The sequence below is a fragment of the Roseospira marina genome, from assembly GCF_014197855.1.
In the GTDB taxonomy this organism is placed as follows: Bacteria; Pseudomonadota; Alphaproteobacteria; order Rhodospirillales; family Rhodospirillaceae; genus Rhodospira; species Rhodospira marina.
Genome location: NZ_JACIGJ010000001.1, coordinates 55,991 through 112,512, shown reverse-complemented (window position 1 = coordinate 112,512; position 56,522 = coordinate 55,991). Strand labels below are relative to the sequence as shown.

Annotated in this window: 55 protein-coding genes and 1 tRNA gene (2 of these 56 running past the window's edge); 22 read left to right on the top strand and 34 right to left on the bottom strand. The window is 67.8% G+C overall.

The features are described 5' to 3' along the window. The 3 genes in view from GGD82_RS00545 to uca are tightly spaced (at most 17 nt apart) and all read left to right on the top strand, a layout consistent with a single transcriptional unit that may run on beyond the window. Nucleotides 1-577, top strand: partial view of an urea amidolyase associated protein UAAP1 gene (locus GGD82_RS00545; protein WP_150060701.1) — the 3' portion only. 182 nt of this gene lie to the left of the window's left edge; only the last 577 of its 759 coding nucleotides appear in the window; its start codon lies off the left edge, out of view; it ends in the stop codon at nt 575-577. Nucleotides 578-594: 17 nt separating this feature from the next. Beyond that, a complete protein-coding gene (locus GGD82_RS00540) occupies nt 595-1,233 on the top strand; it encodes an urea amidolyase associated protein UAAP2 (protein ID WP_150060702.1) in 639 nt (212 codons plus the stop codon). 3 nt (nt 1,234-1,236) lie between these two features. After that, entirely contained in the window at nt 1,237-4,848 is a 3,612-nt protein-coding gene (gene uca, locus GGD82_RS00535; protein ID WP_150060703.1) for an urea carboxylase, read from the top strand. Between the two features lie 137 nt (nt 4,849-4,985). Here uca and GGD82_RS00530 read toward each other — a convergent pair whose 3' ends face one another. The 10 genes from GGD82_RS00530 to GGD82_RS00485 form a co-directional block, all read right to left on the bottom strand. Further along, on the bottom strand, nt 4,986-6,203 hold the full coding sequence (locus GGD82_RS00530) for a M24 family metallopeptidase (protein WP_211364674.1): 1,218 nt from the start codon (nt 6,201-6,203) through the stop codon (nt 4,986-4,988). Between the two features lie 28 nt (nt 6,204-6,231). After that, complete coding sequence (locus GGD82_RS00525) at nt 6,232-6,873, bottom strand: GntR family transcriptional regulator (protein ID WP_150060704.1); 642 nt, start codon at nt 6,871-6,873, stop codon at nt 6,232-6,234. After that, on the bottom strand, nt 6,870-8,117 hold the full coding sequence (locus GGD82_RS00520; protein WP_150060705.1) for a hydantoinase/carbamoylase family amidase: 1,248 nt from the start codon (nt 8,115-8,117) through the stop codon (nt 6,870-6,872). Before GGD82_RS00520 ends, GGD82_RS00525 begins: the two co-directional genes overlap by 4 nt. Beyond that, nucleotides 8,114-9,100 carry an NAD(P)-dependent oxidoreductase gene (locus GGD82_RS00515; RefSeq protein WP_211364675.1) on the bottom strand — a complete coding sequence of 329 codons (987 nt, stop codon included), beginning with the start codon at nt 9,098-9,100 and terminating at the stop codon, nt 8,114-8,116. The genes GGD82_RS00520 and GGD82_RS00515 overlap by 4 nt, the downstream gene beginning before the upstream one ends. Beyond that, nucleotides 9,097-9,783, bottom strand: coding sequence for a GntR family transcriptional regulator (locus GGD82_RS00510; RefSeq protein WP_150060706.1), 687 nt, complete (start codon nt 9,781-9,783; stop codon nt 9,097-9,099). The genes GGD82_RS00515 and GGD82_RS00510 overlap by 4 nt, the downstream gene beginning before the upstream one ends. Then, a complete protein-coding gene (locus tag GGD82_RS00505; protein WP_150060707.1) occupies nt 9,780-10,808 on the bottom strand; it encodes a 5-oxoprolinase subunit C family protein in 1,029 nt (342 codons plus the stop codon). The genes GGD82_RS00510 and GGD82_RS00505 overlap by 4 nt, the downstream gene beginning before the upstream one ends. Next, nucleotides 10,805-11,527 carry a 5-oxoprolinase subunit PxpB gene (gene pxpB / locus GGD82_RS00500; RefSeq protein ID WP_150060708.1) on the bottom strand — a complete coding sequence of 241 codons (723 nt, stop codon included), beginning with the start codon at nt 11,525-11,527 and terminating at the stop codon, nt 10,805-10,807. The genes GGD82_RS00505 and pxpB overlap by 4 nt, the downstream gene beginning before the upstream one ends. Then, a complete protein-coding gene (locus GGD82_RS00495; protein WP_150060709.1) occupies nt 11,524-12,834 on the bottom strand; it encodes a TRAP transporter large permease in 1,311 nt (436 codons plus the stop codon). Before GGD82_RS00495 ends, pxpB begins: the two co-directional genes overlap by 4 nt. Next, complete coding sequence (locus tag GGD82_RS00490; RefSeq protein WP_150060710.1) at nt 12,834-13,376, bottom strand: TRAP transporter small permease subunit; 543 nt, start codon at nt 13,374-13,376, stop codon at nt 12,834-12,836. The genes GGD82_RS00495 and GGD82_RS00490 overlap by 1 nt, the downstream gene beginning before the upstream one ends. Before the next feature lie 110 nt (nt 13,377-13,486). After that, the gene (locus GGD82_RS00485; protein ID WP_150060711.1) at nt 13,487-14,479 is read right to left on the bottom strand and encodes a TRAP transporter substrate-binding protein; all 993 of its coding nucleotides are present in this window, start codon (nt 14,477-14,479) and stop codon (nt 13,487-13,489) included. A gap of 197 nt (nt 14,480-14,676) precedes the next feature. On the opposite strand from GGD82_RS00485, the gene GGD82_RS00480 reads away from it, so the two are divergent. From GGD82_RS00480 to GGD82_RS00460, 5 genes are all read left to right on the top strand, one after another. Then, nucleotides 14,677-15,459, top strand: a complete 783-nt coding sequence (locus GGD82_RS00480) for a LamB/YcsF family protein (RefSeq protein WP_150060712.1) — start codon at nt 14,677-14,679, stop codon at nt 15,457-15,459. A gap of 50 nt (nt 15,460-15,509) precedes the next feature. Beyond that, a complete protein-coding gene (locus tag GGD82_RS00475; RefSeq protein WP_150060713.1) occupies nt 15,510-16,439 on the top strand; it encodes a dihydrodipicolinate synthase family protein in 930 nt (309 codons plus the stop codon). Nucleotides 16,440-16,443: 4 nt separating this feature from the next. Beyond that, on the top strand, nt 16,444-17,232 hold the full coding sequence (locus tag GGD82_RS00470; protein ID WP_150060714.1) for an SDR family oxidoreductase: 789 nt from the start codon (nt 16,444-16,446) through the stop codon (nt 17,230-17,232). Between the two features lie 253 nt (nt 17,233-17,485). Continuing rightward, entirely contained in the window at nt 17,486-18,688 is a 1,203-nt protein-coding gene (locus GGD82_RS00465) for a pyridoxal phosphate-dependent aminotransferase (protein WP_150060715.1), read from the top strand. A 12-nt stretch (nt 18,689-18,700) separates the two neighbouring features. After that, nucleotides 18,701-19,408, top strand: a complete 708-nt coding sequence (locus GGD82_RS00460) for a ribonuclease activity regulator RraA (protein ID WP_150060716.1) — start codon at nt 18,701-18,703, stop codon at nt 19,406-19,408. 412 nt (nt 19,409-19,820) lie between these two features. Here the strand turns inward: GGD82_RS00460 and GGD82_RS00455 are convergent. Then, nucleotides 19,821-19,897: transfer RNA gene (locus GGD82_RS00455), tRNA-Arg, on the bottom strand. A 281-nt stretch (nt 19,898-20,178) separates the two neighbouring features. On the opposite strand from GGD82_RS00455, the gene GGD82_RS00450 reads away from it, so the two are divergent. The 3 genes from GGD82_RS00450 to guaB all read left to right on the top strand — a co-directional run bounded on the left by GGD82_RS00450 (nt 20,179) and on the right by guaB (nt 23,589). Next, a complete protein-coding gene (locus GGD82_RS00450; RefSeq protein WP_150060717.1) occupies nt 20,179-21,237 on the top strand; it encodes a Ppx/GppA phosphatase family protein in 1,059 nt (352 codons plus the stop codon). Then, on the top strand, nt 21,234-22,007 hold the full coding sequence (locus tag GGD82_RS00445; protein ID WP_150060718.1) for an RlmE family RNA methyltransferase: 774 nt from the start codon (nt 21,234-21,236) through the stop codon (nt 22,005-22,007). Before GGD82_RS00450 ends, GGD82_RS00445 begins: the two co-directional genes overlap by 4 nt. Before the next feature lie 118 nt (nt 22,008-22,125). Then, a complete protein-coding gene (guaB, locus tag GGD82_RS00440; RefSeq protein WP_150060719.1) occupies nt 22,126-23,589 on the top strand; it encodes an IMP dehydrogenase in 1,464 nt (487 codons plus the stop codon). Nucleotides 23,590-23,744: 155 nt separating this feature from the next. Here the strand turns inward: guaB and GGD82_RS00435 are convergent, their stop codons facing one another. Together GGD82_RS00435 and GGD82_RS00430 are read right to left on the bottom strand one after the other, a co-directional pair. After that, a complete protein-coding gene (locus GGD82_RS00435; RefSeq protein ID WP_150060720.1) occupies nt 23,745-23,963 on the bottom strand; it encodes a hypothetical protein in 219 nt (72 codons plus the stop codon). A gap of 405 nt (nt 23,964-24,368) precedes the next feature. After that, nucleotides 24,369-25,235 (bottom strand): squalene/phytoene synthase family protein, encoded by an 867-nt coding sequence (locus GGD82_RS00430; protein WP_150060721.1) that lies wholly within the window; start codon nt 25,233-25,235, stop codon nt 24,369-24,371. Nucleotides 25,236-25,389: 154 nt separating this feature from the next. On the opposite strand from GGD82_RS00430, the gene GGD82_RS00425 reads away from it, so the two are divergent. Further along, nucleotides 25,390-25,989, top strand: coding sequence for a superoxide dismutase (locus GGD82_RS00425; RefSeq protein ID WP_150060722.1), 600 nt, complete (start codon nt 25,390-25,392; stop codon nt 25,987-25,989). A gap of 122 nt (nt 25,990-26,111) precedes the next feature. Here GGD82_RS00425 and GGD82_RS00420 read toward each other — a convergent pair whose 3' ends face one another. The 5 genes from GGD82_RS00420 to GGD82_RS00400 all read right to left on the bottom strand — a co-directional run bounded on the left by GGD82_RS00420 (nt 26,112) and on the right by GGD82_RS00400 (nt 31,086). Next, nucleotides 26,112-26,837, bottom strand: coding sequence for a GGDEF domain-containing protein (locus GGD82_RS00420; RefSeq protein ID WP_170284124.1), 726 nt, complete (start codon nt 26,835-26,837; stop codon nt 26,112-26,114). A gap of 97 nt (nt 26,838-26,934) precedes the next feature. Continuing rightward, the gene (locus GGD82_RS00415) at nt 26,935-27,864 is read right to left on the bottom strand and encodes an ABC transporter permease (RefSeq protein ID WP_150060724.1); all 930 of its coding nucleotides are present in this window, start codon (nt 27,862-27,864) and stop codon (nt 26,935-26,937) included. Nucleotide 27,865: 1 nt separating this feature from the next. Then, nucleotides 27,866-28,966, bottom strand: a complete 1,101-nt coding sequence (locus GGD82_RS00410; RefSeq protein ID WP_211364676.1) for an ABC transporter permease — start codon at nt 28,964-28,966, stop codon at nt 27,866-27,868. Then, nucleotides 28,956-30,563 carry an ABC transporter ATP-binding protein gene (locus GGD82_RS00405; RefSeq protein ID WP_150060832.1) on the bottom strand — a complete coding sequence of 536 codons (1,608 nt, stop codon included), beginning with the start codon at nt 30,561-30,563 and terminating at the stop codon, nt 28,956-28,958. The genes GGD82_RS00410 and GGD82_RS00405 overlap by 11 nt, the downstream gene beginning before the upstream one ends. A gap of 64 nt (nt 30,564-30,627) precedes the next feature. After that, complete coding sequence (locus GGD82_RS00400) at nt 30,628-31,086, bottom strand: flavin reductase family protein (RefSeq protein ID WP_311731924.1); 459 nt, start codon at nt 31,084-31,086, stop codon at nt 30,628-30,630. 257 nt (nt 31,087-31,343) lie between these two features. Here GGD82_RS00400 and motA point away from each other — a divergent pair, with 257 nt between their 5' ends. The 3 genes from motA (at nt 31,344) to GGD82_RS00385 (ending at nt 34,230) form a co-directional block, all read left to right on the top strand. After that, nucleotides 31,344-32,201, top strand: a complete 858-nt coding sequence (gene motA / locus GGD82_RS00395; RefSeq protein ID WP_150060726.1) for a flagellar motor stator protein MotA — start codon at nt 31,344-31,346, stop codon at nt 32,199-32,201. Nucleotides 32,202-32,333: 132 nt separating this feature from the next. After that, nucleotides 32,334-33,365, top strand: a complete 1,032-nt coding sequence (locus GGD82_RS00390; RefSeq protein WP_150060727.1) for a flagellar motor protein MotB — start codon at nt 32,334-32,336, stop codon at nt 33,363-33,365. 130 nt (nt 33,366-33,495) lie between these two features. Beyond that, nucleotides 33,496-34,230, top strand: a complete 735-nt coding sequence (locus GGD82_RS00385) for an arginyltransferase (RefSeq protein ID WP_150060728.1) — start codon at nt 33,496-33,498, stop codon at nt 34,228-34,230. Nucleotides 34,231-34,237: 7 nt separating this feature from the next. Here GGD82_RS00385 and GGD82_RS00380 read toward each other — a convergent pair whose 3' ends face one another. The 4 genes from GGD82_RS00380 to GGD82_RS00365 form a co-directional block, all read right to left on the bottom strand. Further along, nucleotides 34,238-34,453: a DUF3126 family protein gene (locus tag GGD82_RS00380; protein ID WP_246163675.1), complete on the bottom strand. Its 216-nt coding sequence runs from the start codon at nt 34,451-34,453 to the stop codon at nt 34,238-34,240. Nucleotides 34,454-34,564: 111 nt separating this feature from the next. Next, entirely contained in the window at nt 34,565-36,157 is a 1,593-nt protein-coding gene (locus tag GGD82_RS00375) for a gamma-glutamyltransferase family protein (protein ID WP_150060729.1), read from the bottom strand. A 47-nt stretch (nt 36,158-36,204) separates the two neighbouring features. Further along, nucleotides 36,205-37,809 (bottom strand): ABC transporter substrate-binding protein, encoded by a 1,605-nt coding sequence (locus GGD82_RS00370; protein ID WP_150060730.1) that lies wholly within the window; start codon nt 37,807-37,809, stop codon nt 36,205-36,207. Nucleotides 37,810-37,996: 187 nt separating this feature from the next. Next, nucleotides 37,997-38,824 (bottom strand): DUF502 domain-containing protein, encoded by an 828-nt coding sequence (locus GGD82_RS00365; protein ID WP_150060731.1) that lies wholly within the window; start codon nt 38,822-38,824, stop codon nt 37,997-37,999. A 323-nt stretch (nt 38,825-39,147) separates the two neighbouring features. Between GGD82_RS00365 and GGD82_RS00360 the strand changes: the two genes are divergently transcribed. Next, nucleotides 39,148-39,750: a thermonuclease family protein gene (locus GGD82_RS00360; RefSeq protein ID WP_150060732.1), complete on the top strand. Its 603-nt coding sequence runs from the start codon at nt 39,148-39,150 to the stop codon at nt 39,748-39,750. A 15-nt stretch (nt 39,751-39,765) separates the two neighbouring features. On the opposite strand, the gene GGD82_RS00355 is transcribed toward GGD82_RS00360, so the two are convergent. Next, a complete protein-coding gene (locus GGD82_RS00355; RefSeq protein WP_150060733.1) occupies nt 39,766-40,110 on the bottom strand; it encodes a hypothetical protein in 345 nt (114 codons plus the stop codon). A gap of 324 nt (nt 40,111-40,434) precedes the next feature. On the opposite strand from GGD82_RS00355, the gene GGD82_RS00350 reads away from it, so the two are divergent. Together GGD82_RS00350 and GGD82_RS00345 are read left to right on the top strand one after the other, a co-directional pair. Beyond that, nucleotides 40,435-40,722, top strand: coding sequence for a hypothetical protein (locus tag GGD82_RS00350; RefSeq protein WP_150060734.1), 288 nt, complete (start codon nt 40,435-40,437; stop codon nt 40,720-40,722). A 100-nt stretch (nt 40,723-40,822) separates the two neighbouring features. Next, the gene (locus tag GGD82_RS00345) at nt 40,823-42,874 is read left to right on the top strand and encodes an O-linked N-acetylglucosamine transferase family protein (protein ID WP_150060735.1); all 2,052 of its coding nucleotides are present in this window, start codon (nt 40,823-40,825) and stop codon (nt 42,872-42,874) included. A 7-nt stretch (nt 42,875-42,881) separates the two neighbouring features. Here GGD82_RS00345 and GGD82_RS00340 read toward each other — a convergent pair whose 3' ends face one another. The 7 genes from GGD82_RS00340 to nifH all read right to left on the bottom strand — a co-directional run bounded on the left by GGD82_RS00340 (nt 42,882) and on the right by nifH (nt 50,862). Further along, nucleotides 42,882-43,358 carry a hypothetical protein gene (locus GGD82_RS00340; RefSeq protein WP_150060736.1) on the bottom strand — a complete coding sequence of 159 codons (477 nt, stop codon included), beginning with the start codon at nt 43,356-43,358 and terminating at the stop codon, nt 42,882-42,884. A gap of 136 nt (nt 43,359-43,494) precedes the next feature. Next, on the bottom strand, nt 43,495-44,598 hold the full coding sequence (locus tag GGD82_RS21310; RefSeq protein ID WP_150060737.1) for an SPOR domain-containing protein: 1,104 nt from the start codon (nt 44,596-44,598) through the stop codon (nt 43,495-43,497). 774 nt (nt 44,599-45,372) lie between these two features. Continuing rightward, nucleotides 45,373-46,134, bottom strand: coding sequence for a protein phosphatase CheZ (locus GGD82_RS00330; protein ID WP_246163676.1), 762 nt, complete (start codon nt 46,132-46,134; stop codon nt 45,373-45,375). A 343-nt stretch (nt 46,135-46,477) separates the two neighbouring features. Beyond that, a complete protein-coding gene (locus GGD82_RS00325) occupies nt 46,478-46,774 on the bottom strand; it encodes a ferredoxin family protein (protein ID WP_150060739.1) in 297 nt (98 codons plus the stop codon). A gap of 83 nt (nt 46,775-46,857) precedes the next feature. Further along, entirely contained in the window at nt 46,858-48,396 is a 1,539-nt protein-coding gene (nifK, locus tag GGD82_RS00320) for a nitrogenase molybdenum-iron protein subunit beta (protein ID WP_150060740.1), read from the bottom strand. Nucleotides 48,397-48,420: 24 nt separating this feature from the next. After that, nucleotides 48,421-49,884, bottom strand: coding sequence for a nitrogenase molybdenum-iron protein alpha chain (nifD, locus tag GGD82_RS00315; RefSeq protein ID WP_150060741.1), 1,464 nt, complete (start codon nt 49,882-49,884; stop codon nt 48,421-48,423). Nucleotides 49,885-49,977: 93 nt separating this feature from the next. Then, a complete protein-coding gene (nifH, locus tag GGD82_RS00310) occupies nt 49,978-50,862 on the bottom strand; it encodes a nitrogenase iron protein (protein ID WP_150060742.1) in 885 nt (294 codons plus the stop codon). A 415-nt stretch (nt 50,863-51,277) separates the two neighbouring features. Between nifH and GGD82_RS00305 the strand changes: the two genes are divergently transcribed. Further along, nucleotides 51,278-52,087, top strand: coding sequence for an NAD(+)--dinitrogen-reductase ADP-D-ribosyltransferase (locus GGD82_RS00305; RefSeq protein ID WP_260178148.1), 810 nt, complete (start codon nt 51,278-51,280; stop codon nt 52,085-52,087). Continuing rightward, complete coding sequence (draG, locus tag GGD82_RS00300) at nt 52,084-53,073, top strand: ADP-ribosyl-[dinitrogen reductase] hydrolase (RefSeq protein WP_150060744.1); 990 nt, start codon at nt 52,084-52,086, stop codon at nt 53,071-53,073. The genes GGD82_RS00305 and draG overlap by 4 nt, the downstream gene beginning before the upstream one ends. A gap of 199 nt (nt 53,074-53,272) precedes the next feature. Here the strand turns inward: draG and nifT are convergent, their stop codons facing one another. From nifT to nifB, 4 genes are read right to left on the bottom strand one after another with little or no spacing between them, the layout of a single operon-like run. Next, nucleotides 53,273-53,485, bottom strand: a complete 213-nt coding sequence (gene nifT / locus GGD82_RS00295) for a putative nitrogen fixation protein NifT (protein ID WP_150060745.1) — start codon at nt 53,483-53,485, stop codon at nt 53,273-53,275. Beyond that, complete coding sequence (locus GGD82_RS00290; protein WP_150060746.1) at nt 53,482-53,787, bottom strand: nitrogen fixation protein NifZ; 306 nt, start codon at nt 53,785-53,787, stop codon at nt 53,482-53,484. Before GGD82_RS00290 ends, nifT begins: the two co-directional genes overlap by 4 nt. Nucleotides 53,788-53,805: 18 nt before the next feature. Continuing rightward, the gene (locus tag GGD82_RS00285; protein WP_281292700.1) at nt 53,806-54,033 is read right to left on the bottom strand and encodes a 4Fe-4S dicluster domain-containing protein; all 228 of its coding nucleotides are present in this window, start codon (nt 54,031-54,033) and stop codon (nt 53,806-53,808) included. 24 nt (nt 54,034-54,057) lie between these two features. Beyond that, nucleotides 54,058-55,602, bottom strand: a complete 1,545-nt coding sequence (gene nifB / locus GGD82_RS00280; RefSeq protein ID WP_246163677.1) for a nitrogenase cofactor biosynthesis protein NifB — start codon at nt 55,600-55,602, stop codon at nt 54,058-54,060. Nucleotides 55,603-55,926: 324 nt separating this feature from the next. Between nifB and GGD82_RS00275 the strand changes: the two genes are divergently transcribed. Together GGD82_RS00275 and nifV are read left to right on the top strand one after the other, a co-directional pair. Next, nucleotides 55,927-56,247, top strand: a complete 321-nt coding sequence (locus tag GGD82_RS00275) for a HesB/IscA family protein (protein WP_150060748.1) — start codon at nt 55,927-55,929, stop codon at nt 56,245-56,247. Nucleotides 56,248-56,266: 19 nt separating this feature from the next. Continuing rightward, nucleotides 56,267-56,522, top strand: partial view of a homocitrate synthase gene (nifV, locus tag GGD82_RS00270; protein ID WP_375782110.1) — the beginning only. It continues 965 nt past the right edge of the window; only the first 256 of its 1,221 coding nucleotides appear in the window; its start codon is at nt 56,267-56,269; its stop codon lies off the right edge, out of view.

The following is a 56,522-nucleotide window of genomic DNA, read 5'->3' as shown; positions in this document are numbered from 1 at the left end:
CGCGCCCGACACGCTGAAGGGGCAGCATACGTTCAAGCTGACCCGGGGCCACTGCCTGTACTCCGACATGGGCCGGATCTTCTGCTCCATCGTCGAGGACTCCGTCGGCTGGCACGACACCGTCGGCGGCACCCTGACCGCCGCCATGGTGGCCGACCGGTGGGGCACGCGGACCTACCAGGAGGCCCGCAACGACTGGACCCAGAACGGCCACGACAGCTTCCTGGTCGAGGCCGCCAAGTACGGCCTGACACGCCGCGATCTTCCCGCGCCGCTGAACCTGTTCTCGCGGGTGCAGGCCGACGAGGCCGGCGCCCTGACCTTCGACCCCGGCAACAGCCCCGCAGGCAGTTCCGTGGCCCTGCGGTTCGAGATGGATACGCTGGTGCTGTTCCACACCTGCCCGCACCCCATGAGCACCGCGGCGGACTACCCGCGCCGCCCCGTCACGTACCAGTTCCATCGCGCCGAGCCGGTGGCGGAAGACGACTACTGCCGCACCTTCCGGCCGGAAAACCAGCGCGGCTTCGCCAACACAGAGCTGTACACGGCCTGCGCGCCGACGGCGGGACATTGAGGCGGGAGGATCGACCCATGCTGACCGAAAGCACACGCGACACCGCCGCCGCCGTTCTGCACGAAACGGTGCCGGCCGGGGACTACTGGATGAAGGTGGTCCGCCAGGGCCAGACCCTGCGCATCCTGGACACCCACGGCAACCAAGCCGCCGATACCCTGTTCTTCAACGCCGACGACCCGGCGGAGCATTACAGCGCGGTCGACACGATCCGCGAACAGGGCAACGTCTACCTCACCACGGGCAGCGTGCTGCGCTCGGACGCGGGGCGGCCCCTGCTGACCATCGTCGCCGACACCTGCGGCCGGCACGACACCCTGGGCGGGGCCTGCGCCACGGAATCCAACACCGTGCGCTATGCCCTGGAGAAAAAGCACATGCATGCCTGCCGGGACAGTTGGCTGAAGGCGGTGCAGGAGCATCCGGAGTTCGGGCTGACCAAGCGGGATATCGCCCACAACATCAACTTCTTCATGAACGTTCCGATCACACCGGACGGGGGCCTGACCTTCGAGGACGGCATCAGCGCGCCGGGGAAATACGTGGAGATGCGCGCGGAGAGGAACGTGATCGTTCTCATCTCCAACTGCCCGCAGCTCAACAACCCCTGCAACGCCTACGACCCCACCCCCATCGACGTGCTGATCTGGGATTAAGCCGTGTTCACAACCGTTCTCGTCGCCAACCGGGGGGAGATCGCCCGCCGGATCATCCGGACTCTGTCCGCGATGGGCATCACTTCGGTGGCCGTCTATTCGGACGCCGATCGCCATACGCCGCATGTGCGGGAGGCTGACCGCGCCGTGCGGCTCGGCCCCGCGCCGGTCGCCGACAGCTATCTGAACATCGAGGCCGTGCTGGCCGCCTGTCGCGAGACCGGCGCCCAGGCGGTGCACCCCGGCTATGGCTTCCTGAGCGAGAACGTGGCGTTCGCCGAGCGTTTGGCCGCCGAGGGCATCGCCTTCATCGGCCCGCGCCCGGAGCATCTGCGCCGCTTCGGCCTGAAGCACGAGGCGCGGGCGGCGGCGGAGGCCGCCGGGGTGCCGCTGGTGCCGGGGTCGGGCCTGCTCGACAGCCTGGAGGCCGCGACGGCCGCCGCCGAGACGATCGGCTATCCGGTGATGCTGAAAAGCACCGCCGGGGGCGGCGGCATCGGCCTGCGCCTGTGCCGCGACGCCGCCCAGTTGGCGACGGAGTACGAGGTGGTGCGGCGCCTCGGCGCCAGCAACTTCGGCGACGACGGCGTGTTCCTCGAAACCTACGTGGAGACTGCGCGCCATATCGAGGTGCAGATCTTCGGCGACGGCCAGGGCGGGGTCGTGGCGCTGGGCGAGCGGGATTGCTCCCTTCAGCGGCGCAATCAGAAGGTGGTCGAGGAAACCCCGGCCCCCACCCTGCCCGACACGGTGCGCCAGGCCCTGCACGCGGCGGCGGTCGCACTGGGACAAGCGGTGGCCTATGAATCGGCCGGCACGGTGGAGTTCATCTACGACGCCGACAGCGGCCGCTTCTTCTTCCTGGAGGTCAACACGCGCCTTCAGGTCGAGCACGGCGTGACCGAGGCCGTGTACGGCGTCGATCTGGTGGCCTGGATGGTGCGGCAGGCGGCGGGCGACATGCCGCCGCTGGATACGCTGCCCCTGACACCCCACGGGGCGGCCATCGAGGTCCGCATCAACGCCGAGGACCCGGTGCGCGACTACCGGCCCGGCAGCGGCACCCTGACGCGGGTCGCCTTTCCCGAGGGTGTCCGGCTGGACGGCTGGATCGAGACCGGAACCGAGGTCACGCCGTTCTACGACAACCTCCTGGCCAAGCTGATCGTCACCGGACCGGATCGCGCCGGGGCGGTGGCCGCGTTGCGCGCGGCGCTGGCCGAGACGCGGATCGACGGCGTCGACACCAATCTGGACTACCTGCGCCAGATCGCCGCCGCGCCCTGGTTCGCGGAAGGCGCGGTCGCCACGCGGGTGCTGGCGGCGGTTCCGCCGAACGCCCGCAGCATCGAGGTTCTGGCCCCCGGCGCCCTGACCACGGTGCAGGACTGGCCCGGGCGGGTCGGCTACTGGGATGTGGGCGTTCCGCCCGGTGGCCCGATGGATGCCCGCTCCTTCCGGTTGATCAACGGCCTGCTCGGCAATCCGGAGGGCGCGCCGGGGCTGGAATGCACCCTGACCGGCCCGACCCTGCGGTTCCTCGGCGACGCGGTAATCGCCCTCGGCGGCGCCGACATGACGGCCACCCTGGACGGCGCGCCGGTTCCCGTGTGGCAGGCCGTCCCCGTCCGTTCGGGGCAAACCCTGGCCTTGGGCACCGTGAGCGGACCGGGCCAACGGACCTATCTGGCCGTGCGCGGCGGTCTGGACGTGCCGCTCTACCTGGGCAGCGCGGCCACCTTTACCCTGGGCGGGTTCGGCGGCCACGCCACTGGGGCCTTGCGCGCGGGCGACGCCCTGCGCATCCGGCATGCCCCGTCGGGCCTTGGCCCCTGCGGCGACCGTGTGCCGGCGAAGCGGCGCCCGGAGTTGACCCATGACTGGGACGTCGCCGTCCTGTACGGCCCGCACGGCGCCCCCGATTTCTTCACCGACGACGACATCGCCACGTTCTTTGACACCGCCCACGAGGTGCACTTCAACAGCGCCCGCACCGGCGTCCGGCTGATCGCACCCAAGCCCAAGTGGGCGCGGGCGGACGGTGGCGAGGCGGGCCTGCACCCCTCCAACATCCACGACAACGCCTACGCCGTCGGCACCATCGACTTCACCGGCGACATGCCGATCATCCTGGGGCCCGACGGTCCCAGCCTGGGCGGCTTCGTCTGCCCGGCCACCATCATCCAGGCCGAGTTGTGGAAGATCGGCCAGCTCAAGCCCGGCGACCGGGTGCGCTTCCACGCCGTCTCACCGGAGGAGGCCGAGACCCGGCGCCGCGCCGCCGAGGCCAGCATCGCCGGACAGCCGGCGCCGGAGCCGCCGCCGGCACCAACGGTCCAGACGTCGCGGTGCGCTCCGGACGGCGCCATCCTGGCCGAGGGCGAGAGCAACGGCACACGGGTGGTCTACCGGCGCGCCGGGGATGCCTACACCCTGGTCGAGTTCGGCCCCGACCAGCTCGACCTGACTTTGCGCTTCCAGGCCCACACCCTGATGGAGTGGCTGCAGGCGGAGCAGGTGCCGGGGGTCCTGAACCTCACGCCCGGCATCCGGTCGCTGCAGATCCACCACGACAGCGCGGCGCTGCCCACGGCGCGGCTGCTCGACACCCTGCGGCGAGCCGAGGCCGAGCTTCCGCCGGTCGACGACATCGCCGTGCCGTCCCGGACCGTCTACCTGCCGCTGAGCTGGGACGACGAAAGCACGCGGGAGGCCATCCGCAAGTATCAGTCCAGCGTTCGCCCCGACGCGCCCTGGTGCCCGTCCAACATCGAATTCATTCGCCGCATCAACGGCCTGAAGGATGAGCAGGCGGTCAAGGACATCGTCTTCGGGGCCGAATACATGGTGCTCGGCCTGGGCGACGTGTACCTGGGCGCGCCGGTGGCGACGCCGGTGGATCCCCGCCACCGGCTGGTGACCACCAAGTACAACCCGGCCCGCACCTGGACCCCCGAGAACGCCGTCGGCATCGGCGGGGCGTATCTGTGCGTCTATGGCATGGAGGGCCCCGGCGGCTATCAGTTCGTGGGCCGCACCATTCAGATGTGGAACCGCTGGCGTAGCCCGCCGCCGTTCGAACCGGGAAAGCCCTGGCTGCTGCGCTTTTTCGACCGCCTGCGGTTCTTCCCCGTGTCGGCGGCGGAGTTGGCCGAGGCCCGGGCCGCGTTCCCGCACGGTGCCTACCCGCTCCGCATTGAGGAGGACGTGTTTCGACTGGCGGACTACCGCGCCTTCGTGGACCGCAACGCCGAGGACATCGCCGCGTTTCAGGCCCACCGCGATCGCGCCTTCCAGGCGGAGCGGCAACGCTGGGCGGAGCTGGGGCTGGCCGAGGTCGTGGAGGAGGACAGCGGGGCCACCGCGTCCGCCGCCGTGCTCGACCTGCCGGACGGCGCGGTCACCGTGGACGCGCCGATCCCCGGATCGGTGTGGAAGCTGCTGGTTGGGCCGGGCGACCGGGTCGAGTCCGGGCAGGACGTGGCGATCCTGGAATCCATGAAGATGGAGATCCGCGTGCCCAGCCCCCAGGCCGGCGTCGTCCAGGAGGCCCGCGTCCAACCCGGCCACACCGTGCAGGCGGGGGAAGCCTTGCTGATTGTGACGACGGCCTGAGCCCGGCCCGCGGTGGCCCACCGCACGGACCGTGCCCCGAACGCATGGACTCCAGTGCACGCGGCGCACGGCGCCGCTTGCACGGGTGCCGGTCGGACGCTGGGCCTCGGGCGGGACCGGCCCTGCTTCCGGCGCCGTCAGCGCTCCTGAATGGTGCGCGGCAGGCTGGACAGAACCTCGGCGCCGGTCTCGGTCATGATAACCGTTTCCGACGCGCCCACCGTCCACAGGCCGGGGACGCGCAGGGTGGCGGGCAGATGGAACACCATGCCGGGCGCCAACACCTCCGACCGGCCGGTGAACAGGTCCAGGATGGCGCCCTCGCCCCAATCGGGCGCGAAGGCCAGCCCCATGGAATAGCCGATGCGCTTGCGGAAGGCGGCGGTGTAGCCCGCCTCGTCGATCACGGCCTGCGCGGCCTCGTGCGGAGCAGCGCAGGGCTGTCCGGGCCTAAGCGCTGCCAGGGCCGCGTCCAGGGCACGCAGGGCCGCGTCCATCATGCGCTGGGCGTCCGGCGGCGGCGTCCCGATCCACACCGTGCGCATCAGCGCGGCGTGGTAACGGTCGTGGCATCCCGCCAGCTCCAGGAACAGCGGATCGCCGAGCGCCAGCGGGCGGCGACGCCACGTCATGTGCGGCAGGCCACTGCGCGGGCCGGAGGACACGAGGGGCTCCATAGCCATCGCCTCCGACCCGTCCAGGACGGCGGCGGACAGCATGGCGGCGGCGACGCTGTTCTCGGTCTGCCCGGCCGAGCAGGCGGCAAGACCCGCCGTCATCGCCACCTCGGCATGGCGAGCAGCCAGCCGGACGGCGGCCTGTTCCATCGGACTCTTGATCAAGCGGAGCCCAGGGATCAGGTCCGATCCGTCCAGAAACGGGGTGCCGCGCCGGCCTTCCAGATGATCCATGAAGCGCGGCGACAGAAAGAACCCGGCGCGTTCGATGGCTACCCGCGCCACGCCGTGCCGACGCAGCAACGCAAGCAGGACTTCGGCGGGATCTTCGCCGTCCTGATAGGCCACGATGTCGGTGAGCCAAGTGTTCGCCATCGCCCCCGGCACCTCAAGCTGGCGCACCAGCAGCGTCGGGGCGCCGTCGGCGGGCAGCACCAGGGCCTGGAAGGCGAAGTAGCCGGCCGTCTGGCGACCGGAGAGCCAGAAGATGTTTTCCGGCCCGGTCACGATGAGAGCGTCGAGGCCGGCCCGCCGCATGGCGGCGCGGGCGCGGTCCTGGCGGGCCTGGAACTCCTCGGGGGGGAACACGGCCTCCCGCCCGGTGAGGGACTCCGGGGGCGTGCCGGGGCACGAAACGGGGGACGACGGGGCCACGGGGGCGGGACGATCCAGGGTCAACGAAAACGGTCCTGTGTCGGAGAGGGGATCAGGCGCGGTCCAGCCATTCGAGGAACCGGGCCCGCGCGCTGTCGAAATGCTCTTCCATGGCCCGGCGCGCGCCGGCCGGGTCACGGCGTTCGATGTGATCGATGACGGCCAGATGCTCCCGGGCCTGCTGGGTGAACCGGTCGTGGGTGCGTGTGATGCTGCACCGACGGGCGACCGCGCGCAGCTCGTCGAGAATGCCGGGCAGCAGGGTCAGGCGGGCGGCCAGCGCGATGCCGGCGTGAAACCGGTTGTCGCTGTCCCAGAAGGTATCGAACGGCCAGTCGTCCTTGTCGAGGTAAGCGCTCATGTGCTCCCGCTCGACCTTTAGCTCTGGAGTCAGACCGTAGAGGGCGGCGGCGCGCTCGGCGGCGGCGCCTTCCAGGATGCGGCGGGTCTGCACGATCTCCAGCAACTGGATCACCGTCACCGGCCGCGCCACCAGGGCGCCGTTCGCGAGCCGGCACAGCACGTCCTCCTGCTCAAGACGGGCGATGGCGCTGCGCAGAGGCGAGCGGGAGACACCGCATTCCTCCGCCAAGCTCCGCTCGCTCAGCACGTCGTCGGCGCCGTAGCCCCCGTCGAGGATCTTGCGCTTGAGGATCTGATAGGCGCGTTGCGATTGGGAGTCCGGAGAGCTCATGGCGCACAGGCTTCCACGAGGCCGGCGGCCAGGGCGTCGATGGCCTCCGCCAGATCGGCGCGGTCCATCGCCTCGTCCGGATTGTGACTGCCGTTCTGGTTGCGGATGAACAGCATGCCCGCCGTCCATCCCGCCTGGGCGAAGGCGGCGGCATCGTGTCCGCCGCCGGACAGCATGCGGCGAACCGCCCGCCCCTGCCGCCCGAACGCCGCGTGTAGGCGATCGGTCAGGTCCGCAGACAACGGCGTGGGGACGCTGCGCGATGGCGCGCCCAGATCGAAGGTGACCCCGCGGGCCGCCTCGACGGCCGCGATCTCGTTTCGCAGCACGGCGTCGGCCCGGTCCAGCACCGCCGTATCGTTGGAGCGCAGATCAATACAGAAGGACAGCGCACCCGGGACCTTCGCGAAGGCGTGCTCCGGACCGGCGGCGTCCACGCGCCCGACCGTGACGGCCAGATCGTGGCCCTCGGCCAGGATCGCCGCCCAATGGCGGTCCATGGCGGTGATCACGTCGGCCAGCGCAAAGACCACGTCGGCGCGGCTGTGCCGGGGCGCGCCGCCCGAATGGGCCCAGGTTCCGGCGATGCGCGCGGTCCGGTAGCGCAGACCGCCCCGGATGGCGGTGACCAGGGCGAAGGGCTCGTCGGCCTCCACCAGAACCGGGCCCTGCTCGATATGGGGCTCCAGGAATGTGGCGGGCGTCCGGCCCGGCCCCCGCAGCACGGCGTCGGGGTCCCCGCCCTCGGCGCGCATATGGTCGGCCAGGGTGCGGCCGGTGTCGGCGCGGCACACCGCCAGATCCTCGGCGCGCAAGCGCCCGGTGGCCGCGCGCGAGCCGATGTAGGAGGCGGGAAACCACACGCTTTCTTCGGCGCGGGTCACGGTCACGACCAGATCCACCGGCGGCGGCGTATCGCGTTCGATCAGCGCCGCCGCGAGGGCCATGGCCCCGGCCACGCCGGCCGGTCCGTCGTAGCGGCCGCCCTGGGGCACGGAATCCAGATGAGAGCCAACATACAGCGCCGGCGCGCGCCGGTCCCGACCCGGCAGGCGGGCGAACAGGTTGAGGGCGGCGTCCCGCTCCACGGTCAGGCCCAGCCGGCCGGCCTCCTCGGCGATCACTGCGTGGGCGCGACTTTCCAGCGGATCGTAGGACGGGCGGGTGACGCCCGGGCCGGGCGCGGAGATCGCGTTCACGCCATCGAGGACGCGATCGATGGTCTCGGTCAGAGCGCGGGTCATGCCGGGATCTCCAGGGTTTCGGGATTGAGCAAGGTCGACGGCCGTCCGCCGTGCAACAGGGTCAGCACGTGCCCGGCGGCGGCCAGGGACACCCGGCGCCGGGCTTCCTCGGTCGTGCCGCCGACATGGGGCGAGAGAATCACCCGGTCGGTGAAGGCGGCCAGGGGCCCCCGGGCGACATCGGGCGAGGCCACATCCAGGCCGGCGGCGGCGATCCGCCCCGTGGCCAGGGCGTCGGCCAACGCAGCCTCGTCCACCAGACCGGCCCGGCTGGTGTTGACCAGGATCGCGCCCGCGCCCGGCGCGATGGCACCCAGCGCCGAGGCGCCGATCAGGCCCCGGGTCTCGGCGGTCAGGGGCGCGTGCAGACTGATCAGGGCGGCGCGAGCCAGACCGTCCTCCAGCGGAACGACCGCGTCGACCCCGTCCGGGGGCGGCGACCCCGGACGGTGGGGCGTCAGGATGGTCATGCCCAGGGCCGCGCGCAGGGCGGCGCCGACCCGTGCGCCGATGGCGCCCCACCCGATGATCAGGGCGGCCTTGCCGTGCAGTTCGGTGAAAGGCGCGCTCTCGCGGAACCCCGCGTCGCCACCCCAGACGGCGCGGTCGGCAGCGGTCAACCGCCGGGCGGCGGCGAAGGCCAGCCCGAGGGTCAGTTCCACCACCGACTGCGCGTTGACGCCGGGCGTGTTGCACACCGCGACCCCCCGGGCGGTGGCGGCCGCGACGTCGACCACATCATAGCCGCTGCCATGGACGATGATGCCGCGCAGCCGGGGCGCCGCGTCGAGGGCGGCGGCCGAAAAGCCGGCGTCCCGGGTGATCGCCGCATCGCAGTCGCCGACATGGGCCGCGACGGAGGCCATGTCCGGGGCCGGGCACAGCACGGGCGTCACACCGCCCTCCACCAGGGCGTTCAGGCCGGCGTCGTGAATCCGTTGGATGATGAGGCACTTCTTGGGGAACTTCAGGGCGTGCGTCACCGGGGCACCTCGCCCAAGGCGTAGCGTTCCAGGCACGACAGCACGGCATCGCGGGCGTTGCGCAGATGCGCGACGGTCAGGCGCTCGGCGGTGTCGGCGTCGCCGGCCCGCAGGGCGTCGAGGATCGCAAGATGCTCATGGGTGCCGGCCAGGAACCGTTCGGGTACCCGGGTGCGGTCGAACATGTACGTGCGCAGCCGCAGCCGGTCCAGGGTGCGCAGGAGGATCGGGTTGTTCATGGATCGCGCGAGCATGCGGTGAAAGGCGTCGTCGATGCGCCACTCATCCTCGGTGAAGCCGGCCGGGTCGCCGCTGCCACCCGTGCCGTCGGTGGACGCGCCGTCGGCGGCCAGGAAGGCGCGAAGCCGGTTGGTCATCTCGTCGAACAGCGTGTTCGGCAGGGTGACGGCCGCGCGCGCCGTCTGGGCCTCCATGGCCTCGCGCAGGAAAAAGATTTCCTCGATCTCCGCCGGCGTCGGTGGCCGAACGCGCAGGAACCGGCCCTCGCGGCGCAACAGGCCTTCGTACTCCATGCGCTTGATCGCCTCCCTCACAGGAGTCCGCGACATGTCGAGGCTGTCGCTCAGGCGGGCCTCGTGCAGGGCGGAGCCGGCGGGCAGAACGCCGGAAAAGACCATCTCGATGATCTTCGCATAGGCTTGCTGAGACAGGGGGCGGGTCATGCCGAACCTCCGTCGAGATCGCCGACGACGCCGTCGATCAAGTTCACGTCCAAAAGCAGCGGTGTGTCCGGCCGCCAGCCCTCCGCCGGCACCAGACCGTCGAGCAGGGCACGCAGGGCGCGCCGCTCGGCGATCAGAAGGTCCTCCGCCGTGTCCCGGTCCACGCGGGTGAAGCGAACCACCTGTCCGGTGGGCATCTGGGCCAGTCTGGGCAGGTCCACCGACGCGACGACGGCCATCTTTGGATAGCCGCCCGTGGTCTGGCGCTCAGCCATCAGGACCATGGGCTGGCCCGATCCCGGCACCTGCACCGAGCCCATGGGCGTGCCGTCCGACACGATGTCGTGGCCCCGGTGGGCGGTCAGGACCGGCCCCTCCAGCATCTGAGCCATGCGGTCGCGCGCCGGGCTGATCCGGTAGGGCTCGCTCAGCAGGCGGTCCCAGGCCGCCTCGTCGAAATGGTCCGCTTGCGGGCCGGCCAACACGCGGATGGCACTCTCCACCGGCCGCCAGGGCCGGCGCAGACGGAGATGGGGTGCGCCCTCCTCCACCGTGGCGGCGCCCAAAGGCACGGTGTCGCCGCTGCGCAGAACCCGGCCGTCCAGACCGCCGAGGCCGGTGCGCAAATGGGTGGCGCGGGCCCCCAGAACCGGCGGCGTATCAAGGCCGCCCGCGATGGCTAGATATCCCCAGACGCCATCCTGGGGCGCGCCCAGCTCCAGCCGCTGTCCCGGGGTCACGGGGTGGCTCTGCCACGCGGGGACGGCGCGGCCGCCGATGGTCACCGCAACGTCGCCCACCGCTGCGATGCGAACCGGGGCGGAGACGGTGTAGCGGCCGCCCGGCCCGGCGAATTCCAGCGCGGCGGCGTCGGGGGCGTTGCCGACCAGGGCGTTGGCAATCGCCAGCCGGGCGGGATCCATGGGGCCGGACGCGGACACGCCCGCGTGCAACAGGCCGGGGCGGCCCCGGTCCTGAACCGTAGTCAGGGGGCCGGCGCGCTGTACCGTCAACGACGGAGTCATCGGATGTCGGGCTCCACAATGGTCGTGCCGGCCGCCACGGCCGCGTCCAGGCGCTCCGCGGTGGCGATATCTATGGGCTCGAATCGGACCCGGTCGCCGGCCCGCATCAGGAACGGCTCGGCCCGTTCGGGGTCGAACAGCCGCAGCGGGGTTCGACCCAGGAAGCGCCAGCCGCTGGGACCGGGCACCGAGTTGATGTTGGCCTGCTGGCCCCCGATACCGATGGCGCCAGCCTCCACGCGCTGCCGCGGCTTAGGAAGGCGGGGAGTGTGCAACGCCTCGGGCAGCCCACCAAGATAGGCGAAGCCGGGCGCGAAGCCGATCATGTGCACTCGATACTCCGGCGCGGTGAACGCGGCGATGAGGTTGGCGACGGACAGGCCCTTGTCGGCGGCCAGGGTCTCCAGATCCAAGCCGGCCGCGCCGCCGAAGACCATCGGCACGCGCCACAGACGGTGGATGGTTGTCGCCCGGGTCTGGGCGCGGGCGCGCTCCAGCAGCGCCGCACTCAGGTCGCGGCCGCGTGTCACCTCGGGATCGTACAGCACCAGCAGCGACCGGTAGGTCGGCACGCACTCCAGCAGGCCGGGGATCGGGCTCTGCTCCAGGGAGTCCGCCAGAGCGATGACCCTCTGGTTGATCGCATCGTCGATCCGGTCGGCGAACTCGACCGTCAGGGCCTGATCGCCGGCGGGCAGGATTCGCGGGGCCGTCGTCATGACCGTGACGCCAGCAGGTCGGGCAGCCAGGACACGATGCCCGGGAAGACCGCCAGCAGCAGGGTAAAGGTGGCCGTGATCAGGAAGAAGGGCAGCGCCGCCCGCGCGATGGGGCCAATGCGGCCGCCGATCAGGCGCTGGATCACGATCAGATTGAATCCCACCGGAGGCGTGATCTGCGCCAATTCCACAACCAGAACCAGGAAGATGCCGAACCAGATCTTGTCGTACCCCGCCGCCAGCACCAACGGCAAGGTAATCGGCAGGGTCATGACGATGCAGGACATGCCTTCCATGAAACAGCCGAGGATGACGTAGAACGCCAAGAGCGCGAGGATCAAAGTGAAGGGCGAGAGGTGCAGCCCCTGAATTGTGGCGGCAACGAAGCGAGGCAGGCCCAGATAGCCCAGGCCGACGGACAGGAACATGGCGCCGATGATGATGAAGCCGATCATTGAGCAGGTCTGGGCGGCGTGAAACAGCGCCTGCCCCAGGGTCCGCCAGGACAGAGCCCGCTGATACACGCCCAGCAGAAGGGACCCGAGCACACCGACGGATGCGGCCTCGGTGGGCGAGGCAATGCCGCCATACATGGAGCCGACCACGCAGACGATCAGCAGCAAGAGCGGAGCCAAACCCTCCCCGCGCAGCGTGGCCAGCTTTTCGCGGAAGCTGCTCGGCGGCGGTGGGGCGCCGACCAGGCTGGGATTCAGCGTGGCGCGGATCGCCAGATACAGCATATAGGACAGCGCCAGCAGAGCCCCCGGGACGATACCCGCCATGAACAGCTTGAGGATCGATTCCTCGGCCAGCACACCGTAGATGATCATGATCGTCGAGGGCGGGATGAGAAAACCAAGGGTGCCCGCACCCGCCAGACTGCCCGTGACAAGACTCCGGTCGTAGCCCTTGGCGATCAGCTCCCGGGCCGTGATGCGGCCCACGGTGCTGGTGGTCGCCGCCGACGAGCCGGAGACGGCCGCAAACAGCGTCGAGGCCAGCACCGTCACATGGCTCATGCGGCCGGGCAGACGGCGGGTCCAGGGCGCGAGCCCGTTGAACAGCGATTCAGCCACCTTGGTGTGGAACAGGATCTCCGCCATCAGGATGAACAGCGGCAGGGCGAGCAGCTCCATGCTGGTCGAGGCGTTCCACGCCTGTTGGGCCAGCAGCTTCTCGATCGGCATCTGTGGACGGAACAGCGTCAGAAGGCCGACGCCGGTGCCCAGAAGCCCGAGGCAGATCCACACCCCGGTTCCGAGAAGAAAGGCGAGCAGGGCCACAAGGGCCAGGGAGACGGTTCCCATCAGAGCGCGTCCTCGATATCGGGTCTGTCCACGTGTCCCTCTCCCAGCAGCACCCGTAGGAACTGGGCGACCAGCGCCAGGACGAAGACAAGCGCGCCCAGGGTCATGAGCGATTGGGGGATCCACAGAGGGGTCTTGACCACCGAGGCGGCGGTGGACCCGCGTACGTACGACAGCCAGGCCATGTCCCCGAGGGCGTAGACCAGCGCCAGAGACACCAGCATCCCAAGCACGCAGGCCACCCCTTCCGCGATCCGCGCCGGTCCCGGCGGCAGGAGTTCGAACAGAACGGTGACCCGCACATGGCCGCTGTTTTTCATCGTGTTGGCCGCCGACAGGAAAAAGCAGCACCCCATGCCGTACGCGGCGAAATCCCAACTGAAGGCCAGGCTCTGCCCCAGGAGATTCCGGGCCAGCACCTCTGACAGGATCAGGAGGAACAGGCCCGCCAGACAGGCCGCGCCCAGAACGGCGGCGGCGGTGCAGAGGGCATCGATACGGGAAACAAGGGTTCGGGTCAGGGCCTCAGGACGGGCTGGCATGCGTGCCTCCAGTCAGCCGGACTGCGGGAGCACTCCCGAACTGGGGAGCGCCCGGCGATCCGGCATTGGGCGCCTCCGGCACAGGGCCGGAGGCGGTGGTCCGGCCGGGGTTAATTCCCGCGGGCTTCCAGGTAGGCGTCGATGTACGGCGCAGCCTCGGGCACGCGCTCCTTGAACGCATCCCACATCGGCGTGGCGCGCTCGATCAGGGCCGCCTTGAACGCGGGGGACGGGGCGGTGACGGTCATGCCGTGGGATTTCAGCGTGGCGATCTTGGCATCGTCCTCGCGGCGGCTGGTCAGCCAGAACTCGCCCTCCAAGCGGCGCGCCGTGTCCTCGATGGCGACCTGATCCTCCGGCGACAGGGCGTTCCAGGCGTCCAGGTTCACGGTGACGATGTTGCTGGAGGCCTGCCAGTTGAACGTGCTCATGTAATCCATGAACTCCCAGAACGACCCGTCCACGCCCGACGAGGACGAGGTGGTCACGCTGGAGATCGTGCCCGCCGCCAGCGACGGCACGACCTCGCCCCAGGGCATCTGCAACGGGGCGGCGCCCAGGCGGTTGAAGAAGTCGTACCCGTTGGCATCGACGACCCGCATCTTCAGGCCACTCAAGTCTTCGATGCTGTTGATCGGGGTCTTGGCGTACACCGCCTGCCCCGGCCACGGCACCATGTAGAGCAGCTTCTGATTCATCGAGGCCGCCACCTCCTCGAGCTTCGGGCGGAAGAACTTATGCAGCAGGGCCAAGTCCGGCATGGTCGGCGCCAGATAGGGCAGGGTCTCAATGCCCAGGATGGGCGCCTCGCCCACCTGCTGGTTCATCAGGATATCGGCGATCGGCACCAGGCCGTCGCGCACGGCCGCCATGCCCTCTGGGCCCTTGATGCCCAGGGCGCCGCCGGAGTGGACGGTGATCACCACGTCGCCATCGGTGGCGGTCTCGACCGCGTCGGCGAAAATCTTAGCGTTCTGGGTATGGAAGTTGGATTCCGGCCAGACCACGGACATGTCCCATGTGGTCTCCGCGAAGGCCGGAACGCTCGCCGCGGCGGCGGTCAGAAACGCCAGTGCGGCGGTGCGTATGGCAATGACTGTCATGGAGATCGCCTTCTTCGGAACAGGGGTTGTGAGGGAGAGACGAGAGGTGTCAAATGGCTTGCGTTTTCGGTATACCACCTGTATGTCCAGACACATCGGATCGTATGATGGTTTTTTGCGCAGCGCAATGGGGCTGAGCTGTTTTTGGGCAAGGGGCGTTTTTTAGCCCTAAATTCAATAGGGTATTGGAGGCTTTTGTGGCCGTCACACTCGACCTGAACTGCGATATGGGCGAAGCGTTCGGCGCCTACACCATTGGCGATGACGCGGCGATGATGGACCTGATCACCACCGCCAACGTGGCCTGCGGGTTCCACGCGGGGGACCCGGCGGTCATGCGCCGGACCATCCTGGCGGCCAAGGCCAAGGGCGTCGCGGTGGGGGCGCATCCCTCGTTCATGGACCTGTACGGCTTCGGCCGCCGGCGCATTACCGGCGACCGGCCGGAGGATCTGGAAGCGCAGATCGTCTATCAGATCGCCGCCCTACGCGGCATGTGCGCGGTCCTGGACTGGCCGATGACCCACGTGAAAACGCACGGCGCCCTGGGCAACATGGCGGCTGAGGATCCGGATCTGGCCGCCCTGTGCGTGCGCGCCATCCAGGCCGTGGACCCGACGCTGGTGTTCATCACCCTGCCCTATTCGGAAACCATGACGGCGGCGGAGAAGGCGGGGCTGCCGGTGGCGTGCGAGATCTACGCCGACCGGACCTACGACGACGCGGGCACGCTGACCTCCCGCCAGCGGCCCGACGCCGTCATCCACGATCCGGCCCAGAGCGTCGATCAGGTGCTGTCCATGGTCGTCGACGGGCTCATCCCCACGGTGGGTGGCCAGAAGCTGCCGGTTCAGGCGGCCACGCTGTGCGTGCACGGCGACACACCCGGCGCGCCGGAGACAGCCCGCGCCCTGCGGCAGGCCCTGGCCGACGCCGGCGTGGCGATCGCGCCCTTCCCCACCGCGTCCCGGCCGGGCTGAGCCCGACGCGCGGGGCGCCCCGTCCCCTGACCCGAAAGAGAAAGAAACCGATGTCCGTTCGGATTGGCCGCGACACCCGCGGCGTCTACATCATCAGCGCCACGCCGTTCACGGAGAGCGGAGCGCTGGACCTGGACAGCCTCGACCGACTGATCGACTTCTACCTGGAGAAGGGCGTCGACGGCATCACCGTGCTGGGCATGATGGGCGAGGCCGACAAGCTGACGCCGGAGGAACGCCGCACCGTGCTCGATCGGGTCCTGGCCCGCGCCGGCCGTGATGTTCCGGTGGTCGCCGGCGTGTCCGATCCGGGTCTGGCGAACCTCGCCGACCTTGGGAAGTACGCCATGGACAAGGGCGCGGCGGGCGTCATGGTGGCGCCGGCGCGCGGCCCCATCAAGGATGAGCGCATCGTCGGCTACATGCGTCAGGTCTGCGCCGCCCTGGGGCCGGACGTGCCGGTGGTCTACCAGGACTTCCCCCAGAGCACGGGCGTTCCGGTCTCGACCCGCGCCATTCTGGAAATGACGCGGGAGCTGCCTCAGATCGTCATGCTGAAGCATGAGGACTGCCCGGGCCTGCCCAAGATCACCGCCCTGCGCGCGTCCGAAACCGACGGGGCCCCGCGCCTATCCATCCTGTGCGGCAATGGGGGGCTCTACCTGCCTCAGGAACTGGGCCGAGGCGCCGACGGCGCTATGACCGGGTTCGCCTATCCGGAGGCCCTGGTGGAAACCGTGCGCCTGCACGCCGCCGGCGACGCCGACGCGGCGGAAGACCTGTTCGATTGCTACCTGCCTCTCCTGCGCCACGAGCAGCAGTTGGGCGCCGGGCTGGCGCTGCGCAAGCATGTCCTCATGCGCCGGGGCGTGATCGCCTCGGCCACCCTGCGCGCCCCGGCCGGGGGGTTGGGGGCGGTCGATATCGCCGAACTGGAGCGCCTGATGGGGCGCACCGAACGCAGATTGAAGGAGCGTTGAAACCATGGATCTGGGATTGACCGGCAAGAAGGCGCTGGTTCTGGCCTCGTCCCGCGGCTTGGGACTGGGCATTGCCGAGGCGCTGGCCGCCGAAGGGACCGAGGTCCTTCTGACCGGCCGCGACGCCGAAGCTCTCGCCGCCAACGCCGCCGCCATTAACGCCCGCGGCGCGGGCACGGCCCACTGGGTCGCCTCCGACCTGTCGGACGCGGGCTTTGTGGAGCAGATCGCCGCCGCCGCCGAGGCCACGCTGGGCCGGGTGGACATTCTGGTGAACAACACCGGCGGCCCGCCCCCGGGTCCGGCGACCGCCATGGACGAGGCCACCCTGGCCGCCCAGGCGCAGGCGATGGTGTTCCATGTCATTGCCCTGACCAACCGTCTGCTGCCCGCGATGCAGGAGGCCGGATGGGGCCGGGTGCTGACCTGCGCGTCCTCCGGCGTGCTGCAACCGATCCCGAATCTTGCCCTGTCCAACACCCTGCGCGGCGCGCTGGTGGGCTGGAACAAGACCCTCGCCAACGAGGTTGCCGCCTCCGGAGTGACTTGCAACATGCTGCTGCCGGGCCGCGTTCACACCGACCGGGTGGACCAGTTGGACGCCGCCGCCGCCAAGCGGACCGGCAAGGACATCGACGCGGTGCGCGAGGGTTCGCGGGCGACGATCCCGGCCGGCCGCTACGGCACGGTCGCCGAGTTCGGCGCGGTGGCGGCCTTCCTGTGCAGCGGACCGGCCAGCTACATGACCGGCTCGGTAATCCGGTGTGACGGGGGAGCGATCAAGTCCGTCTGATCCCCGCGTCCGTCTTGAACGACAGAGAGCCGAGTCCTGTTCAAAGGAGGCCCGGTCTGAGGGTCTACCTTTGAACGATCGGCTCTCAGGGGGCGCGGCCCGGTCTCCCCCCGCTGACCGACCCGGATCGTGCGTCCGATGCCATCCGAGTCCCGGTGCCGCGTCCCCGTTTTGATCCGCGTCTCCCCTGCCTTACGTCGTCCCTGCCCTTTCTCCCCATCCTCTCGATCTGTCAGGAAGCGCCCCCTCCGCCATGAGCCTGTTGTCCACTCGTTTGAGCGTCGTTGCGCCATCGCCCACGATCGCTATCACCCGTCTGGCCGGCGAGTTGCGCCGCCAGGGACGGGACGTCATCGGCCTGTCCCAGGGCGAGCCCGATTTCGATACGCCCCAGCCGGTCAAGGACGCGGCCAAAGCTGCGATCGACCGGGGCGAGACGAAATACACCGATGTGGACGGCACGTCGGACCTGAAGCAGGCCATCGTCGAGAAGTTCGCGCGCGACAACGGGCTGACCTACGGCCTGGATCAGATCAGCGTGGGGACCGGCGGCAAGCAGGTTCTGTTCAACGCGCTGTATGCCTCGGTCGACATCGGTCAGGAGGTCATCATCCCGGCGCCCTATTGGGTGTCCTATCCGGACATGGTTCGGCTGGTCGGCGGCGTGCCGGTCGTGGTGCCCTGCCCGGAGGAGCAGGGGTTCCTGCTGGACGCGGACAGCCTGCGCGCGGCCATCACGCCCCGCACCAAGTGGCTGATCCTGAACTCGCCCAGCAATCCGACCGGGGCCGGCTATGACGCCGACCGGCTGCGGGCGCTGGCCGACGTGCTGCTGGAGCACCCCCATGTGCATGTCCTGAGCGACGACATGTATGAGCACATCCGCTACGACGGCTGGGCGTTCACGACCATCGCGGCGGTCGAGCCGCGGTTGGCGCCGCGCGTGCTGACCGTGAACGGCGTGTCGAAAGCCTATGCCATGACCGGATGGCGCATCGGCTACGCCGGAGGCCCGGCCCCGCTGATCAAGGCCATGGCCACCGTCCAGTCCCAAAGCACAAGCAATCCCAGTTCGGTCTCCCAGGCGGCGGCCGCCGCCGCGCTCCGGATGCCGCTCGATTTCCTGGAGGAGCGCAACGCGGCCTTCCGCGAGCGCCGCGACCTCTGCTTGGCGGCGTTCAACGCCATCGACGGGCTGAGCTGCCAGACGCCGCAGGGCGCGTTCTATCTGTTTCCGTCCTGCGCCGGTCTGCTGGGGCGCAAAACGCCCGCGGGCCGCGTGCTCGACAGCGACGTGGCGGTGGCCGAGTACCTGATGGAAGCGGCCAACGTGGCCGTGGTTCCGGGCACGGCCTTTGGGCTCGCGCCGTACTTCCGCGTGTCCTTCGCGACGTCCCTCGAACGGCTGCGCGTGGCCTGCGCGCGCATCGCCGACGCGTGCGATACCCTGAGCTAGGAGCCCCCTCCCATGGCGATTCGTCCTGAAATCATTGAAGCCCTGTCGGGCATCTCCACCGCCACCCTGACCACGGTCCTGCTGAAAAAGGGCCTGCGGAACGTGTGGATGCGCGGCACCAAACCGATCAAGCCCGGCCAGGGGCGCGTGGTGGGGCCGGCCTTCACCCTGCGCTTCGTGCCCGCCCGCGAGGACCTGGCCACCCCCGCGTCCTGGGCCTCGCCCATCTCCACCCGCGCGGCCATCGAGGCGATGCCCGAGGGCTGTATCGCCGTGGTCGACGCCATGGGCGTGACCGACGCCGGCATCTTCGGCGACATTCTGTGCCGCCGCATGGCCAAGGTCGGCGTGGCCGGTCTGGTGACGGACGGCGTGGTCCGTGATCTGGACGGTGTGCTCGCCTCCGGCCTGTCGGTGTGGTGCGACGGCGCCGCCGCGCCGCCCTCCGTCGCCGGTCTGACCTTCGTCGATTGGGGCCAGCCGGTCGCGTGCGGCGGCGTGGCGGTGTTCCCAGAGGATGTCGTGGTGGTCGATAACGACGGCGCGGTCCTGATTCCGGCGGCCCTGGTCGACGAGGTGACCGCCGCGGCCGTGGAGCAGGAGCGCCTGGAAAGCTGGATCATGTCCGAGATTGAGCGGGGCGTGCCGCTGCCCGGTCTCTATCCGCCGAACGCAGAAACCCGGGCGCGTTACGACGCCTATGTGGCCCATCAAGGCTAAAGCAAAATCCGAGCGATCCGGACCAGATCACGCCCCAACACACTGGGGACGATTTGCTTTGGTCGCATAGACCGAAGGCCGATCGCGTCAAGACAGGGTCCGACCGTGATTCCGTTTTGGCGCGATCCGAAGGTCGCGCGCCATGCTCGCGGGCCGAAACTCGTGTCGATCCACCGCAGGACCGCTGCCGCAATGGCCACGACAGCGCCGACGGTACGCGCGAGGGTGTCGACGTGCGTGACGATGCGTCGCACATCCTGGAGCCCCCGCACGCGCGCTTGGCGGCATCACGCCTGAGCACGCCGCGCTGCGCGCCGCAGAACCCCATGTCCGCGCGTTCGGGACAAGGACACCGAATCGTTCGTCACGGTCCCGGATAACGTTTTGAAAACGGTGAATGAAACACCTGAGATGGCGACCCCGGCAGGGCTTGAACCTGCAACCTCCGGTTTAGGAAACCGGCGCTCTATCCAGTTGAGCTACGGGGCCATTCCCGATCACGGACCGGTGTGGCGTCTGGGCCTCTCAGTATCAGATTGGCCCCGGCCTGACCAGTCCGGCGGGGCGCCACGCTGCCGCCATATTCCTGATTCCAAGCCGAGACGATGTGTTTTACGATACCGTCATGTCGGAGTCGGAAGCGTACCGACCCACACCGTGCTGTGTCGAGAGTGTCCGTGCCGTTTGAACCCGTTCACACACCCGCGCCCTTCGGCGAGGCGTCGTCATCTGTGTCGCCGTTCGAAACCGCCCACAGCGGATCGGCGACGATGGCCGCCCCCCCGATCCGCCGGACTCGCGACGCCACACCGCCGCCCGCAGCCAGCGGGCATCCGGCCGCCGTGGCGCGACCGATCTTCATCGCGCTCGACCTGGGCACGAACAACTGCCGCATGCTCGCGGCCCGACCGGATCCGCGCGGGGGGTTCCGGGTCGTGGACAGCTTTTCCCGCATCACACGCCTCGGCGAGGGCCTACACGAGAGCGGGCGTCTGTCCGAGGCCGCCATGACGCGCACCATCGAAGCCTTGCGTGTCTGTGCGCGCAAAATGGCCCGCCATCGCGTCGCCGGAACGCGGATGGTTGCCACGGCCGCCTGCCGGCACGCCGCCAACACAGAGGCTTTCCTGCACCGCGTTTTCACCGAAACCGGGCTGCGGTTGGAAGTCATTCCCCCGAATGAGGAAGCGCGCCTTGCCCTGGCCGGCTGCTCGCCCCTTCTGCGAGCCGGCACCCAAGGCGCTGTCGTGTTCGACATCGGCGGGGGCAGCACCGAATTGATGTGGGTGGCGGCCGACGGCGCCCGCGACGGGCCGACGCATCGACCCCGTATCGTCGATATGGCGTCGCTGCCCCTGGGCGTCGTGACGGTCGCGGAGGCGCGCGGCGGCGACCTGTGCGACGCCAGCTACGCCGCCGTGAAAGGCGACGTGCTCGCCGCGCTTGCGGCGTTCGACGCCCGCCACGGCATCGCGGAGCGCCTAGCCAGCGGCGACAGCATCCAGATGCTGGGGACCTCCGGCACCGTCACGACGCTGGGTGGCGTCATGCTCGACCTGCCCCGCTACGACCGCGACAGCGTGGACGGCCTGGAGGTCGATTTCATTTCCATCCAGGCGGTGAGCCGCAGGCTGCGGCACATGAGCTGCGTCGAACGCGCTCATCACCCGTGCATCGGCGGGGAGCGGGCGGACCTCGTGGTCTCCGGCTGCGCCATCCTGGAAGCGATCTGTGACATGTGGCCCGTGGGTCGGCTTCGCATTGCCGACCGGGGTATTCGCGAGGGTGTTTTGATGGACCTTATGGGCGCCGCGGAGGCCTCAGCATGAGCCGCCGCAGTCGGAGTGGTGGTAGCGGCAACAGCGGCACCGGCAGCAAGGGATCCGGAGAGGGCGGCAAGGCGGTCGGGTCCGCCCGCAAGCTGCACACCCGCGTGCGCACGGCCCGAGGCCGCAAACCCTCCTCAACCCGCTGGCTGCAACGCCAGTTCAATGATCCCTACGTGCTGGAAGCCCGTCGGCAAGGATATCGCTCGCGGGCGGCCTTCAAGCTGATCGAGCTGGACGAGCGCTTCCACCTGCTGAAGCCGGGCCTGCGCGTGGTCGACCTCGGCGCCGCGCCGGGCGGCTGGACCCAGATTGCCGTTGATCGGGTGCACGCCGGAAAGGCCACGAACGCCGGTCTCGTGGTCGGTGTCGATATCCTCGAATGGGCGGAGGTCGCGGGCGCGCACTGCTTCACCCTCGACTTCATGGACCCGGCGGCGCCGGAGATCATCCAGGGGCACTGCGGCGGTCCGGTCGATCTCGTGCTGTCCGACATGGCGGCCCCCACCACGGGCCACACCCAGACCGACCACCTGCGCATCATGGGGCTGGCCGAAGCCGCCTGGGACTTCGCCGAGCACACGCTGGCACCGGGCGGCGCCTTCGTCTGTAAGGTGTTCCAGGGTGGGACGGAGGATTCCCTGCTCTCTCGGATCAAAATGCTCTGCGCCAACGTCCGCCATGCGAAGCCGCCGGCCAGCCGCAAGGATTCGGCGGAGATGTATCTGGTCGCACAAGGATTCCGTGGGCGCCCCGACGACAGGGACCCCTGAACCGGGTCCGAATGCCGCATCCTGTGCTCGCGAGGACGCCAGCCCCCTTGGCGGGGGCCGGCTGGCGTGGCATATCCCCGGGCACCCCCCGTCCGACGTTGCCCAGGAGATTCCCGTCATGCCCTTCCCCGAGGCCCTCACCTTCGACGACGTGCTTCTCGTGCCCGCCGCGTCCGAAGTCCTGCCCCATATGGCGAACGTCCGGACCCGGGTCACGCGGTCGATCGAACTCGCGATCCCGCTGATGTCCTCCGCCATGGACACCGTCACCGAAAGCGCGATGGCCATTGTGATGGCGCAGTCGGGCGGCCTGGGCGTCATCCACAAGAACATGGACATCGCGGCCCAGGCCGAAGAGGTCCGCAAGGTCAAGCGGTACGAGTCCGGCATGGTCGTCAACCCCGTGACCATGTTCCCGGACCAGCCGCTTGCCGACGCCCTGGCCATGATGGCGCACCACAAGATCTCCGGCATTCCGGTGGTCGAGCGTGGCGACGGCCGGCTGGTCGGCATTCTGACCCACCGCGATGTGCGCTTCGCCACCGACCCGGGCGAGCCGGTCAGCGCCTTGATGACCAAGGAAAACCTCATCACCGTGGCGGAGGGTGTCACCCAGGACGAAGCCAAGAAGCTGCTCCACCGCCACCGCATCGAGAAGCTGCTGGTGGTGGATGATGCCTATCGCTGCGTCGGGCTCGTCACCGTGAAGGATATCGAGAAGGCCACGACCTTTCCCTACGCCGCCAAGGACGAGCGCGGGCGTCTGCGCGTCGCCGCGGCGACCGGCGTGGGCACGGATGGCATCGCCCGCGCGGAGGCCCTGCTCGACGCCGGAGTCGACGTCGTCGTGGTCGACACCGCGCACGGGCATTCCCGCGGTGTCATGGACGCCGTGAGCCGGATCAAGGCCGTGTCCAACTACGCGCAGGTGATCGGCGGAAACGTCGCCACCCCGGACGGCGCCCGTGCCCTCATCGATGCCGGCGCCGACGCCGTCAAGGTAGGCATCGGCCCCGGTTCCATCTGCACCACACGCATCGTGGCCGGTGTGGGCGTGCCACAGTTCAGCGCCATCCTGGAAACCTCGGAGGTGTGCCGAGCGGCCGGCGTCCCCCTGATCGCCGACGGCGGAATCAAGTACTCGGGCGATCTGGCCAAGGCCATCGCGGGCGGCGCCGACGTGTGCATGGTGGGCTCGCTCCTGGCCGGCACGGACGAGGCGCCCGGCGAGGTCTTTCTGTACCAGGGCCGCACCTTCAAGGCCTACCGGGGCATGGGGTCGCTGGGCGCCATGGCGCGCGGCTCAGCGGATCGGTATTTCCAGGAAGAGGTCACGGACAACCTGAAGCTCGTCCCGGAAGGCATTGAAGGACGGGTCCCTTACAAGGGCGCCACCGGCACCATCCTGCACCAGCTCGTCGGCGGCCTGAAGGCGGCCATGGGCTACACCGGCAGCGCCACTATCGCCGACATGCACACCAAGGCGCAGTTCCGCCGCATCACGGCCTCAGGCTGGCGCGAAAGCCACGTGCACGACGTCGCCATTACCCGCGAGGCGCCGAACTACCGGGAATCCATGTAGGTTACCCCAAACACACGCCCCTAAAAAAACCGGGTCCCGCAAGGGGACCCGGTGTCGGGCGGCTGCTCGACGGCCATCAGGTCGGGATCAGGACCGCTGCGGGATGCCCCTCTAACGGACCGCCCGCCTGATGATCCTGTCCGGGAGCACTCGTGTCAGTGCATACCGCTCAGGCGTAGGACAGCATTGCCCCAGTCCGCCGAATTCGGTGCGGCGATGGTCGGGTCTGGGCCGTCAGCAAAGGCCATGGCATCCCACGAGGCGCTCATAAAGCCGTGACCCGTGGACAGACCCACATGAAGGAGCATGCTCAGGGCAATGACAACCACCACCCCGGCCGCATGCTCAAGGGGTGTAAAGGTCTCTTGCCGCATGATAGGCCTCCGTTTCAGCCGCGTCCTCTTGGCGACGACCTCCTAATCGCCAACACACGGACTTTCACGTCAACATTGTATATTCTGCCTGTACTTTAGCGTATTCAAGCTGATTTTTCAAGAAACGGTGAGCGCCCCGCTTTTCCATCAAATGCAATCTATCTCGACCCACCGAAACCCGAAAAAGGACCGGATGACGCGCCCCGTCCCACGCCATGGCCTGGACGGAACGAAGATCAACGCCTTGGGATCAAAGGTCAAAAAAGGCCTGCGGTGTCACGGGCGGGCGGTACAGGCCCACCGGTACTAAGGGAAACTATCAGCCGATTGCGGCAACTTCATGGTGTGCCATGCAAAACGGCTCGCGCAGACACATTATTTTGGCATGCGCAGCAGGGACACCCGTCAGCGCCCGACCAGAGACGCCAGCAGCAGACGCCCTGTTGGCGGCCGCAGCCTCATCACCCGCGCGTCGAACGGATCACCGTCCGCGCGCCGCAGGGTCCGCAGCCCCTGCTCCGCCAGCGTGCCATGGCGCAACATGGGCCGGGCACATCGCGCCGCTTCGGCTCGGAACGCCCGGGCCTGGGCCAGTTCGGCGTCCGCCAGCCTCAGCACGGCCCGGACACCGGCGCGGATCGCGGACCGCTCAGTGTCCCGCCCCGCCACGATTGCCGCCGGATCATAGCCGGCGGCGCGAGTCGCATCGGCCGGAAGCCGCAAGCGCCCCTGGCGGATCACTACGGGCGTGGCGCGCACCAACGCCACGAGGCCCCAGGCGGTCCCCACATGACGCGCCGCCGCACGGCTGGCCGCGTCCGTGGCGCCGAGCACCAGCCCCGCCGCTTCCACCGTCGCGCCGGCCGTTCCGAACGCCAGTCCGCGCAGGGCGGCCCCGTCCGCTGGCGGGTCGGGGGTCAGATCGTTCACATGGGCCTCCAGCAGCTCGTGCAGCAGAGTCGGTCCGCTGGCCCCCGGCCTCGCCCCCAAGGCCGGCACCGCCAAGGCGGGCAGCGTATGGACGGCCAGGGCCTCCGCCACCGGATTCCCCCGCGCCGCGGCGATCGGGTCCGCGGCCTCGATCACATCACGCCAGTATTGGAGCCGCATGACGCCCATCAACGGCTCGCGAACACGGCCGGCGACCTGCGCCAGCTCAGCGGCCAGGGCGAACAGGCCGAACAACGCCTCGCGCCGCGCCGGGGGCGCCATCAGTGTCAGAACGAACCGATCCCGATCCAGCCGCCGCACCACATCGGCGGCGGGGGACAAGGCGGGCGCTTTTGGGTCTCGGTCATCCGTCTGGCCCAACAGGCCGGCCTCCTTTGGAACGATTGTACACTTCACAGGAGCATCAACGGGACCTATGTACGCTGGTGACCCCGCACCCCCAACCCAGGTTTCACACGTTTAGACGAGGTTGAGAATGGCTTTCGAACTCCCCCCCCTGCCCTACGACACGTCGGCGCTTGAGCCCCACATGTCGGCTCAGACGCTGGAGTTCCACCACGGCAAGCACCACAACACCTACGTCACCAACCTCAACAACATGACCAAGGACACGCCCATGGCCGACATGGCCCTGGAGGACGTGATCATGAAGGCGTGGGCGGACAAAAACACCGGCGTGTTCAACAACGCCGCACAGGTTTGGAACCACACCTTCTTCTGGAACGGCATGAAGGCCGGCGGCGGCGGTGCGCCCACCGGTGCGATCAAGGACAAGATCGACGAGGCCTTTGGCTCGTTTGACAAGTTCAAGGACGAATTCAAGGCCGGCGGCGCGGGCCAGTTCGGGTCCGGGTGGGTCTGGCTGGTGCTTGAGAACGGCACCCTGAAGATCGCCAAGACCCCCAACGCCGAACTGCCGATGATCAACGGCCAGATCGCGATTCTGACCTGTGACGTGTGGGAACACGCCTACTACCTGGACTACCAGAACCGCCGGCCGGACTTCCTGTCCACGTTCCTGGAGAATCTGGTGAACTGGGACTTTGCGAACGAGAACCTCGCCAAGGCCACCTAATCCCGCTCGCTCCGTGGGGCCACCGAACAGCCGCCCGGGAGTCTCTCCCGGGCGGCTGTTTCTTTGTGCGGAACAGCAGGACCGCCTCGGCGGGCCACGACCCGGCATGCGGCGCCGGTGCTTCAGTGGGCCGGACGCGCCGCCTTTTGCCGATAGAGGGCGGCGTCGGCGCGGGCCAGGACATCCTGCATCGTCAGACCGGGCTCGAAAGCGCACAGCCCGCAGGAGACCGACAGCGGACGTGGCCCGTCCGGCATTAGAACGACGCGCTCGGCGACGGTGGCGGTGATGCGCGCGGCGATGTCCTCCGCTCCCGCCCGGTCCGTATCCATCAGGACGACCCCGAATTCGTCGCCCCCCAGGCGCCCAAGAAGATCCGAACCGCGGGTGCATTCGACCAGGGCCGCCGCGATCTGGCGGATGGCCTCGTCCCCCGCCGCATGCCCGCCCTGATCGTTGATCGGCTTGAGCCCGTCCACGTCCACCATGAGAAGCGCGACGGCGTTTCCGGGACGGGCCGCGTAGGCGATCATCCGCTCTAATTCCCGTACGAACGCGCGTCGGTTCCGCAACGGCACCAGAGGATCGGTATCGGCCAGGGACTCCGCGCGGTTCAAGCGCTCACGCAGCGACGCCACCTCATCGTGAAGCTGGCTCACCTCGGCGAGCAGCCGGTCCATGGCGGCCTGCACGGGGGGCGTCATATCGCTGTCGGGAATGCCGAGAACATGGGCGACGGGCCGGTCGAGCCCTTCGCCGCGCGCCGTACCGGCCGCTTCATCCGACGAGGACGTTCGCCCATAGACCCGGGTCCCACGTGACGGGCCCGCCCGCTCTGGAATCCTCATAAGCCCGCCCCACAACCATTCGACAGCGTGTCCTGTTGTAACAGGGGACACACCCGGCATCAATCAAAAGCGTACAATTTAATACAAAACGACGACGTCAGTGATCCGGTCGAAACACCTTGCCGATGCACGCCGGGGCGTTCAGCCGGATTTTCGTCTGATCGCGTGAGATCAGCACCAGCACCACGATCGTGGCCAGATACGGCAGCATGGACAGGATATGGGAGGACACCTCGACGCCCAGGCCCTGCGCATGAAGCTGGATGATGGTCACACCGCCGAACAGATAGGCGCCCAGCAGCACCCGACCCGGCTTCCACGTGGCGAACACCACCAGGGCCAGCGCGATCCATCCCCGCCCAGCGGTCATGTTCTCCACCCACATCGGCGTGTAGGCCAGGGACAGATACGCCCCCGCCAGCCCCGACATGGCGCCGCCGAACAGGACGCACAGATAGCGGATGCCGATCACGGGATAGCCGATGGCATGGGCGGCGGAATGATTCTCCCCCACCGCCCGGACCACGAGACCCGGCCGGGTGCGATACAGAAACCAGCTCACTGCGAAGGTCAGGGCGACCGACGCATACACCAGCGGATCCTGGGAAAACAGAACCGGGCCGACCAGCGGCAGGTCGGACAGCCACGGAACGTACACCGACTCCAGGCTCTCGATGGGAATACCGATGAAATCCTTGCCGACGAACGCCGACAGGCCAATGCCGAAAATCGTCAGGGCCAGACCGGTCGCGACCTGATTCGACATCAGGCTGAGGGTCATGACCGCGAACAGCAGCGCAACCAGCATGCCGGCGATTATGGCGGCAAGCAGCGCCAGAGCGAGGCTTCCGGTCGCCACGGCGGTTGCGAACGCCGCCACGGCCCCCACCAGCATCATGCCCTCGACCCCAAGGTTGAGGACACCGGACTTCTCCGTCACCAGTTCGCCGACGGCCGCCAGGGCGAGCGGTGTAGCCGCGCGGATGGTCGCCACCAGCAGGGCGACGATGGCGTCGAGACCGTCCATGTCAGGCGCCTCCCGTCCGCGTAGATGCCCGGGACCGGGCGGGGCCGGATCCGAACCGAATCCGATGATGGATCAGCACATCCGAGGCGAGCAGGAAGAACAGGATCATCCCTTGGAACACGCCGGTCATCGCGCGTGGCAACCCCATCTCGATCTGCAAGGTGTCGCCGCCCAGATAGGTCAGCGCCATGAACAGGCCGGCCACCAGGATGCCCAGCGGGTGTAGCCGCCCCAGGAACGCAACGATGATGGCCGTGAAGCCGTAGCCGGGCGAGATTTGCGGGTGCAGCTGCCCGATTGGGCCGGCGACCTCCACCATGCCCGCCAGCCCGGACAACGCACCGCCGCACAGAAGGCCGAGCCAGACCACCCGCGCCTGACTGAAGCCCGCATAGCCGCCCGCCCGGGGCGCCATGCCCATGACCTTGACCTGAAAGCCGATGAAGGAGTGCATCAGCAACACCCACACCACCCCGACGGCCACCAGAGCGAACAGCGCCCCGGCGTGCAGGCGCGTGCCCTCCACCAGCGCCGGCAGCAGGGCGGACTCGCCAAACAGCGCCGTTTCGGGGAAATTGAACCCGTCCGGGTCGCGCCACGGCCCGTGGACAAGGTAGCCCAGCAGCAGGCTTGCCACGTAGCTCAGCATCAAGCTGACCAGGATCTCGTTCGCGTTGAACCGGGTCCGCAGCAGCGCGGGAATGGCGGCCCAGAGCATACCGCCAACGATGCCCGCGCACACCATCACCGGTAGCAGCCAGGGTGCTTCCGCATCCCCGACCGCCAGCGCGACACCGCCGGCAAAGATGGCCCCCAGGATCAACTGGCCCTCGGCCCCGATGTTCCAGACATTGCCCCGGAACCCGACCGACAGGCCCAGCGCACAGAGCACAAGGGGGGTCGCCTTCACGATCAGCTCGGTCAGACCGAAGCTCGTGGTCAGGGGCGAGATGAAAAAGATGGTCAGCGCCCGCACCGGATCGTGACCGAGCGCCGCGAACAGGATCAACCCGGCCACTGCCGTCAGCCCCGCCGCCACCAAAGGTGTCAGGTACACCATGACGCGGGAGCGTTCCGGCCGCGCCTCCAGCCTAGGCCACATCGGCCGGTCCCCCCTTGCTCGGCCCCATGCGTGCCGGTGCGCTCTCGGCCCGCACGGCGGTGCCGGCGCCGCCCTCGCTATCGAACAGGCCCCCCATCAGCAAACCGACGTCCTCGGCCGTCACGGCATGCGTCGGCTGGCTCTCTGACAAACGCCCACCCGCGATGACGGCAATGCGGTCCGACAGCGTATACAACTCGTCCAGATCTTGGGAAATCACCAGCACCGCGGCGCCCCGATCCCGCAGATCGACCAGCGCCTGATGAATGGCCGCCGCCGACCCGGCATCGACACCCCAGGTCGGGTGCGCGGCGACCAGAACGCGGGGCGCCTGAAGGATCTCGCGGCCGATGATGAACTTTTGCAGATTGCCACCCGACAGACTGCCCGCCGCTGAGTCGCTGCTGCGCGCAATGACATTGAAGGCGTGAATGACCCGGCTGGCGAAGCCGTGCGTCTGACGGCGGTGCACCAGCCCCCGGCGCACCAGCCCCCCGTGCCGGTACGCCGACAGCAGTGCGTTCTCCGCCAGGCTCAAATCCGGCACCGCGCCCTGTCCCAACCGTTCCTCAGGCACCACGGCCAGCCCCAGATCCCGGCGTGCACGCGGCCGTAAATGGCCGGCGGGCGTGCCGGCGATGCGCACCGCGTCGGCCCGCGCCACCAACCGCTCGCCTGAAAGCACGCGCATGAGGGCGTTCTGGCCGTTGCCGGCCACGCCGGCGATGCCGAGGATCTCGCCCGGACGCACCGCCAGCGACACGTCCCGCAGGTCCGTTCCGTGCGGATCGTCGCGATCGACATCCAGGTTTTCGACCACCAGCAGCGGGGCCGTCTCGACGCCGGCCGCGGCCCGGCGTTGCGTCAAGTCCGGAACGTCGGTGCCGATCATCATGCGGGCCAGCGAGCGCGCGGTCTCCTGCCCCGGATCGACCGTCGCCACCAGCCGGCCGCCGCGCAGAACCGACGCGCGATCACACAGCACGCGAATCTCATCCAGCTTATGCGAGATGTAGAGGATCGAACGCCCCTCCCCCCGTAGCCGCCGCAGCACGTCGAACAACGCGAGCGCCTCGCGCGGGGTCAGGACAGAGGTCGGTTCATCCAGGATAATCAGGCGCGGATCGCCCAGCAGACAGCGCACGATCTCGACCCGCTGGCGCTCCCCCACCGACAGTTCATGCACATGCCGGTCCGGCGCCACGGCAAGCCCGTAGCCGTCCGATACCGCCCGGATCCGCTCGGACAGGTGATCGAGGGATTCCGCCGCGTCGAGCCCCAGCGCGACGTTTTCCGCCACGGTCAGGGACTCGAACAGCGCAAAATGCTGGAACACCATACCGATGCCCAGCCGACGCGCCTCCGCCGGGCTGGTGACACGAACCGGGCGCCCGTCCCATAGGACCTCGCCCGAATCGGCGGCAAGAACCCCGTTGACGATCTTCATCAGGGTGGATTTGCCGGCGCCGTTCTCGCCCAGCAAGGCGTGGCTTTCACCGGGCATGACCGCCAGATCGACGCGGTCGTTGACCAGGACGCCGGGAAAGCTCTTGCAGATGCCCCGCAACTCCAGGCGCGGCACGCCCGGCGCCGTCATCGGGCGGGTCTCCTGCATCTCAGTCCCTTTCGTTACCGCCCGTGCCCGCGGGTGCGCCTGCGGTCTAGGCCAGTCCGGCGTAGGCGCCACGGAAATAGAGCAGCGGGCGGTCCTCGGATGTGACATCCACCCGGGTCACCGCCCCCAAAATGATGGAATGATCACCGCCCTTGATCACCTCGTGCGTATCGCACTCGATCGCGGCCACGACACCCCCGATCAGGGGCGCCCCGTTGTGGCCCGGCGCGTGCTCGACCGCGGCGAACCTGTCGTCCCGCCGCGTCGCGAACCGGTTGGAGAGCTCGCGCTGGCCTTCCGCCAGAATGTTGACGGCAAACGGGCCGCGTTCAAAGGCATCCAGGGCCGAAACCCGCCGGTCGAGGCAGATCAGAACCAACGGCGGCACCAGGGACACGGAGGAGAACGCACTGACCGTCAGCCCAACCGGCGAGCCCGCCGCGTCCATAGCCGTCACCACCGTCACGCCGGACGCAAAACACCCGAGCGCTTTTCGAAAGGACACCGGATCAACCGTCATCTACCCTGCCTTGGCTGCGATGGGGCAAACCGGGTCTTATCGCATCGGGCCACGGGCGCCAATGTTTGATTTACGTTTTTGATTTACGTTGGCGGGCCTGGGATGTTCCTGTATGTCCGTTTACGTGGGGTGGAACCGGAAACGGGGTCATTCACCCCACCCGGACGGGCGGAACGCGATCCCCCCATGCGTTGCGACCGTCCCCTGTGTCGTAAACGCCCAAGACAAGGGTGCGAGGACCGATGCTCGTCATCGTTGGGACCATTGTCGTTATTGTCAGCGTCATCGGCGGATATGCCCTTGCGGGCGGCCACCTGGACGTGCTGTGGCAGCCCTATGAGTTTGTCATCATCTTCGGCGCTGCCATCGGGGCCTATATCATAGGCAATCCGAAAACCCTTCTCGCGAACACGCTGAAGTCGATCGGCCCCATGCTAAAGGGACCGAAATACAAGAAATCAGATTACCTAGAGCTTCTGTCGCTTCTTTACTCCCTCTTTCGACTGGCTAAGACCAAAGGCGATCTCGCACTGGAAAGCCATGTGGAGAAGCCCGAGGAAAGCCCGCTGTTCCAGAAGTTCTCCGGATTCTCATCGAATCACCATAATCTTGAATTTCTGTGCGACTATCTTCGCCTTTTGACCCTGGGCACCAGCAACGCTCACGAGGTCGAAACGATCATCGACGGGGAGATCGAGGCGCACCACAAGGAAAACCATGCCGTGTCCGAGGCCGTCAACAACATGGCCGACGCCATGCCCGCCCTGGGTATCGTCGCCGCCGTGCTGGGCGTGATTCACACCATGGGCTCGATCACCGAACCGCCGGAGGTGCTGGGCCACCTGATCGGCGCGGCCCTCGTCGGGACCTTCTCCGGCGTGCTGTTTTCCTACGGTTTCTTTGCGCCCTTCGCCCGCGCCATCGGCTCCGCCTACGACGCCGACACGGAATATCTGAACTGCATCAAGGCCGCCCTCCTCGCCCACATGCAGGGCTACGCCCCGCAGGTGTCGATCGAGTTCGCGCGTAAGGTCCTGTCGCCGTCCGTGCAGCCGTCGTTCACCGAGGTCGAAAACACGGTGCAAAATCTGTCGGACTGATCCCCTGCGGTGGAGAGGTCCGGGACCGTATCGCTCTTCACGGTTTCTTTAGCGGCGCTGGATACGCTGAGCCGCTGGAGCGACATACCCCTTGCGACGCCATCGTTTTGAGGGCACAGGGCGGATCCATCCATGGCCGAAGAAAAAAACGCCGTCATCATCAAGCGCGTCAAAAAGGGCGGGCACGGCCACCACGGTGGCGCGTGGAAGGTCGCCTACGCCGATTTCGTGACGGCCATGATGGCGTTTTTCCTGTTGTTGTGGCTGCTCAATTCGGTGACCGAGGAGCAACTGGAGGGCATATCGAACTACTTCGCCCCCACGGCCGTGTCATCCAGCACCAGCGGGGCCGGTGGCATGCTGGGCGGCCAGGTCGTCGGCCAGGGCGCCAATCAATCGATGAGCGCGTCGCCCACGGCCGAGCCGATGCTGCCCCCCCCCACCATCGGCCTCGGCGGCAATGACTTCACCGACCCGGCCGAGGGCCTGACGCTCGACGAAACCCAGCCCGACTTTCCCTCCGGCGAGGGCGAGAACATGGGCGACGGCGATGGGCCGAGCGACGAGACGGGCGAGCCCGCCGGCGCGGAGGAGGCCGCGCGTGAAGCGGCGCAGGAAGCCAGCTTCGACGAGACCGCCCAAGCCCTGCGGCAGGCCATCCAGGCGGTCCCTGATCTGGAGAAGTTTCAGGACAGCCTGATGATCGCGGAAACGGAGGACGGCCTGAAGATCCAACTTCTGGATCAGGACCGGCTCGCGATGTTCCCCGGCGGATCGTCGGCGATGTACGAGCACACCCGGCTGTTGCTGGGTCTGGTGGCGAATGCCATCAAGGATTTGCCCAACCAGCTTCTCATCAGCGGGCACACGGACGCCGCGCCCTTTACCGACCCGACCGGCTACAGCAACTGGGAGCTGTCCGCCGACCGCGCCCTGGCCAGCCGCCGGGTGCTTCTGTCCGGGGGCATCGACCCAGAGCGGATCGATGCTATTATAGGCAAGGCTGGGGTGGAACCGCTGCTGCCGGAGAGTCCGAACGACCCGCGCAACCGGCGCATTGATATCGTGCTGCTCCGTGACGCCGACCTGTATGACGCGGCCCAGGCGGAGCGCATTCCCGTTCTGCCGAGCGTCCTGGACGCGGCGCCCGCCGACGACTTCTAACGGGCATGCGCCGCACCACATACAGATCGCAAAGGATGGCCATCGGCCGAAAGCAGGGTTGGCGTTCAACCCTCAGGCGCCCATATGTCGAGTGCGCTGTCGAGAGAGCCCTAATGAGGTCGGTGCGTCCATGGATCAGACACCGCTGAAAAGGCCACAGTTTTTCTTCACGACCGCGCCCATGCCCTGCCCCTATCTGGACGGCCGGCTTGAGCGCAAGATCGTGACGGATCTGACCGGCCCCAGCGCGGACACCGTGCATGATGCCCTGTCCCGGGCGGGGTTCCGGCGCAGCCATACCATTGCCTATGCGCCCGCCTGCCCGGGCTGTCAGGCGTGCCTGCCCGTCCGCATTGTCGTGGATGGGTTCAAGCCGCGCGGCACGCTTCGGCGGATCACCAAGGCCAACACCGATCTCTCCGTGACCGTGCTGACGGCCAGCGCGACAGCGGAGCAATACCAGTTGTTCGCCCGGTATCAACAGGCCCGGCACGGCGAGAGCGACATGGCCCTGATGGGCTTCTTCGATTACCGCTCGATGGTCGAGGACAGTCCCATCGATACGGCGATGGCCGAGTTCCGGGATCCGGACGGCACGCTCGTGGCCGGATGCCTACTGGACCGAATGAACGACGGGCTGTCGGCGGTCTATTCGTTCTTCGAACCGGACAGCGCAACCCGCCGCAGCCTCGGCACCTACATGGTGCTGTGGCTGATCGAACGGGCGCGGTCCGAGGGCCTGGACTATGTCTACTTGGGCTACTGGATCGAGAACAGCCGGAAGATGTCCTACAAAAGCCGGTTCCGCCCGCTTGAGGCGTTCGGCCCGGAGGGATGGTCCCGCCTGGACGAGGCCACCACCTGACTCCGCGTTACGTGGCGGGCAGATCGACGTCCAGAATCGTCATGTTGAAATCGTAAGAGATTTCGCCGTCTTCCTCGTCGCGGTACAGCGTGCCGATGAACTCGCCGTTGATCCACACTTCGGCGGGATCGGTCGGCTTCTTTGGCGGTTTGACGCTGATTCCGTCGGTCCGAAACGTGCGCCGCAGATACATCTCGACCAGTATGGTTTCCTGGCGATTCAAGCGTGCCTCCCGTCAATCAGTCATGGAACGTGAACCCTGCCCCTGTGACGGGACCCAGTGGGTTGCACCACGGATCCGCCCGCCCGGTCAATGGGGGGCGCCTCAATTGTGTCAGATCGCCGCGCAGGCGCCGTCCGCGCGAGGGTCGCTGGCGCCGAGGATAACCCCATCGGATCCCACGGAAATGGCGCCGGCGTGGCCCATCATGTCCTCGAACGGACCGACGACCTCCACGGCATGTCCGGCCGCCTCCAGCGCTCCGACCACGTCCGGGGCCATGCGGCTTTCCACCTTGAGCGTCGTCGTCTCCGCGCCCCAGGTGCGTCCCAGCAGCCAGCGCGGCGCGGTGACCGTCGCCTGAAGGTCCTGGCCGAACCGGACATAGCGGGTGAACACGGCCGCCTGGGTCTGGGGCTGGCCCTCGCCGCCCATGGTCCCGAACGCCAGTACGCGACCGTCCGCCAGACGCGCCAACGAGGGGTTGAGGGTGTGCACCGGCAAGCGGCCGGGCTCCAGCCGATTGGGACCGTCCGCCAGTGTAAAGGCCGAACCCCGGTTCTGCCAAGTCACCCCGGTGCCCGGCACCACGAGCCCGGACCCGAACTCCCAGTAGACGCTCTGGATATAGCTGACTACGCGGCCCTCGCGATCGGCCGCGCCCATCCAGACGGTGTCGCCCCCGGCCCCGCCCTGGGGCCACGGCAAGGCGCGCTCCCGGTCAATCCGGGCGGCCTCGGCGGTCAGTGCGTCGGGTAAGAGCCAGTCCGCCGGGTCCTCCGTCATGCGCGCCGGATCGCTTAACGATGCGTCCCGGCGCAGGAACGCACGCTTGGTCGCTTCCACCAGCCCATGGACATGCGCGAACCCATCCGCCTCCCGCACGCCAAGCCGGTCGAACAGACCGAGAATCATCAGCGTGGCCACACCCTGGGTCGGGGGTGGGTGGCCGAACACGCACCCATCCTTCAGCCCCACCTTCAACGGGGCCACGCGCGCGGCCCGGTAGGCGTCGAGATCGGCCAGAGACACCGGAGCGCCCGTCTGCTCCAGACCGGTCGCCAACGCCCGCGCGACCTCCCCCCGATAGAAGTCGTCCAGACCCACGCGCCCGAGTCGCTCCACGGTCTCAGCCAACGCCGGATAGTGCTGAACCGTTCCCGACAGCGGCGGGAGGCCCTCCGGTGCGAAGGTGGCCGCGAAGCCCGGCACCGTCGCCAACTCCCCCCATTTCGCCGCCGTCAACGCCGCCTGCCCATCGCTCACCACGACCCCGGTGCGGGCGTGGTGCACCGCGTCGACCAGCAGCCGCGACACCGGCAGGGGACGGCCGCCCCAGGCGTGGGAGAGCGCCAGGGCCTCCGCCCACCCGGCCACCGCACCCGCGACCGTGAGGGCCGCCAGAGGGCCGCGCGTGGGCAGCGTCGCCGTATGGCCGTGCTCCCGGTAGAACGCCGGGGTGGCCCGCGCCGCCGCCGGCCCACAAGCGCGGATGGCGACGGGATCCTGGCCCGGCTCCGCGATCAGCCAGAAGCCGTCACCCCCGAGCGCGTTCATATGCGGATAGACCACGGCAATGGTGGCGGCGGCCGCCACCATTGCCTCGACGGCCGTTCCCCCCTCGCGCAGCACGTCGCGCCCGGCCTGAGCGGCCAGATGGTGAGGGGCCGACACAATGCCGGACAGACTGGCGCGAGCGCGCAACATCGCAGGGACTCCGTGGTTCGGGGGGCTCGCGTCGGGTCTGTGTGCCCTTACTCGGCGGTTTTCGTGATGTTGCGGTAGTACACGACGTCGAAGTTCGGCCCAACCTCGAAGCCGGACACACCCTCGCGCTCCGCCACCACCCGGATGTTCTGGAACATGATGACGAACGGCGACTCCGCCAGGAAATCGCGCTGCAAGTCCTGGTACATCTGGCGGCGCGCATCCTGGTCGCTCTCCGCCAGGGCGGCCTCGGTGCGGGCGGTGTACTCCGGAATATCCCAGGCGTTGCGCCACGCGAGCAGGCGGTACGGGCTGTCGTCGCCGTTGTCCGGGTTCCAGGCGAAGCCGGACGCGTTGCCGTGCGGATCCAGGTAATCCGGCGCCCAATAGCCGATGTAGATGTCGTGCTGGCGGGCGCGGTACTTGGTCAGCGTTTGCTTGTTGTCGCCCGGCAGGAGCTCCAAGGTGATGCCCGCCTGCGCCCAGGTCGCCTGAAGCGCCTGCGCGATGTCGGAGGTGGGGAAGGTGTTGCGCGTGTCCATGGTCACCGTGAACCCGTCCTCCAACCCGGCCTCGGCCAGCAGCGCGCGCGCTTTGTCCAGGTTGAGGGAATACGGCGCCTCGTCGAGGGCCCCCAGGAACCCAGCCGGCAGAAAGGTCTGGTGCTTGACCTTGGTGCCCTGGAGGATATGGCGCTCGATGCCGTCGTAGTCCACCAGCCACTTCAGCGCCTGACGCACCTCCGGCTTGGCGAGGTTCGGGTTTTTCTGATTCAAGCCGAGATAGGTGACCGCGCCCTGCGGGATGCTGCGCAGGCTGATCTCCGGGTTTTCCTTCAGCGCCGCAAGGTCTTCCGGACCCAGATTGCGGGCGATGTCGGCGTCGCCCTTCTCCAGCATCAGACGTTGCGGCCCGCTCTCCGGCACATGCCGCAGGGCGATGCGCTGCATGGCCGGCGCGCCCCGGACGTAGTCCTCGAAGCGGTCGAGCAGCACCACCTCGTTGGGTCGCCACGCGCTCAGCGTGAACGGGCCCGAGCCCGCTTCGTGCGTCTTGAGCCAAGCGTTGCCCATGTCGCCGTTCTCGTCGTGCGCCATGACGGTCTTGCGGTCGAGCACGGAACTGACCCACGACCCCAGACAGTTCAGGACGAACGACGGTGCATAACGCTGATCGGTTTCAAGCACGAGCGTGTGCGGATCGGTGGCGCGCACCTTTTCGACGACGTTCTCCGCCGTCAGGCCGAACTCGGCCAGGATAAAGGCCGGCCCCTTGTTCAGCGTGACGACCCGTTGCAGCGACCACGCCACATCGTCGGCCGTGACCGGATTGCCAGAGTGGAACGTCACCCCATCGCGAATCGTGAAGGTGAAGGTTTTGCCGTCCTCGCTGACCACCCAACTCTCGGCGATGCCGCCCTTGATGTCGTCGGTGTTGTCGATGTCGTAGTAGACGAGGCGGTCGTACAGGTTCGCGATGACTTCAGCGCCCGCGAATTCGTATGCCTCCGCCGGATCCATGGTGATCAGCTCGTCGAGATGCCAGGCGATCACGGCCATGTTCGGGGGCGTCTCCGCCTGGGTGGCGGCGACGGGTCCGAAGGCGGTCATGAGACCGGCCACGGCGGCGGCACAAACAGTGTTGCGTTTCATGCTGGGCGTCCCCCCACTGAGCGGGCCCCGGACGCGCGGCACGACGCCGCGCCGTCCCCCAAAGCCTTCATCAATGCGGCGGTCCCGCCGGACGCACGGCCCGGCCGACCAACGGTAGTGATGATGGAACGCCCGACGGAGCGGGTCAACGATCCGCGCCCCTTTGGCCGGCCCCCGGCACGCGCGGCTATGCCCGCTCCAGCGAGCGCGGGCGCGACGTGGCGGACCCGTTCGCGGACGCGGTCGCGTCGGACTCCGTTCCGTTGGGTGCCGGAACGACGCGCCGCGGACCATGCCCCCCGGCGTACTCTTCTTCCGTGGTGTCGACCAGGGGCACCCGCCGGACCTCTTCGGGTCGGCGGTCCGGCGGTGTGACGATGCCGCCGGAGATCACCATCTTGATGCCTTCCTCCACCGTCATGTCGAGCACGATCAGATCCTGGCGCGGCACGAACAGCAGGAACCCGGAGGTCGGGTTGGGCGTCGTCGGCAGGAACACGTTGACGCATTCCTGCGCGGTCAGGTTCTGCACCTCGCCTTCCGTGACGCCGGTGATGAAGGCAATCGCCCAGATGCCGCGACGCGGATACTCCACCAGCACCACTTGCCGGAAGGCGGTGGATTGCTGCGCCAGCACGGTCTCGAGGATCTGCTTCAGGGCGCCATAGATGTTCCGAATCAGCGGCATCCGGTTCAGAAGCTGCTCGCCCAGACGGAACAGAATCCGCCCCACCAGCCCGGTCGCGAACGCGCCGATGCCGATCAGCAGCGCCACCATCACCAGCAGACCGACACCGGGAATGCTGACAGGCAGGTGATACTGCTCCGGGATGAACGCCGCGACGCGCTCATCCACGAATTCGATAAACTTCCAAGCGACGAAGAACGTGATGGCCGCCGGGGCCGTCACCAGAATACCCGCGAAGAAATGATTGCGCAGACGGGTGGTCAGCGAGGCCCGCGAATGGCCCGGCTCGGCAACAGGAGTGGACGGGGGAAGGGGGGACCTGGTCATGATCGAGGTTTTCCATTCGGAATGGAACGCGGCACGGGACCCGTGGCCTGACGTCGCTGGAGGAGTCGCGACCCAAACCGTCGTCTCCTCCCGCCACGAGGTCCGGACACCGGATTGCGTCGGGGATCCAGGACATATGGCGTGGTTTTAGGGCAGAACCAGGGCACCCCACGCACACGCGCCCATAGCGGCAGGCCGGAGGTTATACAGACGCCCCATCGATAATTTGTTAAGATCATACTGTCGATAATATGAGAGTTCAAAGTCGTTCGCGAAAATTTTATTAAAAGAACGGCTGAGGGCTCCAAGTGCGGGAGGCCCCGATGTCCACTTTTACATCTCACACGCAACACGAACGGTCTCGCCCACGGCCCGGCCTTCCCCTGCGCGCACCGGCACAGCCCTTCCCCGCGAACCGGGCGACCCCACTCCGGATCGGTCTGCTGACCCTTCTGACCCTGACCGCCGCCCTGCTCCTCGCACCCGCAGCAGCACGGGCGGACGCGATGGGCCCCGCCTGCGTCGAATCCGGCAATGTTCTGGTGATCGACGGGCATCGCGCCTATCGAAAGTGCGAGGGCGGCCAGCCCGTCATGCTGTACGGGATTGCCGCGCCGTCCCTGGATCAGACCTGCACCTTTCGCGGCAAGGTCTGGCCCTGCGGCCGCGAGGCGGCCTCGACCCTGCTGCGCCTGACCCTGAATAAGACCGTCTCGTGCACCGGGGACTCGTTTGATCGCGAGGGTCGCCTCATCGCCGTGTGTCATGCCGGCGGCGTCGATTTGAATGCCGCCCTGGTCCGACTGGGTCTCGCCGTCTCCGAAGGGACGAAGTACGCCCGCCAGGAAGGGGCCGCACGCGCCGCACGAGCCGGCATGTGGATCGGGGAGTTCGAGCGACCGGACAAACGGAGCGCCCTGTACTGAGGGACCGGCCGGTCTTTACGACTTGCCCTCCATCGCCTCCAACGTCACATAGCCGCGCTCGAATGCATGCTGCAGAGCCTCGAAGCCCGTGCGGGCGGCCTCGTATACGGCGCGCCGGTTTTCGATGGTCTCCAGTTGCTCCGGCGTGCAGTGCTCCCAGTCCATCGCCATCACCGCCTCAAGATACTGCGCCCTGACGCGCGCGATGGAAACGGCCAGCTTGAAGAAGCTGTCCCGGTTCAGATGCGGAAGTTTGCGCCCGATGATTTCCTGATTGGCGGCCCGCATCGCCATTTCGATTTCTTCCATCAACCGCCTGTGGGCGATCAGGTGCGCGCGGTCATCCTTACTTCCCGTCATTGCTGACCTCTTCTGCCGTACCCGATCCGACGCGCGCGGATCCCGCCCGGGACACCGGCCGCCGACGCCGCGACTGAGCCTTACAAGACCATGCTGACGCACCCGCCCCTGGGAATCAACGCAGGGATCGCGCTCAGTGCGGGCGAACACACCGTCTTCAGTCCGCGAAGAACCCAGAATCGCGCCATTCTGCACTGCAAAATCTGCACGCATCCAAGCCGGAACCGCTGCTTATGTTAACCGCATACCGCAGTGCGAAACGAAACGACGGCGTGCTCCCGTGACGCGCGTGCGGCCCACTGTCAGCCACAAGGACAAGATCTGATGCACGAACCGATACTTAAGCTGGATGGTCCCTTTGCCGCGGAAGCGATCGCCCGCCACCAGCGCGACGTTTATATGGCCCACCTGATCCGCGCCGGCGTCCGCCGACTCATGGCACGCCTGTCGGGCACCCCGGCCCGCGCCGAGCAGACGACCGCCGGCCAGGCGACCGATGCAGTTCAGCCGTGCTATGTCCGTGAACACGGACTGACCACGATGCCCGACGCGGACACCATCGCGGCCCGCTCGTCGAACGATCCGACCACGCGCGACAGCCGCGCGGCCTAATCGCCGCCGCGGCCGGCCCGGACCTGGAGCCTACGGCTCGACATCGCTATAAGAGGGGCGCCGCCCTGTCGTGATGCCCGCCCCGTGGTGATGTAAGTCCGTGGTCGAACCCAACGCCCCCGCACCCACTCCCGTCGACTCCGCCGCGCGTGCCCTGTTCTCGCGTGCCGTGACCGCGCTTCAGGCCGGCCGGCATGACGAGGCAGAGGCCGTGTTCGCGCGGGTCGTCGAGCGGCTGCCCGCCCACGCCAACAGTTGGCGCAACCTGGGCCTCATCCGGCATGCCCGGGGAGAGACCCGGGACGGGTGGCGGTGCCTGCGCCGCGCGCTCCTCCTCGACCCTGCCATCGCCGAGACGCCCGGCCTGCCCTTGAGCCGCGTGTGTGCCGATGCGCATCGCACCGCCCAACATGCCGGCCTCACCGCCAACGTCGACGCCATTGCGCGCGACTGGCTGCGGTGGTGCCCGAACGATTCGGCCGCCCTGGGCGCCGCCGTCATGGCGGCCCTGGCCGCCGGAGCCCTGGACCAGACCGCCGCGTTGCTGGCCAACCGCCCGACCGAGGGCGACCGCGACCCGACCCTGAATCACGGTCGCGCGCTGCTTGCGCTGGCCCGAGGCCAGGCCACGACCGCGCGACGCGCCGCTCGGGCTGCCCTGTGCGCGGCGCCGGGTTACGCCGCCGCCTGGACCACCCTGGGCACCGTGGCGACCCGCCACCAGGACGGGGAGGATGCGGAGCCCGCGTTCCGGCGCGCCCTTCACCTGGATCCCGCCAACACCGGCGCCGTGATGGGGCTGGCCGCGCTCCGCCTTTCAGAGGGCGACGCCGACGCCGCCGCCGCCCTCGTGCTGCGCGTGCCGCCCACCCTGCGGCGATCGCCGGCCCTGATCGGGGACGTGCTCTCCATCCTCCATCATGCCCCAGGCATCACGACCGACAGGATCGCCGCCGAGCACGCGGGCGTGGAACCGCGCGCAGGAGCCTGGACCCCCGCCGCGACGCCGCAGGACCCAGCGCCCGCGCCGTTGCGCGTGGTGTATGTGGGCGACCTCGGCCGCCCTCAGGTCGCCGCGCTGGCTCTGCCGGCCATCGAAGCGCACGCCCGGCCGAACGCTTCGGCCCGTATCGCCGCCCACCTCGTCCACGCAACCCCGGCCGACCACGCCCCGACACCGCCCCCGTCGGGCATCGTCGGCGTGCCGGTCCACACCGTGCCGACCGCCAGCCCCCAGGCCCTCCTGGAAACGATTCGGACCCTGAGTCCGCATGTGCTGGTGCTGCTGACGCCCACCACCCTGCCCCAGGCCCTGGAGGCGCTGGCGGAGCGCCCGGCGCCAGTCCAGGTGCTCTGGGGCGATGTATTCGGCGGCCTCGGCTTGCCGGCTCTCGACGCCCTGCTGACTGACGCGGCGCATGTCGCTGACCCAACGCTTCTGCCGGAGCGTCCGGTCTGTCTGCCGCACGGCGCCTATTTTTTCCAGCCGCCACCCGACGCGCCAGATCCCGGCCCACCTCCCATGCGCACGCGCGGCCATCTGACCTTCGGTTCGTTCAACCGGATGGACAAGATCAACGACCCGCTGCTGGCGCGGTGGGGCCGCGTTCTGGCGGCCTGTCCCGGCGCCCGTCTCGTCGTTCAGGCGCGGGCGCTGGACCGCGCCGCCGTGCGGGCCGCCCTGCGCGCGCGCATGACCCGAGCGGGGCTCGACATCGACCGGGTGTCTCTCGAAGGGGGGCGTGACCGCGCCGGCATGATGGCGCTGTATGCCACGGTCGACGTCGCGCTGGACAGCGATCCCTGGTCCGGGGGCCTGACGGTTCTGGAACTGCTGTGGATGGGCGTACCAACGATCACCCTCGCCGGCCGCTATCCCAACGGCCGGCACGCCGTGTCCCACCTGACCCGCGCCGGGCTCGCCGACTGGATAGCGACCACCCCGGAGGACTACGTTACCCGCGCCATCATGATGGATCGCCAGCGCGACGCACTGACTGACATCCGGGCCCATCTGAGGGACCGGCTTCGGGGCTTGCCCCTGTGCGATCCGGCAGCCTACGCCGCGCAGCTTGAGGACGCCTTCCGCGCCCTCTGGGCCGATCATGCGGCCGGACGCCCACCAGGGTCGGGCGGCGCAGGGCAGACGTGACGCCGGCTCACTCCGGCTTGGGCACCCAAAGAGTCTGCCAGCCGTCCAGCTCGGTCGTATTGCCGAGCCACGGGTTGAGCGCCCGTACCACGGCATCCGTCGTCCCCTCGCGCGCCGCGAAGGCCGACACCGTATCGCCGGCCTCGGCCATGGCCCGCTGAATCGGGAAGTCCGCCGTGCCACGCACCTCCCGGACCTCCAGGCGGGTGCGGTTCGCCTCGGCAAGATCGGCCTCAAGCTGATCGACGCGCGCGCTCAGACCCTCGCCGATCCGCAGCGCGGCCTCCAGTTCCCGAACAACCGCATCGCGTTCCTCCGCCAACGCGCCGACCTGACTGCGCAGGGCCTGTCGCTCCGCGCGCAGGTCCGCCAGCGCCGCCTCCCGATCCTCAACAGTGGTCCACGCGTAGGCCGTCACGCCCACGAGGGCGGCGACCGCCACCACACTGATCCACCAGGGTGTGCGTGACTGCCGGGGTGCCATGCCTGCCCTCCCATGCCTTCGGTTCCGCAACGATGCCGGCGGTGGCTCTGTCCCCGCCACGCCGAACTCGGGTTTGGACGAGTGACGGGCGGCTCCGGTCCTGGGCCGCCCGCCGTTCCGCCCCGTGGGTGTCGGGTTAGAACGTCTTCACGTCGCAGACTGAGCCCATCTCTTCAATCTTGCCGCACAGACCGCGCGCGCGCTGCGGCGATTCGAAGGGCCCAGCATACAGTCTTTGATAGGTCCCCTGCGCCCCGAGATCCACGCGCTGCAGGCGCGGCGACAGGCCGGACAGAAGGTTGGGATAGGCCGTCTGGAACTTGGCCCAGCCCGACCGTGCCGCGGCCTCGCTCCGGAACGACGCCAATCGGACACCCGCGCCCGACCATCCGCCCGACGGGGGCGCCGAGGCGGACGCCGCCGCAGTCGCCGCAGGGGCCGCGCGTGTCGGTGCCGGAGCCGCGACAGGCGCGGGAGCCGGCGCGGGCGTTGAGGCCGATGGCGTGTCAGCCGGCGGCATGGCCGAGGGCACGGCCGGCATCGCGGCCGGAGCCGACGGCGTTGCACCCGACGATGCGCCGCCCTCCGATTGCGGCGCCAGCGGAGTCGCCCGAACCGGCGCGGCCGGTGCCGTATCGGGCCGCGGGGCGTTGGCCATATCCGGGCTGGCGGCGGCACTGGCCGCATTGTCGAAGGACACCAGGGACCGCGTTTCCTGTTGCTGGTCGGCCGTGGTGACCTCGCGGCGGACGAAATACCCCGCAGTCGGCGCGTAGTAGGTGTTCAGGCGCAACCCATCGGACCGCGCGCAAGCGACCTTGTGCGTGTTGAAGGTGCCGGCCTCGACATCGATCCGGGACACACCCACGACGCGGCAGTTCCAGGCCAGCGATTGGCTGTACGGCGGCTGTTCCATGCCGACCGCAACGACGAAACTGCTTTCGTTGCCGACCGCGAGCGGCCACAGCGCGCCGGTCTGGCTCTGGATGATCCGGGTCACCTGACCGAATCCAGGCGCCGCCGATTCGATGCTGGGCATCAAGGGATCGACCTGGGTGACGCGGGAGGCGCCCTGATCGCTTTCCCATGTCACGCGGTCATCGTCCACCGCCACGACCGTCCAGCGTTCCTGTGGATTGTCAAACACGTAGGTGTCGCCCACGGTCGCGCGCGGCAATGGTGAGGCCCCGATCGGTCCGGCCGGATCGACCATCGGCGCAGCGGCGGACGCCGCCGTCACGGGCGATCCGCTCCCGGTCCCATTCCCCTCTTCCGACGTCTCGCAACTCGCGAGGGCCAGTGCCACGCACACGATACCGCCACCGATCATGACCGGAGAACGGAGGGACCGGTCGGCCGCGCTCCGCCGCGCTGATTCGTTGGACCGTCTCATCTGACGTCTACCTCCTTCGCTCGCGGGGCCCACGCCCGCGCTCGCCCGGCCGGCGGCCCCGACGCACCAAAGCCCGCGTCAAACGGACCTCCACACCATGGCAGAGAACCACCAAAGGAGTTTTAAATCAAGGGATAAATGAGCAAGAACAGGTAGTTCCAGAGCGTTTTTCGCCTTGCATATTAGCTTTTCACGCCCTCCCCTCTCGCGGCGGCGCCGCGCAGCCCCATGAGGGGCGGGCTCCGCGCCGAACGGCCGGCCCGACTCCTCGGTGTCTTCCGTCGCATCGAGAGCCTGCTCGGTGGCACAGGACTCCTCGAACAGGCTCTAGGATCTTGATTTTGAAGCAAATCGTCGCCGTGACCTATCTGTTCCAAATTGCTCGGGATTTGCTCCAAGCCGGGGCCGCGGTGCCCGAAAACAGAAAGCCCCACCGCCGTCTCAGCGACGGGGGTGGGGACTCACAGCGGGATGGCGAGCCTAACGGCATCGACCCCGGAACGGGTCCCGTAGGAGCCGCGCAGATCCAGGCTTTCACACGCGGACAGAGCCGCAACAAGGACGACCGCGAGAAACACCCGCTGGCACCCCGCCGTCGGGGACCGGAACACGGGACGGCGGTCATCCAAACAGGGCGTCGATGTCATCCTGGCTCAGCCCCTTGTTGGCGAGTTGGGGGCCATTCAGAAGCTTGCTTTCATCCGCCGGATCGTCCGCCACGTCCTCGTCCGGCAACGGCAGATCCAAGAACGCCTCACGCCCCCAGTCCTCGACGATCGTACGGATGCGATCCTCGATGAACTCCAGGGTTTTGACGACCTTGTTGACGCGCTGCCCGGTGATGTCCTGGAAGTTGCAGGCTTCCATGATCCGGCCAACCTGCTCGTTGATGTCGCGGAGTTTTGGCGCGAACGCGTCGGCCTCGCCCATCTCGGACAGCATATCCACCGCGTGGTTACTGATGGTTTCGCTGGCGTCGAGGATATCGTTGGTAGCGGCCTCCGTGGCGTCGACGATTGCGTCGAGCTCGTTGGCCGCCTTGATCATCCGGTCTTCGTCCGCCGAACGCAGGGGATGCTTGATCTCGGCGATCTCGCGCTTGGTGGAGGCCAGACTGCGCACCATGCGGGCGACTTCGATCCGCAGGAGTTCCGCTTCCCGCTTCCAGTCGTTCCCGGCGTCGGCATAGGAGGCCGGGTCGTGCGGCGCCCGGGGCGGCGCCTCGGCCACCGGAACCGGCTCGGCCGGAGGAGGAGGAGGCGCCTTCACGGCGTCCACCAGCTCGGACCGAAGGTCACCGATATCGCCACGCAAACTCTTGATTTCATCGAGCAGCGCGGTAATCGCGCCCGTTTCGGCGCCCGCGCCGACGTCAAACACCATCGCGGCGTCTTCCCCGCGGCGCAAATGGCGCTCGATGGAGAACGTGCGTTTCGGGCCTGCCGCCCGCGCCTGCGTTCGTGTCGTGGGCGTAGCACCCGCCCTGACCGCTGCCTCGTCCATGTACGCTCCCTTTTGATCCGCTCCGGACCACCCGGGATCACCCGCGGTGTGTTATCATACGACTTGGGAAGGAGCGTTGTAAAACCGCGCGACCCCTTTTGGTCGGACGAAAGCCCCCCTGACGAAAAAAAGACGGCCACCCAAGGGCGACCGCCACACTCACACAGAGGATCGACATCCAAGCGTATCCGGGCGGGTCACAGAGTGACCCGCGTCCCATTCATCATCCAAACTTGAACTGGATCCCGTAGCCGCCACGCGGATAGTTCCACTGCAGTTCACCCGTCTCGGCCGTCAGCACGCGGCAGGTACCACACTCCATGCAGCCGTCCGGCAACACCTCGACGGTTCCGTCGTCGGCCTTCTGATAGCAGCCGGCGGGGCACAGCTTAACCAGCGCCTGGAGCACGTCCGACGGGACGGTGTGCGGCTCGATGCACACATGCGGGTTGCCCTCGTCAACCTTGTACCGATTCTGGAAGAGCTTGTCCTCGACCTTGATGGAGTTGCTCTCAAGCATTGCCCTGTCCTCCTGGTTGCCGGGAAACCGGGAGCGGCGCACGGTGGAGACACCGCCGCACGCCGCTGCGCCGAGTCACTGTCTTAGCGGGTGAGATCGTAACTGATACCGGGCTTTTCCGTGTCCCGGTCCAGTTTGTCAAGCACCGCGTCAAGCAGCGTCACGAGAACCCGCAGACCACCCTGATAGCCCAGAGTCGGGAAGCGGTGGTGATGGTGCCGGTCGAAGATCGGGAACGTCAACCGGATCAGAGGGATTCCAAGGTCCTGTTGCAGGAACTTGCCGTGCGAACTGCCGATCACGAACTCGGCCGGCTCGGTCGCAAGCAGGGACCGCAGATGCCACAGATCCTTGCGCGGCCACACCTGGGTGTCCTTGCCGAACGGCGAGTCTTCCAGCAGGGCCTTCATCTTCTTTTCCCAAGCCGGGTTGCCGTTGGTGGACAGGCAGTGCACCGGCTCGACACCCAGCTCCAGCAGGAACGCGGTCATGCCGTAGACGAAGTCCGGGTCCCCGAAGACGGCCATCTTGCGGCCATGCAACCAGGACTGGCTGTCCGTCATGGCGTCGACCAGACGGCCGCGCTCCAACTCCAGGCTTTCCGGAATGGCCTTGCCCGTGATCTCGGACACCGCCATCAGGAACGCGTCGGTCGCCGACACGCCCATCGGGTAGTTGAAGGCCTGGGTCGTCTGGCTGGTTTCGTCCGCCACCATCTCCAGAGTCTTCTCGGAGCACCACTGCTGCAGCGCCAGCGTGGCCTTGGCGTTCCGGGCCGCCTTGATCTCGTCGATCGTGGTGCCCCCCGCGTACATGCGGAAGGTGCCATCGGTCGGCGTGTCGAAGACGTCCGAGACGTCGGAGAGGAGGGTGTGCTCAACCCCCATCAGGTCCAGCATCCGGGTCAGTTCGCGATTGTTGGCGACCGCGAAGCCGTCGAAGCCCGGAATGATGTTGATCGCCTCGCCCGGGGTCGGCTCGCCCTCTTCCTTGGTCCAGAAGTTGGCGACGATGCTCTTGACCATGACGTCGTAGCCATTGACGTGGCTGCCGACGAAGGCCGGGGTGTGCGCGAAGGGAACCGGGAACTCCTTGCTGAAGCCGTTCTTTTCCTTCGCCTGGATGACGAACGAGTTCAGATCGTCCCCGATCACTTCAGCCATGCAGGTGGTCGAGATGGCGATCATCTTCGGGTCGTACAGCGCCGAGGCGTTGGTCAGACCGTCGACCAGGTTCTGCAGGCCACCGAACACGGCGGCGTCCTCGGTCATCGAGGTGGAGACCGCCGAGCACGGCTCCTTGAAGTGACGCGCCAGGTGCGAGCGGTAATACGCGACGCAGCCCTGCGAGCCGTGCACCATCGACAGGCAGCCGTCGAAGCCGGCGGCGGCGAACACGGCGCCCAGCGGCTGGCAGGCCTTGGCGGGGTTCACGGTCAGAACCTCACGGTTGAAGTTCTTCTCGCGGTAATCCCAGGACTTGGTCCAGTCGGCAATCTCCTGGACCTTCTCTTCCGGATGCGGACACTCAAAGGCGTTCCGCTTGCTCTCGAACATGGCCTCGTATTCCGGCTCCCGGAACAGCGTGGCATGGTCAAGCACGCGATCTGCGTTCTGTGGCATGGTCTTTCTCCACGCGAGAGGGGATCAGGAAGCGGCCTTCCAGGGCGCCTTGGTGAGGCTCCAGACCGGGCTGTTGACGGCCATGTCCATGTCGCGGGCGAACACCGCGAAGCCATCGTAGCCATGGTACGGGCCGGAGTAGTCCCACGAGTGCATCTGCCGGAACGGAATGCCCATCTTCTGCGTGGCATACTTTTCCTTGATGCCCGAGCCGACCAGGTCGGGACGCAGCTTCTCGATGAACTGCTCCAGCTCGAAGCCGGTCACATCATCGTAGATCAGCGTGCCTTCCTTCACGTAGGGGCTGGTCCGCTTGTAATCGTCGCCATGGGCGAATTCGTAGCCGGTGCCGATGATGTCCATGCCCAGGTCGTCGTAGGCCGTCGCGACGTGGCGGGGCCGCAGGCCACCGACGTACAGCATGACCTTCTTGTTCTCCAGGCGCGGCTTGTACTTGGCCAGAACCGCGTCGACCATCGGCTGGTACTTGGCGATCACCGCCTCGGCGTTCTTCTGGATCGTCTCGTCGAACTTCGACGCGATGTCACGCAGCGACTTGGCGATCTGGGTCGGGCCGAAGAAGTTGAACTCCATCCAGGGCACACCGAACGTCTCTTCCATGTGACGGCAGATGTAGTTCATCGACCGGTAGCAGTGGATGAGGTTCAGCTTCGCCTTCGGGGCGTGTTCCATTTCCGACAACGTGCAGTCACCGGACCAGACGGACACGACACGCAGACCAAGCTCTTCCAGCAGGCGCCGGGAGGCCCAGGCGTCACCACCGATGTTGTAGTCGCCGATGACGTTGACGTCGTAGTCGGTGCCGCCGTCCGCGTTGGCCTTGTCCTTCAGGACGTAGTCGCGAATGGTGTCGTTGGCGATGTGGTGGCCCAGCGACTGGGACACGCCACGGAAGCCCTCGCAGCGCACCGGCACGATCGTCTTGCCGATTTCCTTGGCCTTCTTCTTGGCGACACCCTCGATGTCGTCGCCGATCAGGCCGATCGGGCACTCGGACTGGACGGTCACACCCTTGTTCAGCGGGAACAGGGTCTCGATCTCGTCGATCATGGTGCCCAGCTTCTTATCGCCGCCGAACACAATGTCGCGTTCCTGGAAGTCCGAGGTCACCTGCATGGTGACGAAGGAGTTGATGCCCGTCGTGCCGTTGAAGTAGTTGCGGCGCTGGGACCAGGAGTAGTGGCCACAGCCCACCGGGCCGTGGGAAATGTGAACCATGTCCTTGATCGGGCCCCATACCACGCCCTTCGAGCCGGCGTAGGCGCAGCCACGAATGGTCATGACGCCGGGGATCGACTTCACGTTCGACTTCACGCCGCACCCAGGGGCGTCCTCGCCCTCCGCGGTGCGGGCCACGGTCAGATGCTTGCTCCGGCGCTTGCCGAACTTCGCGGGATATGCGGACAAGACCTCGGCGATCAGGTCCTCGCCGGAAACGGTGCCGCCGGCTTCATCCAAGGGGGTCATTGCGTCCTCCATGGGAACTGAAAGGAATGAGAGGCAAAGAAGGACGTGACCGCCAGGCCGCGCCGAAGCGCGGCCGGCGACACGGACAAGGCCTTAGGCCGACGCCTTTTCCTTGGCTTCCAGCTCGGCGAGCTGCTGCTCCTCGGTCTTCAGGATGCCGAACTCCATCAGCATCTCTTCCAGCTCTTCCATCGTAATCGGCGTGGGGATCACGCCCTTGCCCGAATTCTCGTGGATCTTGCGGGCCAGTTCGCGGTATTCGCCGGCCTGCTTGGAATCCGGGGCGTACTGGATCACCGTCTGACGACGCAGCTCGGCATGCTGCACGATGTTGTCACGCGGCACGAAGTGGATCAGCTTGGTCCCCAGGCGGCCAGCCAGAGCCTCGGACAGTTCCAGTTCCTTGTCGGTGCGGCGCTCGTTGCAGATCAGGCCGCCGAGGCGCACACCACCGGAGTGGGCATACTTCAGAATGCCCTTGGCGATGTTGTTGGCGGCGTACAGGGCCATCATCTCGCCGGACATGACGATGTAGATTTCCTGGGCCTTGTTCTCGCGGATCGGCATGGCGAAGCCGCCGCAGACCACGTCACCCAGCACGTCGTAGGAGATGTAGTCCATATCGTCGTAGGCGCCGTTCTCCTCGAGGAAGTTGATGGCGGTGATGACGCCACGGCCGGCGCAACCCACGCCCGGCTCCGGACCACCCGCCTCGACGCACTTGATGTCCTTGTAGCCGATCTTGACCACGTCCTCGAGTTCCAGGTCCTCAACCGAACCCGCCTCGGCGGCCAGGTGAAGCACGGTATCCTGGAGCTTGGTGTTCAGGATCAGACGGGTCGAGTCCGCCTTCGGGTCGCAGCCGACGATCATGATCTTCTGGTCCAGCTCGACCAGAGCGGCGAGAGTGTTCTGGGAGGTCGTCGACTTGCCAATGCCACCCTTGCCGTAGAAGGCGATCTGACGCAGTGCGCTCATGGTAGTGTCTCCTTGTCCGTGTGGCGGTGACCGTCCGGTCTGTCGCCGGACCGTGGTCTGGGGACACAATTGGCAAGAGCCGTGCCAACGTCGGAACCGACCCTTATTTTTTGTGAAGTACGTTTTTTTTCAATGTGATGTCGAGCCACACACCGGGAGTGCGGGACGTGTGTAGGGCTGTTCGGAACTCGACAAACCACCGTTCACCCGTGTCGGGATTGGCACAGGATCCCCGGCTCTGTCGGACCCCGCCCCTTTGCACGCCGGTTTGTGTCGGGGAGCGGCAACTGGAATAAAAATTGCTGAGGGAACAACCATGACCACCGTGATCCCGCCCGTTCCGCCCGGAGCCGTCCCACCGCCCCTTGCGTCTGAACCCGAACCCGTCCGCCGCCCGCTTGGACACTCCAGCAACATGGTGGGCGTCACGTCCGCCTATCTGGCCAGCCCGGATTTCAACGACGGCAACGAGCCGCTCGACCTGCCGCACGTGCGCGCGACCACGCGGTCGTTCTTTGACATGCTGGCGGAGGCGGAGGACATCGACGACGCCGTGCAGGCCTTCCACGCCTACATGGCGGCCACGTTCTGTCTGGAGCCCGACCAGTACGACCCGATCGAGCGCAAACGGAAGGGGAACACCGGCCGCGCGGCTTCGGACGGAACGCGGCGATTCCGCTCCAGCTACCTGCGGCTTCTGAAGGGCTGGATGTTCGAGACCGGCGGCGCCGAGGGCGCCGTGCTGAAAGGGTGGGTGGAAAGCCGGTTCGGTCTGCTGCCGACGTGGCATGGCGAGCCGATCACGCACATTCCCTGCACGGCATGGCTGAAGTACGTGGAGCAGAAAATGAACAGTCGGTTTCACGACAACGCCATCCACTGCCAACTCGATCTCGTGTTTACCTTTTGCCAGTGGGTGTTGCGCCGGTTCGTCGCCGGAGAAACCCAGCACCTCGTCCTCTATCGGGGGGTAAACCCCTCGGGCGAGGACATGATCCTGGAGCGGACCGACCGACGCCATGCGCTGGTCCGCTTCAACAATTTAACGTCATTCACCGCCGATAAGACGGTGGCGGAGTGTTTTGGGGACTGGATCATCACCGCTCGCGTCCCCGTCGCAAAGGTCGTGTTCTATGCCGACCTGTTGCCCCGCCATCCCCTGAAGGGGGAAGCCGAATATCTTGTGATCGGCGGCGACTACCGCGTGGAGATGGCTCCGCTATGACCAGACCCGTAAGCCAGTCCGTCCTGCCCCCCGAGACCCTACCGCCCAACCTGTTGACCGACGATGGCGATCCGCCGGTGGTCGACCCGTTCGCCGATCCCGAAGCCTTGGAGGACCGGGCGCTCGGGGCGTATCTCGGCCTCGCCATCGGCGACGCGCTCGGCGCGACCGTTGAGTTCATGACCCATCGCGAGATCGAGCACCGCTATGGCGTGCACAGTCGCATGGTCGGCGGCGGCTGGCTCAACTTGGCCCCCGGTCAGGTGACCGATGACACCGGCATGGCCCTGGCCCTCGGCCGCGCGCTGATCTCGACCGGAGGCTTCAGCCCCCAGGCCGTGGCGGACGCGTTCATCGCATGGCTTAAGAGCAAGCCGGTGGACTGCGGCAACACCGTCCGGCGCGGGCTGCGACGCGCCATGACGCACGGCACCCTGCACGCGCCCTACAACGACGGTGACGGCGGCAACGGTGCCGCCATGCGGCTGGCGCCGGTCGCCATCGCCACGCTGGGAGCGCCGGACGACGAAATGATCGCATGGGTCCTGGGACAGGCCCGCATCACCCACCACCAGCGCTATTCCGACGCCGCCTGTGTGGCGTTGGTGCGAATGGTGCACCGCGCCTTGCGCGGCGAAGGCATGGCGGGCGTGCGGGCGGAGGCCAACCGTCTCGTTGAAACGGAAAAGAAATTCCGCTTCACGCCCTACCGGGGCTACAGCTCGGCCTACATCATCGACACCATGCAAACCGTGCTGCATTACTACTTTTCGACCGACAGCCTGCGCGGCTGCATCATCGAAACCGTGAATCAGGGCGGGGACGCCGACACGACCGGCGCCATTGCCGGCATGGTGGCGGGCGCGACCCACGGGGCCTCGGACCTGCCCAGCGCCTGGACCCGCAAGCTGGACAAGAGCGTGTCGGCCGAGATCCGGGCGCAGACCCGGGCGCTGCTGATGCTGGCCCAGCGCTGGCGCGATTGACACCGACCGTTGGGTCGCCGGCTCCAGATACGACGCGGCGCCAAACATGAAACGGCGCCCCATATGAAACGGCGGATGCCCCGGGACCAAGGCACCCGCCGTGTTCACTTTCCGACACAGACATCCGACATTTTGGTCCGAGCGGGGAGGATGCCGGCCTAGATCGGCACTCCCACGCGGACCCTGTCGGCCCCCGGGCTTATTCGCCCGTGCTGGTCCGTCGTGCGTCGAGGGTCAACGGAAGCGGCGTATCCGACGCCATCTCGGGAAGATCGAAGGTCCACCCGTTACCGAGTTCGATCCAGCCACCCCACAGGTCCGGCTTTTCGCTGGCCACGATGGCCTCTTCCAGGTCTTTTTTCGGCACGTAGGCCTCGTAGCCGCCGTCCCCGCGACGGATGGTGATCTTCATTCGCTCCTCTCCCGAGTTTCGGCGCGCTCGGCGCTTTCCAGTTCCCCGGCCCGCAAGCCGACGATCCTATTCAGCCCAATGAAGTCGACGGCGTAAATCCGGTAGCGTTGCAAAAAGCTGCCGATATCCCGCACGTAGCCTTCATTGCCGGGCTGCACCAGAACGTCGCCCACAGCGAGGCCCGGAAACGTGCCGTCATTCCGGACGAGGGCCGTGGCCCGGACCTTTTCCCCCAGTTGAAAGGCCGGAGGCAGGTCGATCTCCAGGGGACCGGTGGTCTCGCCATCGTCAGCCGTGGACATACGCCGCTCTCCGTCTGGTTAGGCCGCCTTCACGCAGGTGCCGGGCACAGGGCACACGGCGTCGCACTGCGGCTCGTCGAACTGGCCCGCGCACTCGGTGCACGCGGCCGGATCGATCTTGTAGGTGTCGCCCTTCATGCTGATGGCGCCGTTGGGGCACTCGAACTCGCACGCGCCGCACTGGGTGCACTGGGACGCAAGAATCTTATAGGCCATGGTCTGTCTTTTCCTTCTGTTTTGGGACACATACCGGGTCCGGATCACACACCGTCAGGCGGGCTGCGACACGGCACCCATAGGTGCGCCGACCGCGTCGGCATACCAGTCGGCGATGACCGTCTCAATGGTCTCGTGGCGGGTATCCTGGTGGCAGGCGATACCCGCCGCCTCCAAGCGACGGCGCGGGCCGTCGCCGACTTTGACGCACACCATCGCGGACACGCCCTCCAGCACCGTCAGGATGGTGTCGAGGCGCTCGGATTCGCCGTACCCGCCCAGGCAATAGTTGTCCGCGCGGCGGATCCCCGCGAACCGGATGCCCTCGGCGCCGACCTTGTAGATGTGGAACTCGGTCGCCTTGCCGAAGTGCAGGTTGACCCGGGCGCCGCCGCGCGTGCACACGGCCACCAGACGGTCCTCAGCGGCCGGCGCCGCCGCCGCGACCACGGCCTCAGCCTCGTCGGCGGCCACCTTGTGGGCGGCGCGGCTGTCGGCGACGACTTCGCGCCAAGCCGCACGGATCTCCGGATCCGGCCGCGGCGTGTCGTCGGCCGTCGCCGCGGGCGCCATGGTGTCGATGCTCTGGCACTGGTCCTCGCCCAGCATGCCGACGGCGTCGGCGCGGCACTGGCGGCAGTGCTTCATCAGGCGGGCGTCGTTGCCGAGGGATTCCCGCAAAGTGTGGATTTCCGCCGGGGACGGACCCCGCCGCCCCTCCAGGCCGAACTTAGTGCCGTGCGCCGGGTCGGAGATCAGCGGCATGACGTTGTGGAGGAAGGCTCCGCGCGCGCGAACGGCCGTGTTCACCTCGGTCAGGTGCTCGTCGTTGATGCCCGGGATCATCACCGAGTTCACCTTGACCAGCACGCCAGCCTCAACCGCGCGCTCCAGGCCTTCCATCTGGCGCTCATGGAGAATGCGAGCGGCCTCGACGCCCTTCCATCGCTTGTGATTGTGGAAGATCCAGGGGTAGATCTCAGCGCCGATCTCCGGATCGAGGTAATTGATCGTGATCGTGACATGGCCGATGTCCAGCGCCTTCAGCGCGTCGACATGGTCGGGCAGCGCCAGCCCGTTGGTGGACAGGCAGAGCGTCAGGTCCGGCAAGGCGGCGCGGATCAACTCGAACGTCTTCAGGGTCCGTTCGGCCTGGAACAGGGCGTCGCCCGGTCCGGCGATGCCGACCACCGAGAGCTGAGGCAGGCGCGCCGCAACGTTGCGCACCTTGGCCAGCGCGCCCTCGGGCGTCAGGCGCCCGCTGACGACCCCCGGCCGGCTCTCGTTGGAGCAATCGTACTTCCGATTGCAGTAGTTGCACTGGATGTTGCAGCCGGGCGCCACCGCCACATGCATACGGGCGAAGTAGTGGTGCGCATCCTCCGAGTAGCACGGATGGTCCTTGATGCGCTCCCACGTCGCCGCGTCCATGGCCTCGCGCCGCTTGTTGTGGGGCACGCGAGCGGACGCGGCGCCACCGGCACGGGCCAGCCGCGCAACCGAGGCGGTCGAACGGGACGCGGCCATGGTGGCGCGAAGGTCGGCGGTCGAGGCGACAGTGGCAAGTCCGTCGAGCGATACGCGCGGCAACGTGGTCATGGGGCGGTCTCCCGGTGAAAAGGGACGATGACCGGTCATCAGCAAACAGGATGCCACCCGACCCGCCCGCCCCATCAGGCCGCCCAAAAACGGCCGAAACCCGCGCCTCTCAGGGGCTTACATCCCGCCCCCGGAACCACTGTGTCGCTGTCCGGCCCCCGACACGATAAGGGACGGTTTGTCGCATGCCCGACACGACATCGCGGATCGCCGTTCCGACAAACCGGCGGATTTCCGGGACTTTTTGCTCTGCGGCAAGACTGGCACGACGCTTGCGGACGGCATGAGTCCATCGGCTTGATATATGCCCAAGGAGGCCCAACCATGCTGGACATCACCGACGCGGCCCGCAGCGCCATTCGCGTGGCCCTGAACCAGTCCGACGCCGCAAACGGCCTTCGGATCGTGGTGGCCGCCGGGGGGTGCGCCGGCCTTCAATACCGCCTGGGGCTCGCGGCCGGCGCCGAGGACGGCGATGCGGTGAAGACCTTCGACGATGGCCTGACGGTGTACGTCGATCCCGAAAGCGCGACCCTGCTGAACGGCACCACGGTGGACTTCGTGGAGGACGAGCGCGGCGCCGGGTTCGTGTTCGACAACCCCAACGCCGCCGGGCGCTGCGCCTGCAGCGGCGGCGGCTGCTGAGAGGGAGGGCCGGGTTATGATGATGCTTCCCACTCCCGTGGTCCTGACCGACACGACCCTCCGCGACGGCGAGCAGACCGCCGGGGTCGCCTTTACCCGCGCCGAGAAGCTGGCGATCGCCCGCGCGCTCGACGACGCCGGCGTGCCGGAGCTTGAGGTCGGCATCCCCGCCATGGGCGCCGAGGAACAGGACGACATCCGCGCCATCGTGGCCTTGCGGCTCCGCGCCATGCCGTTCGTCTGGTGCCGCCTGACGGACGCCGACATCGACGCCG

Coding starts and splice junctions, on each gene's coding strand:
- GGD82_RS00540 (WP_150060702.1), top strand. CDS start 595: ATGCTGACCGAAAGCACACGCGACACCGCCGCCGCCGTTCTGCACGAA.
- GGD82_RS00525 (WP_150060704.1), bottom strand. CDS start 6,873: ATGAGCTCTCCGGACTCCCAATCGCAACGCGCCTATCAGATCCTCAAG.
- GGD82_RS00520 (WP_150060705.1), bottom strand. CDS start 8,117: ATGACCCGCGCTCTGACCGAGACCATCGATCGCGTCCTCGATGGCGTG.
- GGD82_RS00510 (WP_150060706.1), bottom strand. CDS start 9,783: ATGACCCGCCCCCTGTCTCAGCAAGCCTATGCGAAGATCATCGAGATG.
- GGD82_RS00505 (WP_150060707.1), bottom strand. CDS start 10,808: ATGACTCCGTCGTTGACGGTACAGCGCGCCGGCCCCCTGACTACGGTT.
- pxpB (WP_150060708.1), bottom strand. CDS start 11,527: ATGACGACGGCCCCGCGAATCCTGCCCGCCGGCGATCAGGCCCTGACG.
- GGD82_RS00495 (WP_150060709.1), bottom strand. CDS start 12,834: ATGGGAACCGTCTCCCTGGCCCTTGTGGCCCTGCTCGCCTTTCTTCTC.
- GGD82_RS00490 (WP_150060710.1), bottom strand. CDS start 13,376: ATGCCAGCCCGTCCTGAGGCCCTGACCCGAACCCTTGTTTCCCGTATC.
- GGD82_RS00485 (WP_150060711.1), bottom strand. CDS start 14,479: ATGACAGTCATTGCCATACGCACCGCCGCACTGGCGTTTCTGACCGCC.
- GGD82_RS00475 (WP_150060713.1), top strand. CDS start 15,510: ATGTCCGTTCGGATTGGCCGCGACACCCGCGGCGTCTACATCATCAGC.
- GGD82_RS00470 (WP_150060714.1), top strand. CDS start 16,444: ATGGATCTGGGATTGACCGGCAAGAAGGCGCTGGTTCTGGCCTCGTCC.
- GGD82_RS00465 (WP_150060715.1), top strand. CDS start 17,486: ATGAGCCTGTTGTCCACTCGTTTGAGCGTCGTTGCGCCATCGCCCACG.
- GGD82_RS00460 (WP_150060716.1), top strand. CDS start 18,701: ATGGCGATTCGTCCTGAAATCATTGAAGCCCTGTCGGGCATCTCCACC.
- GGD82_RS00450 (WP_150060717.1), top strand. CDS start 20,179: ATGGCCGCCCCCCCGATCCGCCGGACTCGCGACGCCACACCGCCGCCC.
- GGD82_RS00445 (WP_150060718.1), top strand. CDS start 21,234: ATGAGCCGCCGCAGTCGGAGTGGTGGTAGCGGCAACAGCGGCACCGGC.
- guaB (WP_150060719.1), top strand. CDS start 22,126: ATGCCCTTCCCCGAGGCCCTCACCTTCGACGACGTGCTTCTCGTGCCC.
- GGD82_RS00435 (WP_150060720.1), bottom strand. CDS start 23,963: ATGCGGCAAGAGACCTTTACACCCCTTGAGCATGCGGCCGGGGTGGTG.
- GGD82_RS00425 (WP_150060722.1), top strand. CDS start 25,390: ATGGCTTTCGAACTCCCCCCCCTGCCCTACGACACGTCGGCGCTTGAG.
- GGD82_RS00420 (WP_170284124.1), bottom strand. CDS start 26,837: ATGAGGATTCCAGAGCGGGCGGGCCCGTCACGTGGGACCCGGGTCTAT.
- GGD82_RS00415 (WP_150060724.1), bottom strand. CDS start 27,864: ATGGACGGTCTCGACGCCATCGTCGCCCTGCTGGTGGCGACCATCCGC.
- GGD82_RS00410 (WP_211364676.1), bottom strand. CDS start 28,966: ATGTGGCCTAGGCTGGAGGCGCGGCCGGAACGCTCCCGCGTCATGGTG.
- GGD82_RS00405 (WP_150060832.1), bottom strand. CDS start 30,563: ATGACGGCGCCGGGCGTGCCGCGCCTGGAGTTGCGGGGCATCTGCAAG.
- motA (WP_150060726.1), top strand. CDS start 31,344: ATGCTCGTCATCGTTGGGACCATTGTCGTTATTGTCAGCGTCATCGGC.
- GGD82_RS00390 (WP_150060727.1), top strand. CDS start 32,334: ATGGCCGAAGAAAAAAACGCCGTCATCATCAAGCGCGTCAAAAAGGGC.
- GGD82_RS00385 (WP_150060728.1), top strand. CDS start 33,496: ATGGATCAGACACCGCTGAAAAGGCCACAGTTTTTCTTCACGACCGCG.
- GGD82_RS00375 (WP_150060729.1), bottom strand. CDS start 36,157: ATGTTGCGCGCTCGCGCCAGTCTGTCCGGCATTGTGTCGGCCCCTCAC.
- GGD82_RS00370 (WP_150060730.1), bottom strand. CDS start 37,809: ATGAAACGCAACACTGTTTGTGCCGCCGCCGTGGCCGGTCTCATGACC.
- GGD82_RS00365 (WP_150060731.1), bottom strand. CDS start 38,824: ATGACCAGGTCCCCCCTTCCCCCGTCCACTCCTGTTGCCGAGCCGGGC.
- GGD82_RS00360 (WP_150060732.1), top strand. CDS start 39,148: ATGTCCACTTTTACATCTCACACGCAACACGAACGGTCTCGCCCACGG.
- GGD82_RS00355 (WP_150060733.1), bottom strand. CDS start 40,110: ATGACGGGAAGTAAGGATGACCGCGCGCACCTGATCGCCCACAGGCGG.
- GGD82_RS00350 (WP_150060734.1), top strand. CDS start 40,435: ATGCACGAACCGATACTTAAGCTGGATGGTCCCTTTGCCGCGGAAGCG.
- GGD82_RS00340 (WP_150060736.1), bottom strand. CDS start 43,358: ATGGCACCCCGGCAGTCACGCACACCCTGGTGGATCAGTGTGGTGGCG.
- GGD82_RS00330 (WP_246163676.1), bottom strand. CDS start 46,134: ATGGTGTTTGACGTCGGCGCGGGCGCCGAAACGGGCGCGATTACCGCG.
- GGD82_RS00325 (WP_150060739.1), bottom strand. CDS start 46,774: ATGCTTGAGAGCAACTCCATCAAGGTCGAGGACAAGCTCTTCCAGAAT.
- nifK (WP_150060740.1), bottom strand. CDS start 48,396: ATGCCACAGAACGCAGATCGCGTGCTTGACCATGCCACGCTGTTCCGG.
- nifD (WP_150060741.1), bottom strand. CDS start 49,884: ATGACCCCCTTGGATGAAGCCGGCGGCACCGTTTCCGGCGAGGACCTG.
- nifH (WP_150060742.1), bottom strand. CDS start 50,862: ATGAGCGCACTGCGTCAGATCGCCTTCTACGGCAAGGGTGGCATTGGC.
- GGD82_RS00305 (WP_260178148.1), top strand. CDS start 51,278: ATGGTGGGCGTCACGTCCGCCTATCTGGCCAGCCCGGATTTCAACGAC.
- draG (WP_150060744.1), top strand. CDS start 52,084: ATGACCAGACCCGTAAGCCAGTCCGTCCTGCCCCCCGAGACCCTACCG.
- nifT (WP_150060745.1), bottom strand. CDS start 53,485: ATGAAGATCACCATCCGTCGCGGGGACGGCGGCTACGAGGCCTACGTG.
- GGD82_RS00290 (WP_150060746.1), bottom strand. CDS start 53,787: ATGTCCACGGCTGACGATGGCGAGACCACCGGTCCCCTGGAGATCGAC.
- nifB (WP_246163677.1), bottom strand. CDS start 55,602: ATGACCACGTTGCCGCGCGTATCGCTCGACGGACTTGCCACTGTCGCC.
- GGD82_RS00275 (WP_150060748.1), top strand. CDS start 55,927: ATGCTGGACATCACCGACGCGGCCCGCAGCGCCATTCGCGTGGCCCTG.